General features: G+C 46.6%; 48 protein-coding genes. 24 read left to right on the top strand and 24 right to left on the bottom strand.

The window, feature by feature from the left end; translation table 11 throughout:
- The coding region (locus tag K1X61_16285; GenBank protein MBX7110211.1) for a hypothetical protein at window positions 1-206 on the top strand (206 nt) is incomplete at its 5' end.
- A 214-nt stretch (window positions 207-420) separates the two neighbouring features.
- Here the strand turns inward: K1X61_16285 and K1X61_16280 are convergent.
- Window positions 421-759 carry a hypothetical protein gene (locus K1X61_16280; protein MBX7110210.1) on the bottom strand — a complete coding sequence of 113 codons (339 nt, stop codon included), beginning with the start codon at window positions 757-759 and terminating at the stop codon, window positions 421-423.
- Between the two features lie 426 nt (window positions 760-1,185).
- On the opposite strand from K1X61_16280, the gene K1X61_16275 reads away from it, so the two are divergent.
- A complete protein-coding gene (locus K1X61_16275; protein ID MBX7110209.1) occupies window positions 1,186-1,581 on the top strand; it encodes an RNA-binding S4 domain-containing protein in 396 nt (131 codons plus the stop codon).
- A gap of 75 nt (window positions 1,582-1,656) precedes the next feature.
- Window positions 1,657-3,282: a hypothetical protein gene (locus tag K1X61_16270; GenBank protein MBX7110208.1), complete on the top strand. Its 1,626-nt coding sequence runs from the start codon at window positions 1,657-1,659 to the stop codon at window positions 3,280-3,282.
- 277 nt (window positions 3,283-3,559) lie between these two features.
- Here the strand turns inward: K1X61_16270 and K1X61_16265 are convergent, their stop codons facing one another.
- Complete coding sequence (locus tag K1X61_16265; protein MBX7110207.1) at window positions 3,560-5,659, bottom strand: aryl-sulfate sulfotransferase; 2,100 nt, start codon at window positions 5,657-5,659, stop codon at window positions 3,560-3,562.
- Between the two features lie 154 nt (window positions 5,660-5,813).
- Between K1X61_16265 and K1X61_16260 the strand changes: the two genes are divergently transcribed.
- Window positions 5,814-6,380: a fasciclin domain-containing protein gene (locus tag K1X61_16260; protein ID MBX7110206.1), complete on the top strand. Its 567-nt coding sequence runs from the start codon at window positions 5,814-5,816 to the stop codon at window positions 6,378-6,380.
- Between the two features lie 129 nt (window positions 6,381-6,509).
- On the opposite strand, the gene K1X61_16255 is transcribed toward K1X61_16260, so the two are convergent.
- Window positions 6,510-7,244, bottom strand: a complete 735-nt coding sequence (locus K1X61_16255) for a hypothetical protein (GenBank protein MBX7110205.1) — start codon at window positions 7,242-7,244, stop codon at window positions 6,510-6,512.
- A gap of 333 nt (window positions 7,245-7,577) precedes the next feature.
- Here K1X61_16255 and K1X61_16250 point away from each other — a divergent pair, with 333 nt between their 5' ends.
- From K1X61_16250 to K1X61_16235, 4 genes are all read left to right on the top strand, one after another.
- Complete coding sequence (locus tag K1X61_16250; GenBank protein MBX7110204.1) at window positions 7,578-7,916, top strand: GxxExxY protein; 339 nt, start codon at window positions 7,578-7,580, stop codon at window positions 7,914-7,916.
- Window positions 7,917-8,185: 269 nt separating this feature from the next.
- Window positions 8,186-8,653 carry a hypothetical protein gene (locus K1X61_16245; protein MBX7110203.1) on the top strand — a complete coding sequence of 156 codons (468 nt, stop codon included), beginning with the start codon at window positions 8,186-8,188 and terminating at the stop codon, window positions 8,651-8,653.
- Window positions 8,654-8,917: 264 nt separating this feature from the next.
- The gene (odhB, locus tag K1X61_16240) at window positions 8,918-10,144 is read left to right on the top strand and encodes a 2-oxoglutarate dehydrogenase complex dihydrolipoyllysine-residue succinyltransferase (GenBank protein MBX7110202.1); all 1,227 of its coding nucleotides are present in this window, start codon (window positions 8,918-8,920) and stop codon (window positions 10,142-10,144) included.
- Between the two features lie 88 nt (window positions 10,145-10,232).
- Complete coding sequence (locus K1X61_16235; GenBank protein MBX7110201.1) at window positions 10,233-10,769, top strand: hypothetical protein; 537 nt, start codon at window positions 10,233-10,235, stop codon at window positions 10,767-10,769.
- A gap of 206 nt (window positions 10,770-10,975) precedes the next feature.
- Here K1X61_16235 and K1X61_16230 read toward each other — a convergent pair whose 3' ends face one another.
- The 3 genes from K1X61_16230 to K1X61_16220 all read right to left on the bottom strand — a co-directional run bounded on the left by K1X61_16230 (window position 10,976) and on the right by K1X61_16220 (window position 14,303).
- The gene (locus K1X61_16230; protein MBX7110200.1) at window positions 10,976-11,404 is read right to left on the bottom strand and encodes a hypothetical protein; all 429 of its coding nucleotides are present in this window, start codon (window positions 11,402-11,404) and stop codon (window positions 10,976-10,978) included.
- Window positions 11,405-11,437: 33 nt separating this feature from the next.
- Window positions 11,438-13,684 carry a TonB-dependent receptor gene (locus tag K1X61_16225; protein MBX7110199.1) on the bottom strand — a complete coding sequence of 749 codons (2,247 nt, stop codon included), beginning with the start codon at window positions 13,682-13,684 and terminating at the stop codon, window positions 11,438-11,440.
- Between the two features lie 97 nt (window positions 13,685-13,781).
- Complete coding sequence (locus K1X61_16220; protein ID MBX7110198.1) at window positions 13,782-14,303, bottom strand: hypothetical protein; 522 nt, start codon at window positions 14,301-14,303, stop codon at window positions 13,782-13,784.
- A 473-nt stretch (window positions 14,304-14,776) separates the two neighbouring features.
- Here K1X61_16220 and lpdA point away from each other — a divergent pair, with 473 nt between their 5' ends.
- The 4 genes from lpdA to K1X61_16200 all read left to right on the top strand — a co-directional run bounded on the left by lpdA (window position 14,777) and on the right by K1X61_16200 (window position 20,746).
- Window positions 14,777-16,210, top strand: a complete 1,434-nt coding sequence (gene lpdA, locus K1X61_16215) for a dihydrolipoyl dehydrogenase (GenBank protein MBX7110197.1) — start codon at window positions 14,777-14,779, stop codon at window positions 16,208-16,210.
- Window positions 16,211-16,412: 202 nt separating this feature from the next.
- Window positions 16,413-18,962 carry a M4 family metallopeptidase gene (locus K1X61_16210; GenBank protein ID MBX7110196.1) on the top strand — a complete coding sequence of 850 codons (2,550 nt, stop codon included), beginning with the start codon at window positions 16,413-16,415 and terminating at the stop codon, window positions 18,960-18,962.
- A gap of 128 nt (window positions 18,963-19,090) precedes the next feature.
- The gene (locus tag K1X61_16205; GenBank protein MBX7110195.1) at window positions 19,091-19,816 is read left to right on the top strand and encodes a hypothetical protein; all 726 of its coding nucleotides are present in this window, start codon (window positions 19,091-19,093) and stop codon (window positions 19,814-19,816) included.
- A gap of 27 nt (window positions 19,817-19,843) precedes the next feature.
- On the top strand, window positions 19,844-20,746 hold the full coding sequence (locus K1X61_16200) for an aminotransferase class IV (protein MBX7110194.1): 903 nt from the start codon (window positions 19,844-19,846) through the stop codon (window positions 20,744-20,746).
- Window positions 20,747-20,837: 91 nt separating this feature from the next.
- On the opposite strand, the gene K1X61_16195 is transcribed toward K1X61_16200, so the two are convergent.
- From K1X61_16195 to K1X61_16185, 3 genes are all read right to left on the bottom strand, one after another.
- Window positions 20,838-21,374 carry a TlpA family protein disulfide reductase gene (locus K1X61_16195; protein ID MBX7110193.1) on the bottom strand — a complete coding sequence of 179 codons (537 nt, stop codon included), beginning with the start codon at window positions 21,372-21,374 and terminating at the stop codon, window positions 20,838-20,840.
- Between the two features lie 112 nt (window positions 21,375-21,486).
- On the bottom strand, window positions 21,487-22,791 hold the full coding sequence (murA, locus tag K1X61_16190; protein MBX7110192.1) for a UDP-N-acetylglucosamine 1-carboxyvinyltransferase: 1,305 nt from the start codon (window positions 22,789-22,791) through the stop codon (window positions 21,487-21,489).
- Between the two features lie 295 nt (window positions 22,792-23,086).
- Complete coding sequence (locus K1X61_16185) at window positions 23,087-23,764, bottom strand: DUF4290 domain-containing protein (GenBank protein ID MBX7110191.1); 678 nt, start codon at window positions 23,762-23,764, stop codon at window positions 23,087-23,089.
- Window positions 23,765-24,016: 252 nt separating this feature from the next.
- Between K1X61_16185 and K1X61_16180 the strand changes: the two genes are divergently transcribed.
- Window positions 24,017-26,233: a sulfatase-like hydrolase/transferase gene (locus K1X61_16180; GenBank protein MBX7110190.1), complete on the top strand. Its 2,217-nt coding sequence runs from the start codon at window positions 24,017-24,019 to the stop codon at window positions 26,231-26,233.
- Between the two features lie 102 nt (window positions 26,234-26,335).
- Here K1X61_16180 and K1X61_16175 read toward each other — a convergent pair whose 3' ends face one another.
- The 4 genes from K1X61_16175 to ppdK form a co-directional block, all read right to left on the bottom strand.
- Entirely contained in the window at window positions 26,336-28,585 is a 2,250-nt protein-coding gene (locus K1X61_16175; protein MBX7110189.1) for a T9SS type A sorting domain-containing protein, read from the bottom strand.
- Window positions 28,586-28,913: 328 nt separating this feature from the next.
- On the bottom strand, window positions 28,914-31,232 hold the full coding sequence (locus tag K1X61_16170) for a UvrD-helicase domain-containing protein (protein MBX7110188.1): 2,319 nt from the start codon (window positions 31,230-31,232) through the stop codon (window positions 28,914-28,916).
- Window positions 31,233-31,410: 178 nt separating this feature from the next.
- Window positions 31,411-32,469, bottom strand: coding sequence for a hypothetical protein (locus K1X61_16165; GenBank protein ID MBX7110187.1), 1,059 nt, complete (start codon window positions 32,467-32,469; stop codon window positions 31,411-31,413).
- 267 nt (window positions 32,470-32,736) lie between these two features.
- Entirely contained in the window at window positions 32,737-35,547 is a 2,811-nt protein-coding gene (gene ppdK / locus K1X61_16160; GenBank protein ID MBX7110186.1) for a pyruvate, phosphate dikinase, read from the bottom strand.
- A gap of 316 nt (window positions 35,548-35,863) precedes the next feature.
- Between ppdK and K1X61_16155 the strand changes: the two genes are divergently transcribed.
- The gene (locus K1X61_16155) at window positions 35,864-36,322 is read left to right on the top strand and encodes a DUF4920 domain-containing protein (protein ID MBX7110185.1); all 459 of its coding nucleotides are present in this window, start codon (window positions 35,864-35,866) and stop codon (window positions 36,320-36,322) included.
- 164 nt (window positions 36,323-36,486) lie between these two features.
- Here K1X61_16155 and rimO read toward each other — a convergent pair whose 3' ends face one another.
- The 7 genes from rimO to K1X61_16120 all read right to left on the bottom strand — a co-directional run bounded on the left by rimO (window position 36,487) and on the right by K1X61_16120 (window position 41,534).
- Window positions 36,487-37,797 carry a 30S ribosomal protein S12 methylthiotransferase RimO gene (rimO, locus tag K1X61_16150; GenBank protein MBX7110184.1) on the bottom strand — a complete coding sequence of 437 codons (1,311 nt, stop codon included), beginning with the start codon at window positions 37,795-37,797 and terminating at the stop codon, window positions 36,487-36,489.
- A 47-nt stretch (window positions 37,798-37,844) separates the two neighbouring features.
- Window positions 37,845-38,804 carry a signal recognition particle-docking protein FtsY gene (gene ftsY, locus K1X61_16145; protein MBX7110183.1) on the bottom strand — a complete coding sequence of 320 codons (960 nt, stop codon included), beginning with the start codon at window positions 38,802-38,804 and terminating at the stop codon, window positions 37,845-37,847.
- A 106-nt stretch (window positions 38,805-38,910) separates the two neighbouring features.
- A complete protein-coding gene (locus tag K1X61_16140) occupies window positions 38,911-39,099 on the bottom strand; it encodes a DUF4295 domain-containing protein (protein MBX7110182.1) in 189 nt (62 codons plus the stop codon).
- Window positions 39,100-39,107: 8 nt separating this feature from the next.
- Complete coding sequence (gene rpmG / locus K1X61_16135) at window positions 39,108-39,290, bottom strand: 50S ribosomal protein L33 (protein ID MBX7110181.1); 183 nt, start codon at window positions 39,288-39,290, stop codon at window positions 39,108-39,110.
- Window positions 39,291-39,363: 73 nt separating this feature from the next.
- Window positions 39,364-39,600, bottom strand: coding sequence for a 50S ribosomal protein L28 (gene rpmB, locus K1X61_16130; GenBank protein ID MBX7110180.1), 237 nt, complete (start codon window positions 39,598-39,600; stop codon window positions 39,364-39,366).
- Window positions 39,601-39,767: 167 nt separating this feature from the next.
- A complete protein-coding gene (locus K1X61_16125) occupies window positions 39,768-41,033 on the bottom strand; it encodes an MFS transporter (protein ID MBX7110179.1) in 1,266 nt (421 codons plus the stop codon).
- 153 nt (window positions 41,034-41,186) lie between these two features.
- Window positions 41,187-41,534 carry a 4Fe-4S dicluster domain-containing protein gene (locus K1X61_16120; GenBank protein MBX7110178.1) on the bottom strand — a complete coding sequence of 116 codons (348 nt, stop codon included), beginning with the start codon at window positions 41,532-41,534 and terminating at the stop codon, window positions 41,187-41,189.
- A 138-nt stretch (window positions 41,535-41,672) separates the two neighbouring features.
- Here K1X61_16120 and K1X61_16115 point away from each other — a divergent pair, with 138 nt between their 5' ends.
- Window positions 41,673-42,671, top strand: coding sequence for an acyl-CoA reductase (locus tag K1X61_16115; GenBank protein MBX7110177.1), 999 nt, complete (start codon window positions 41,673-41,675; stop codon window positions 42,669-42,671).
- Between the two features lie 16 nt (window positions 42,672-42,687).
- On the opposite strand, the gene K1X61_16110 is transcribed toward K1X61_16115, so the two are convergent.
- Together K1X61_16110 and glmM are read right to left on the bottom strand one after the other, a co-directional pair.
- Window positions 42,688-43,830: a cysteine desulfurase gene (locus K1X61_16110; GenBank protein MBX7110176.1), complete on the bottom strand. Its 1,143-nt coding sequence runs from the start codon at window positions 43,828-43,830 to the stop codon at window positions 42,688-42,690.
- Between the two features lie 45 nt (window positions 43,831-43,875).
- Window positions 43,876-45,270 carry a phosphoglucosamine mutase gene (glmM, locus tag K1X61_16105; protein ID MBX7110175.1) on the bottom strand — a complete coding sequence of 465 codons (1,395 nt, stop codon included), beginning with the start codon at window positions 45,268-45,270 and terminating at the stop codon, window positions 43,876-43,878.
- A gap of 225 nt (window positions 45,271-45,495) precedes the next feature.
- Here glmM and K1X61_16100 point away from each other — a divergent pair, with 225 nt between their 5' ends.
- The 4 genes from K1X61_16100 to K1X61_16085 are packed head-to-tail and all read left to right on the top strand — an operon-like array spanning window position 45,496 to window position 48,336.
- Window positions 45,496-46,230 (top strand): class I SAM-dependent methyltransferase, encoded by a 735-nt coding sequence (locus K1X61_16100; protein MBX7110174.1) that lies wholly within the window; start codon window positions 45,496-45,498, stop codon window positions 46,228-46,230.
- A 28-nt stretch (window positions 46,231-46,258) separates the two neighbouring features.
- Window positions 46,259-46,840, top strand: a complete 582-nt coding sequence (locus K1X61_16095; GenBank protein ID MBX7110173.1) for a phosphatase PAP2 family protein — start codon at window positions 46,259-46,261, stop codon at window positions 46,838-46,840.
- Complete coding sequence (locus K1X61_16090; GenBank protein ID MBX7110172.1) at window positions 46,837-47,541, top strand: ZIP family metal transporter; 705 nt, start codon at window positions 46,837-46,839, stop codon at window positions 47,539-47,541. Before K1X61_16095 ends, K1X61_16090 begins: the two co-directional genes overlap by 4 nt.
- A gap of 15 nt (window positions 47,542-47,556) precedes the next feature.
- Window positions 47,557-48,336, top strand: coding sequence for an enoyl-CoA hydratase/isomerase family protein (locus K1X61_16085; protein ID MBX7110171.1), 780 nt, complete (start codon window positions 47,557-47,559; stop codon window positions 48,334-48,336).
- 35 nt (window positions 48,337-48,371) lie between these two features.
- Here K1X61_16085 and K1X61_16080 read toward each other — a convergent pair whose 3' ends face one another.
- Entirely contained in the window at window positions 48,372-49,496 is a 1,125-nt protein-coding gene (locus K1X61_16080; GenBank protein ID MBX7110170.1) for a hypothetical protein, read from the bottom strand.
- A gap of 281 nt (window positions 49,497-49,777) precedes the next feature.
- The gene (locus tag K1X61_16075; protein ID MBX7110169.1) at window positions 49,778-50,485 is read right to left on the bottom strand and encodes an isoprenylcysteine carboxylmethyltransferase family protein; all 708 of its coding nucleotides are present in this window, start codon (window positions 50,483-50,485) and stop codon (window positions 49,778-49,780) included.
- Between the two features lie 98 nt (window positions 50,486-50,583).
- On the opposite strand from K1X61_16075, the gene K1X61_16070 reads away from it, so the two are divergent.
- The 5 genes from K1X61_16070 to K1X61_16050 all read left to right on the top strand — a co-directional run bounded on the left by K1X61_16070 (window position 50,584) and on the right by K1X61_16050 (window position 54,662).
- Window positions 50,584-51,369, top strand: a complete 786-nt coding sequence (locus tag K1X61_16070) for a hypothetical protein (protein ID MBX7110168.1) — start codon at window positions 50,584-50,586, stop codon at window positions 51,367-51,369.
- Complete coding sequence (locus K1X61_16065; GenBank protein ID MBX7110167.1) at window positions 51,348-51,959, top strand: hypothetical protein; 612 nt, start codon at window positions 51,348-51,350, stop codon at window positions 51,957-51,959. Before K1X61_16070 ends, K1X61_16065 begins: the two co-directional genes overlap by 22 nt.
- 143 nt (window positions 51,960-52,102) lie before the next feature.
- Window positions 52,103-52,474 carry a hypothetical protein gene (locus tag K1X61_16060; protein MBX7110166.1) on the top strand — a complete coding sequence of 124 codons (372 nt, stop codon included), beginning with the start codon at window positions 52,103-52,105 and terminating at the stop codon, window positions 52,472-52,474.
- A gap of 184 nt (window positions 52,475-52,658) precedes the next feature.
- Window positions 52,659-53,342 (top strand): hypothetical protein, encoded by a 684-nt coding sequence (locus tag K1X61_16055; GenBank protein MBX7110165.1) that lies wholly within the window; start codon window positions 52,659-52,661, stop codon window positions 53,340-53,342.
- Window positions 53,343-53,642: 300 nt separating this feature from the next.
- Window positions 53,643-54,662, top strand: a complete 1,020-nt coding sequence (locus K1X61_16050; GenBank protein ID MBX7110164.1) for a DUF2235 domain-containing protein — start codon at window positions 53,643-53,645, stop codon at window positions 54,660-54,662.
- The last annotated feature ends 339 nt before the right edge of the window (window positions 54,663-55,001 follow it).

The following is a 55,001-nucleotide window of genomic DNA, read 5'->3' as shown; positions in this document are numbered from 1 at the left end:
TGTACAAGCATGTAACGACGCAAACAAGCTCCCAGCAACGGCTTCACAGCATTAGAATCAACTGCTTTGCAGTCGGAGGTTGGATTGTCAAACAAGGATCAAAACGCATTCTCAAACTTGCCGTTAGTATAGAAAAACGACCCTGGATGGAGGGATTACTGAAATTAGTCCGTGATGTGGGAATGCCGTTATCTCTTAAAACTTAATTCCTACTGCAAAATCCGGGTTTAAATTATGACAACTGCTGTTTGACATTTTGAATAAGACTAACCCGCTTTTTACCTGATGAAATAATACTGCACTGTGTTGACAAGCCAAAGCCAACACTTCTGTTCAATGCAACATGAATGATTCGAAAGGATTAGTAAACCTTCCCCCTGCAGGTTAAAATATCCTTTTAAAAAATTTCCTTTGCTCCAATCAGACCGGCAAATGCGATTTGTGCTGCAGGTAAGCGCTGACAATAAAAAGCGCTCCTACCAGTACAAAAGGCAGATTGATCAGGACAATGATGCCCAAACTCATCCACACATTGTGATTCATCTGGTAATTATGGGTGAAGACAAACGGCGACAGCAATAGCCCGGTCAACAGAATGACTATGCCGCCGGTCAGCGCTTTTTTCCAGGCAAAAATCAACATCGCCAGCAATAAAAATGACGGAATCATATGTAATAAAAATGCCTGGATCTGCTGAAGAACGGACAAGGCAGGATCAAAGACATCAAAGGCGAAGAGGCTGATGAAGAGAATTGCCATCAGGCACATGATTCCCGCAATGAGGCGGATTACATGCGCAGTTCTGGAATAGTGAATGAACGCCGGCATTTTACAAGTCGGTTGACATTATTTCAACGATAGTAAAACTATCGTTCCATTCATTTCTATACAATGATTTTAATCACTTTCAAGAACGATGCTTCAATCATTGATAAAACGATATATGCTATTGATAAATACCGTGTGGCAAGATCCCGGAACTGATGAGGTTCGTTTATCAACTCAATTTCTCATGGCAATGCAAAAGAAGAGAACAATGCATTCAACCACCGGCAGGATTTATGTCCGTCAAAAAAGCAATATCTTCTGTACACTATTGTTTAAAGAAAATTACTTTTAATAATGAAGAACAGGCATCATTAAAATAACTTCATGTGCTAAATATTTTTTGAAAGAAAGTAACCGATGAAATCACCGGCAGACAAGATCCGAATTGACAAATGGCTGTGGGCTGTAAGGATTTTTAAGACCCGCACGCTGGCTGCGGCAGCCTGTGACAAAGGGAAGGTCACCATACAAAGCCAACCTGTTAAGGCCTCACGGCTGGTGCAGGCGGGCACAATTATCGCCGTCAGAAATGGTGCTTTTACCCTGCACTATGAGGTATTGCAACCGGCGGGAAACAGGCTGAGTGCCACACTCGCACAAACCTGCTGCAGAAATGTAACTGATGAAGCTGTATTGCGCAGCATGCAGCTCCATGCGGCGGAAATGCAGTTGTTGCATAGCCGTGGTGAAGGCCGGCCCACCAAGAGAGACAGGAGGGCATTGGATGATCTGTTGAATGAGCAGGATGAATGATCTTTAACCCGCCAATCTGTTTATATCATTTTGATCACAATGATATTGAATTAACTTCGCAGAAAAACCAATACCATGAAAGTATTTCCCTTACTCATCATCGCCTTCCTCCTATTTGGATGGCAGGCAATGGCGCAGAAACTTTCCATTGAAAAGACCTATGAGATTACCGGCAAAGCCAACCGCGGTTATCTTGGTAACATCAACATTGATGAACCAAAGAACCTGATGGAACTCACCTTTGTAACGAAAGCCAACGACAAGCAGGTGAAGTTTGAAACATACCAGTTTGACCTGGAATTCAATTATAAAAACCTGGTTACTGATCAGATCGATTTTGACAAAGCCCGTGAAAAATACAAATGGTTCAAGTATAAAGGCGAGAACTATACGGTGGAAGCTGTTTCGGTGGAAAATAACCTCACCGGAACACTTGTCCTTAAGCGCAAGCAGATCAATTATAACTGGAGTTGGTTCTGGGGCGGCTATGACAAAGACGTGAAGCTGCTGGAAAAACTCAAACCCAAATCTGATGAAGGCAACAAATATTCCCTGGTGACCAAAGCGGAAAATGACGCGGATGGTACTGTATTATTAGTGGCCGGTACCAAAACACAGAAGGGCGATGATCCCAACCTGGTGCATAAAAAATACCTGGCGGCTATCTTCAACAAGGATCTTGATATGATTCATAAAACAGACTTTGAATTTCAATATCCGCAGACTGTGGCACAGGCACAACTTGTCTGGAATCCAAGCCTTGAATTTGATGCCGATGCCGAAGACCTTTCCAACAACGACCTTGCCATGCTGTTTGCACCGATCGGCGGGCCTGGCATTGGCAAGGCAGCAGACCCAGCGCCCAATAACTACACCTTCATCCGTATTGGCAATGATGCATCCATCAAAGACAGGATAAATGTGAAAAGTCCGAATACGGTTTGGAGCATCAACAGCATTGCAATGGTGGATAAGGATTATTTCATCTTCGGACCTTCAAAAGGAGATGATAAATACATTAACCAGGTGGTGAATGCGGGCGATGATCCGGATGCCATGAAGTGGGAAAGTTTTCAGCTGGCGAAGCTGAGCAACGGCAAATTGGATTTCATCAGTGCGCCAAGCCTTGATGAATTTGAAGCAAAGCTGCAAACGCCGCCGTCGCAGAAAAAATCTCCTTCGTATAAAGGCAAGAAATTTTACCTCAGCGATTTTGATGTGGATCCCAAAGGCAATATTTTTCTCTTTGGGCAGAACTTTACCTTGAAGAGCGATGGCACACGCCAGTACCGCGACCTCCTGTGCTTCCAGTTTTCTCCTGACGGATCTCTTAAAGCACAATACGGTTATGATAAGCAGGAAGGTAATAAATTCAGTGAAGTGGCACCTGCCATGCAATCGATGCTGCATACTGCTGACGGTAAAGACATGGACTGGCTGATTGGTGAAGTGGATGGTATGCGTAATGATAAAGAGCTGGGGAATTCAAAATACAAACTGCTGATGTATCCTGTAGTGGCCAAGCTGGATGTTGCCAATGGAAAAATCAATGACCCGGCGGTGTTTGGCGTTAGCAAGCAGGGGAAATACTACCTCAATAACCGGTTCCCTTTTTTACCGATTGAATTAGAAACATCCGTAGTTTTTTTCGGCGAATCGGCCGGCGGCAAAACTCTTTGGTTTGGAAAAATGCCGTTGTAAAAACAGCTTCGCGCAACAGCGGCATTAATGTAAAGATGTAAATCAAAAAGGATAACAGCGCATATTATACTTGCTGAAAAACCCTGTGCCATCGTCAGTCGGTACAGGGTTTTTTTATACATCACCGGAAGTGTTACTGCAAAAGCGGCCTTCTGCAAAAAAATATCCGGGTAAGAATACATACTGATTCCACTGTATAAAGCAATGGGTTGCTGCCGTTCAATTACCGGTCGCAGCGGAGAAACCCAATTCCTTCGGCAAGCCCTGTTCAAGCCGGTTATTCCTTCACCAGTTTTTTCCAGGCAGTGTGAGAACCATCGCTGACTTCGGCGATATAAACTCCGGCCGGCCATTGCTGAACATCAAGCTGAAGCGGGCCATCTTTTCCGGAGATTGACTTATGATAGTACATCACCTCCCCAATCATGTTGCGGATCGTGAGGGCAACCTGCCCGGATGCATTTGTAACGATGGTGATCTGATCTGCAGCCGGAACAGGGTAAACGGTGAGCAACGTCGTCTCAGCAATATCACTCTCTGCATTTTTTAATGGCGGTGTAGTGAATGTATTGATTGATGAATAAGCAGAAGTGTTATCAGGCAGCCCCGTGCATTTGGTAAGCACACGCCATTCATAAGTAGTAGCCGGTGCCAGGTTGTTCAGTTTTAATTTGGCGGCTGAAGTGGTTTTGGATTTCCAGTCTGAGGTGCCCAGCGCACGGCGCTGTACTTTGTAAGAAGAAGCACCAGTTGCATCACCCCAGCTTACCGTAGCACTTGTTGGTGTAATCTTTTTCGATTTCATGGTGTAACCGGTGATCCTGCTGCATGGATTCCATTCGTACTTATGTATGCGGTAGCATTTCTGTTTCGAAGATTCAAAACTCATTTCCCAAACAATATTTTTATTGACATCCACTTCTGTATGATTGGGTAGTCCGACATTGGGGGCTATCAAACCCCAGTTAATAATGGTATTGCCGTTGGGCAGGCGTTGCGCATTGCCGGTGGCTGCTCCATAGACCTTAAATCCGTTTACATCGGGATGCTCATAGTACCAAACCAGGGTTGCCACTTTATTCACTTCATCGAGCATATATTCTTTAGCACTGGAAATCAGCGGCGACAAATAATTTCCGTTGTTGAACAGCAGTATATTGCCATTGGGCAAACGGCGTGCATCATGCTGTGAAGAAAAATGCTGCGGGATGTTGTCATTTACAAAAGTGAATTGATTGTTTTCCCCGCCCAGCCGCCATATGATCTCGCCGGTTTCATGACTGATCTTCGTTATTTCATCCATATTGCGGGAAGAAATGATGATGTTGCCATCAAAGTCGCGATCAATGGAGTTACCGTGCACGTAATCCACCTGTGAATTGGTAAGTGGTGTATGTGAATTGGCATCAGTAAAAAGAAAATGGTCCCAGCTGGTCCATTCAAACACCACATCACGATTGGCATCAAGCTCCTGTACAACAAAGCCCTGCACTTTTGCATTCGATATACCACCGTAAGCAGTCATATTGATCGTCTGAAGGTCATACGCCATCAGGAAAACATGCCCGTCGGGATACATCATGACATCATGGCCCTGCGTTTCCAGCTCATATCCATTCTTGCAACGTACCGAGTCAATAAGATTGTAGTTGGAGTCCAGCACCATCCATTGTGCGGTATCGGCAAAATAGGTCATATAGCCGTTGGCATTCAGTTTAAAATCAGCGCCAAATTGCCCCAGGTCTCTTGCCCATAGAATGGTACCATCATTCTCGATAATGGTTGCGAAGGAATTGGTATTTGGCACCTCCGATGTTTGATCTTCTTTATTGCGGTAAAAAATCTGTCCTGGTGCAGGATTATTATTGACACTGATGACATAGACAGGCATCGAATCCAGCGGATAAGTGATGTCATCCGGATTTTTTTCTGCGGAACTGTATCCCATCACTTCCTGCAGCGATTGCTTTCTCATTTCCGCATAAGCAACCTCGTCTTCCGGAGTTGGTTTATTCCTGATCTGAAAAATGAAAGTGAAGCCTTCCACTTTCTCACCGTTCATCTTTCTCAAGCCTGAGTTCACTGTGACGGTTACTGTTTCGCCAAAATCAAAAACCGGCGATGGTTTGATTACCACAGTTTTGTTATCGTCCGATAAGCGTGCCGTCCAGGAATGACGTCCGCTCGCTGAACCTGATATCTCTACGAGGTTTTTCCCGGATACAGACGAGCGGTCGATCAGGTTTCCGTTTTTGAGAATAATATTCGTTTGCGGATTACGATACTGCGATCCCGGCTTTGGATTGATGTAGGCAAACTGTGCAGATGTATGCAGAAAAGCAATGCAACAGAGTAGCAAAGAAGAAGTGAATTTCATGGTCGTTACGTATGAGCGGTGAAGATAAAAATTTTAGCAACCCGGCCAATTGCCGGTATTTTATTATGTGATTACAATCATCTTTTAACATGATGAATATCATATGTTGGTTCTGCGTGCTTCAGCATTTTGGGCCAATAAAAAATCACACCTGATGAAACCACTTTTGCTTACCCTTCTTCTTGGAAGCTTTTTGACGCTGAACAGTTGCCAGAACAGTTCAACTACCACAGCAGACAGTACTACCACGTCCGTTACGCCGCCAACCGGTCAATCGGGTGTGCAGGATGATGCTTCGATGCCCAACATTGTTAAGGTAGCTGTCGGCTCCAAGGACCACTCAACACTGGTAACGGCGGTAAAAGCTGCTGAACTGGTTGACGCTCTTTCGAATGCCGGACCGTTCACGGTCTTCGCACCCACCGATGATGCTTTCAGTCAGTTGCCGGCAGGAACAGTGGAAGGACTTTTAAAACCTGAAAAGAAAGCAGACCTGCAAAACATACTTCAATACCATGTTTGGGTGGGCGTGTTAAACACCGACATGATGAAAGACGGACAGGTACTGAACATGGTGAATGGCGATAATGTAACCCTGCATGGTAAGGATGGAAAATTTATGATTGGCGATGCGAACATTGTAGGATCAGTGAGGGCATCCAACGGAATAGTATATGTGATTGACAAGGTGCTGTTACCGCCGCCGGCTGCCGTCAACTGAGCGCCTTTATTATCGTGAGCCGATTCTTTTATCGGGCGCTGTTGTTGCATAACCGTAACGGTTCACCTGTAATTTTTCAATTAATATATCAGGACCAAAAGGCACCACCAACCGCGGTGCCTTTCTTTTTCAGAAAATCTTTACCGGAGCCTGCAGACCAAGTGTGAAAATATATTGTGCCGACCACCAATGCTGACTGGCAGTTCCATCGCCATATAAAAGCACATTAGCGTAATTGGCAAAACATCCCTTCATCGTCGTTTCGAGAAAAAAGAACTTCAGAAAATCATATCGCAGGCCGGCTTCCAGGCCTGCAACATATCCGGCAACGTGATAGGTGTCGTTGCGATGGCTGCCTGCAATATAAGATTCCGTGCGGGGCAATACGAAACCAACGCCGGCTTTAGCAATAGCACTTACCCAATGCCGCTCATTGGCAGCATGCCAGAAGCTAAACCGTTTTACTACATCCAGCATGGCATAATTAGCGCCGTTGGTATGCTCATAGCGAATGAAATCGGATCCCAGGGTGGTGTCACGATCATAATATGCTCCCCGGAAATTGCCGGTCATATGTACCCGCTGATTCTGGATCATCACATATTTTGCATGATCATAATTGATTTCAATGGCAAGGTCTTTTTTATTGTTAAACCAATAACCGATGCGGAAAGAATACTGCGGAATGGTGATGTCTTCATGCAACAGGTCTTTAAGGCCGGGACGGTCTTCAGCCTTCACATCGTAGAGCGTGAAGTCATAGTCGTCTGTGGTGTGATCCTTAAAATGTATATCGCTTGTTGTATACCAATCGAGGTTATAACCCGCAGTGGCATAGAGTGTTCCCTTTCCGGCAGGCGCCATGCCTGCACAATTACAGGAAGCAGGCTGTTGTGCTATGCAGCCTGCTGGTGACAGGAAGCAGCAAGCCATTAAGAGTAAAAGAACAGCAATGCTGAATTTTTCCGGCTTACAGATTGAGGGTAAGCAACGGTGACGACGGTTGATGATGATATGATGAGTAAGCACAAACAGGTCAGTCAGATGAAAAATCAGATGATGGATTAAATGACGGTGTAAAGATACTTGCTTAAGGAATTAATCCTGATGATACCTGTTTTCATTGCGGAAGCGGCAAAAAATTATCCTTTAACACATTAATAAAATATTGTTGAAAATTTCTGAATCATGGATTAAATGCATTCAGACATTACACAGAATAAAGCAAAGGAAAACTTAAAGCACAAAGACATCACTGAAAAAATAATCGGGGCTTCATTTGAAGTCCATAAGTTTTTAGGTAGTGGATTTCAAGAGGTGATTGACCAAAGAGCATTGGTTTATGAAATGTATAAGGCAGGATTGGCATTTGCGTGGGCAATTGAGCATGATATTTTTTACAAAGATCTGCACAAACCAATTGGAAGACGAAGGGATAATTTCGATGTTGAAAATAAAGTACCGGTTGAATTCAAAGCATTGATAAAATTGGAAGATGTTCACCTCGCTATGGCACATAACTGTTTAAAAGCTTAGAAATCAGGAGCCGGCTTACGCATAAACTTTGGGAGTGAAAGCTTAGCATTCAAACTGCTCATTTTATCCGGCAAAAATCAGCATCACAGATTTAGGGATGACAAAGAAGAAGATAAAATGAACTTAAAATAACAATTACAAAAATCCAGGTAAGCAGTGTTATGCTTTTAATAAGCGAAAGCCGCAACGGTAATCATCAAATACTTGGAAGAATCTTTCTTATTTTGCCACTGCAGTGGTTACTTTGCTGCCGCAGAATCATTCAGCACATGAAAAATTTTGAAACAAAAGCGTTGCAATTTCTCGCAAAGATCTGTATCCCGCTCGCAAGAATTTCTTTTTTTATCGTGTATTTCGGATTTGGCCTGCTGAAAGTTTTAGGGTTAAGTCCTGCGGAAGGACTCGTGCAGGAGCTCTGGTCGATGACGGTTTCTTTTATTCCCTTTCATGGATTCATGCTTTTTTTCGCTTACTACGAAATGGCCATCGGCATCGCCTTCCTGTTTCCGGGGCTTGAGCGGCTTGCATTGTATTTACTGATACCACACATGATCACCACTTTCGGTCCACTCGTATTACTGCCTGAATATACCTGGAAAGCATTTCTGGTACCTACGCTGGCCGGACATTATATTATCAAAAACCTGATATTAATTGCCCTGGGCATTGCCATGGTGGCCTATGTTGGCCATTTTGGCCCAAAGGACGATCAAAACAGAAATCCTGTAACGCAATAAATTACCTTATATCCTGCGGCTGCGATTTCATTACATCACAGACAAGCGGTGCTGTGTTGCCATTTTATAATTCAGTTCCTGCATTCCTTTTACCGCTTCCGGTAACTCATCCGTATCTAACCCGGAGCCGGTGCTGAAAACAAAAAATGAATGGTAACTTTGCCTGGCTTTTTTGTAGCGGCTGACTGATCTCTTGTTTTCGCAAAAGCAACCAGGAAAGAAGATCGTGAAAGCTGCATGCTGCCAATCAATGAAAAATATCACATGCTACTAGAAATAAAAGTGCCTCCTGTCGGCGAATCCATTAATGAAGTAACACTGGCCAAATGGTTAAAAACAGACGGCGCTGTTGTGCAACAGGATGAGTTGATCTGTGAGCTGGAGTCGGAGAAGGCGACCTTTGAACTGGCTGCCGAAAAAAGTGGTCAATTGAGGATTGTTGCTGCGGAAGGATCCAAATTATCAATAGGAGATAAAGTCTGCATGATCGATACCGGTGTGGTGGCTGAAGAAAAGGCAGCAGCTGAGAACCCTGCAGCAAAGAAAGCCGATCTGCCCCATGAACCGGCAGGAAAAGATGTACTGCAAGAAGTTACTGAAAAGGAATCTTATGCGAAGAATGTTCCTTCACCTGCCGCGGATAAGATGATGAGAGAAACTGCAGTTGACGTGGAGCGTGGCACCGGCAAAAATGGACGCATTACCAAAACAGATGTTTTATCGGCAATCAGTAACAGCCAGGCATCGCAAAAAAAGCTGTTCAGCCGCGAGGAACGCAGGGTTACCCTCAGCACCTTGCGCAAAACAATCAGCAAGCACCTGGTGGCGGCAAAAAACACGACTGCCATGCTTACCACCTTCAACGAGATTGACATGAAGCCGATCATGGATATCCGTGCACGGTATAAAGATGATTTTAAACAAAAACACGGGGTGGGCCTCGGCTTCATGAGTTTCTTTGCCAAAGCCACCTGTTATGCGCTGCAGGAATGGCCGTCGGTGAATGCCTTTCTGGATGGTGAGGAAATCATCTATCATGACTTCTGTGATATCTCGATAGCTGTTTCCACACCAAAGGGATTAGTGGTGCCGGTGATCCGGAATGCAGAATCACTTTCCTTCGCGGAGATCGAAGCCAGGGTAGCCGATCTTGCCGGGCGCGGAAGAGAGAATAAACTTTCACTGGAAGAGATGAGTGGCGGAACCTTCACCATCACGAATGGTGGTGTGTTTGGTTCACTGATGTCAACGCCTATTATCAATATTCCTCAATCTGCTATCCTAGGCATGCATAAGATACAAGAGCGGCCGGTGGTGATAGACGGGCAGATTGTCGTCCGCCCGATGATGTACCTCGCATTGAGTTATGATCACCGCATCATCGACGGCCGTGAGTCGGTGAGTTTCCTGGTAAGAGTAAAAACGCTGCTGGAAAATCCGGAATTACTCCTGATGGGTAATGATCCTGTAAAAGCCATGCTGCAGTTGTAAAACGTACCCGTGCACGGCACCGAAAAATCACCAGTTAAAAGAATACTACATTTAATGTTACCTGCAACCGTTTTCTGAATCCCGCTCCGTGGCATCTGAACTACTCAAATCTTTTAAAACTTCCGGCGCCGTTGCCTTTAGCTCTCCGCGACTCGTAAAGAAGATCATCAGCAATATTGATTTCTCCCATGCCACCCGCATCATCGAATTGGGGCCCGGGAACGGAAGAATAACCGATGACCTGCTGCACCTGATGCGACAGGATGCAATGCTTTACGCTTTCGAAGTGAATGCGGCTTTTTGCAAGGATCTGGAAAAGCTGCAGGATAAGCGCCTGCAGGTGTATAATGAATCAGCAGCGCACATCAGAGAGCATATCCGCCACGATCCGCATAACGGGATGACTTATATTGTTTCATCTATACCGTTCGGCATCCTGCCGGAACAGGAATGCGAACGTATCATGAAAGCCATTCATGAGATAGCGGATAAACAAACCATCTTCATTCAATATTCCTATTCCATTATACAATACCGCCGTTACAAAAAATATTTTCCGCATGTAAAAGTGCAGTTTGAGCTCATCAATATTCCACCGGCTTTTGTATTTATCGGCACTCAATAAACATATCTTTAGTGGCTATCCATGCTCACTTAACAGACCATTTTCATTTACTGCTCATCTGCCTCCTATGCAGAAACCGTAATGTTCTGCTCCCTGGTTTCCGTGCGGACCGTCTGCTTTGCCATGCAGTCATCAGCAGGAATATGAATAAAAACCGGATGCAGCATAGAGACTGCATCCGGTTAAACCTGATGTTACCGAAATTATTATTGAACGGTCAGCGTAATGGACTTGGAGGTGATATTTCCATCACGGTCGGTAACAGTAAAAGACCACTTCTCAGTTCCCGCCTGGCTGCGCGTTAGAATAGTATAGTCCGTTGAGTAACTGTCCTCCTGTGCAGTCGTAAGCGTAATGGTGGTATCCGTAATGGTACTGGTGGCACCATCGTAAGCGTAGGAAACATTAAATGTCTTCAGCTCATCTTCTGTCTTGGTTGCAATGATGCCCACGAGAACAGTAGCGCCTTGCCCGGTGATGGCATCGGAAGAGGTATAGCCGGAACCGGTTTTAAACTGTACGTCAGGCGGTGTACGCTGATCCTCATCCTTTTCACAGGAGGCAATGACGGTGATCATGATGGCAGCGATAAGCAATACTTTGAATTGTAGTTTAAATGATTGCATTGTTTTCATAATTGATAAATGGATTTTAGTGTGATAAAAAAATTAATTGAAAGGCAAACGGAGATTGAAAAAAATGTTTCTGCCCATGTTGTAAATACCATAGTATTTAAACCTTGACAGGTGATCGTAATATGCTCTATCCAGCAGGTTGCTGCAGCCGATGCTGATAGCCACTTCCTGCTTTCTTAGCTGAAGCTGAGTGCCGGCAGCTAGATCGAGCAGGTAGTAGGCAGGCGTTGCTGTTTCAAACTGCCCGGGATCATTTTGTGCAAAAACATAATCCACACCGGCAGTGATAAATGACTGCATCCATTTCGCGGAGGACTGCAGGATTTCAAATTTAATTTCAGCCCGCAGTTTATCCGCCGGCATGAACGGAAGGTTATAACCGGCATCCGTTCCACCGCGCACCCTTGAATAGGCCGCCGTCACATCCAGCCACGGAAGCACATCGGGATGGAAATCAAGATTGGCTTCCCCGCCGTGCAGGGTAGCATTTTCCTGCAGGTAACGGTAAATGGTGAAGCCATAAAACTCGGCCGTTGTCGGGGCGAGATAGATGTAGTTGTAAAAATGATTGTAGTAAATCGCTGCAGACGCAGACCATTGCGGGCTGTTGTATCCTGTAACAAATTCCACGTTCACATTTTGCTCCACACTTAGTGCAGGATCACCGATTTCATAACGGTATGTTCCTTCATGCACACCATTGCTTGATAACTCGGCGAGATTAGGAGCACGGTATCCGGAAGAGATATTCAGCTTGAGATTCCAGTGTGATGAAGGGTTAAAGCTGGTACCCAATGACCCGTTCAATGTACCAAACCATTTGTTAAATGGCTGCACTTCGCTGCCGGTGGTATTGATCGTTCCTGTTTCAAACGTCTGGATATTTTTAACATCATACCGCAAACCGCCTTCCAGCACCAGCCTTGCAACAGCCTGTTTCCAATAGGCAAACAAGCCGTTTTCCCATAGATGCGCATCAGGAACAATCTGTCTTGATCCAAGGTTGGTGTTTACCTGGTACATGGACTGAATTCCCGCATTCCACGACGCGTGCTCACCCGCAAAGTGCTCCCATTGCAGGTTGGCATTGAAGGTGTTCAGCATCATGTTCAGGCTTACCTTATTGCCGCCCTCTTGCTCCTGCCTGTTGTTGATGTGAGCGCCAAGGTTGACCCTGAATTTGGATGATCCTTTGAAGATGGTATTTTCAGTAGTGAACATGTTGATCAATACGGTATGATGTGGACCGGAAAAATCGCGGCTGAAACGATGCTGAGCACTATCGACCTTCATGCCGGCTTCCATTACAAAACCAAAATGCCCGAGTGAAAACAGGTAGTTATTTACAGAAAGCCAATTACCTTTTCTCCGGCCAAGTGATAACTTCGCCTGGTACCCATCGAAACGTGAATTGTACACCCGGTTGCCATTACCATCGCTGTAGTCGCCATGAGATTCCGCGCCGATACGCAGTCTCCAGTTCAATTTGTCTGTTGCACCTTTCACTCCTGCATCCGTGGCAAAGCCAAGCGTATTGCTGAACAGTTGGATACTCGCATCACCCTGCACTGCTCCGATAGCGGCAGGCTTTTCTTCAATAATGTTGAGCACACCACCCATGGCTTCTGATCCGTATTCAAGTGCCGCGGGACCTTTGATCACTTCCACCCGGTCAGTGCCGGCATCAGTAAGCCCGAGCCCGTGTTCATCCTGCCACTGCTGATTATCGAAGCGAATGCCAAGTAAAACCGTCTGTATGCGGTTGCCGTAAAGGCCGCGAATAACAGGTTTTGAAATGCCATTGCCAGTGGAAAGCTGACTCATGCCCGGGAGCTTTGAAACAGCATCGCTTAAACTGAGTGATCCGCTCCGTCGCATCGCTTCCTGCGAGATCGTGACGATATTTTTGGGTGTATTTTTAATATCACTGTTTTGCAATCCGTAGATCACCACCTCCTGTGTTTCAATATCCGTCCGTGTGAGCGCTATTCGCAAAGGTGCAACCGTGCTTCCCACATTCACTGCCACAATTTTTGTTTCAAACCCTATAAACGAAAACTGTATGTTGAAACGACCCTGCGGGAGTTGTTCAAGGCGGAAGGCCCCATCATCATCCGATATCGTTCCCGTATGCAATTCCGGAATGTAAACGGAAACACCGGGCATCATAACGCCGGCAGTTGTATCCGTTACGACACCTTCCACCACGTTTTGTGCATAGCAAGGATGCAACAGCAACAGTAAAATCAGCATGCAGGCTGCAGGCAGACAGATTCTCAATGCAAAGGAATTTTGACGATGAGGCACACAGCTATTAAATGTGCGCACACAAAAGAAATGCATGCAATATGATGCACGCAGTTACGACCAGGAACGGTTACCCGCAATCAGGAGGCTGGAGAAGCACATTGCTATACACAGGGCCGGGCGCACATTTAATATAGCTAGTGCCTGTTGCAAAAATATTTGACGGATGAATACTGACCCGCAGATACAGGCAGCAGTATTTGTCTGCCGGCCGGCTGTTCTTTCTTGAAGTGTTTCGCGGTGCCGCAGGATGCATATTCCTTTTCAACCCGCTGATATAATCCGAAATAATACTTCTTTCATTTTCATCGTGGTAACAGGTATAAATAATCCGGTTACCGGTTTGCTTTACATTCACCACATCATACAGTTCATGATTGTAAAAAAACTCATGATCATCATTCCAGGAAAGCCGGGCGGCTGCTTCAGCTGAGAAAACAATAGTTGTTAAATCCCTTTGGGGAATGCCGTCGTGCATTACTTCTTCCGCTTCCGATTTAGCGGCAAGCATTTTATTTTCAAACAGGAAATAATACCCGAGCGCATCGAAGAGGAAGAAGCAAACTAATATTATGGCGGTAAATACTCTCATGAATCTTATCAGGCAAATCTATCATAAAAACTGCCGATATCACAAATTGCCTGTAGATACTGCCGGTATTCCATGCTGTCGGCGGCGATGCATGGCTACAGCACCGCATCAGGGGCATCAACAATAATTTAGCAGTATGCTATTGACGAAAAGAGTTGCAACCCGCAAGCCTGTTTAAAATGACAGAACCAAAAACTACGGAGTAAGCTGTTCTCATTGTCATTTTATGCCGGATTTTTTTACTTGAGAAATTCCGTAGAACCTCCACTGTTGTTACCTGCCAAAGATTTGTTCATCTCTCTTGAAAAATAACATCATTTACCACAGCCGCAATGCTGACCGCGTGCGAACGCTGTTGCTTTTACGCCATGCAAATAGTGGCTTTTGAGCGAAGCATCTCTGTCCTCAGCAAGCGGTATGCATTATTTGATATCATTCCATGAAACGATAACTTTACCGTCACAATTTTTAATATGCATCAATATCAGGTAGCGGTGATTGGCTCAGGCCCGGGCGGTTATGCCGCGGCGATTCGCTGCGCACAACTGGGAATGAAAGCAGCAATCATTGAGAAATATCCTGCCCTGGGCGGAACATGTACCAACGTCGGCTGCATTCCTTCCAAAGCGCTGCTCGATTCATCAGAACTCTATCATCAGGCCGCGCACCAGTTTAAGGCGCATGGCATCAGTACCGGACAGCTCTCTGTTGATTTTTCACAAATGATGGCAAGGAAAGAACAGGTGGTGAAAGCCAATACGGCAGGGCTGAACTTCCTGATGAAAAAAAACAAGATCGATATCTATACAGGCCAGGGCAGTTTCGTCACTAAAAATAAAATTGCCATTCAGCAATCAGACGGCACCACCGTTGAGATTGAAGCAAAAAATATAATTATTGCCACCGGTTCCAAACCATCCACGCTGCCGGGAATCACCATAGACAAGAAACGCATCATCACTTCTACTGAAGCATTGGCATTGCAGGAGATTCCGAAAGAAATGACGGTGATTGGTGGTGGTGTTATCGGTTGTGAGCTGGCTTCCGTTTATGCACGCCTCGGAACAAAGGTGAAGATCCTCGAATACTTCGATTCAATGATTGCAAACATGGATCGCGACCTCGGAAAAGAGCTGCAGCGCATTCTTAAAAATGCAGGTATTGAATGCTACCTCTCTCATAAAGTTACAGGAGCAACTACCGGCGAAAAAACAGCCACTGTGACGGCTGAAAGAATATCTTCAGGCAGTAATACGCCTGCAGGAGAACAGGAAAGAAGCATTACGCTTTCTGCCGACTATTGCCTTGTGGCAGTTGGCAGAAGGCCCTATACGTATGGGTTACGCCTTGAGCAGGCCGGTTTGCAAACAGATGAAAGAGGATGCATCCCCGTGAATGAACACCTGGAAACTGCTGTGCCGGGCATCTATGCTATTGGCGATGTCATCCGCGGCGCTATGCTTGCCCATAAGGCGGAAGAGGAAGGCATTATGGTGGCAGAGATCCTGGCCGGGCAAAAACCACATATCAACTACCTGCTTATTCCGGGTGTTGTATATACCTGGCCGGAAGTAGCGGCTGTAGGTTATACAGAACAGGAACTGATAAAAAACAAACGGTCATTTAAGAAAGGATCGTTTCCATTCAAAGCAAGCGGCCGTGCCCGCGCCGCTAATGAAATGGATGGCTTCATCAAGGTGCTGGCAGATCAGGATACCGATGAAATATTGGGTGTGCATATGATCGGACCACGCGCCGCTGATCTGATTGCCGAAGCTGTGTTGGCCATGGAATTCAGGGCCAGCGCCGAAGATATCGCACGCACCAGTCATGCGCATCCAACGTATTCAGAGGCGTTCCGGGAAGCCTGCCTCGTTGCTACAGAAAACAGGGCTATCAATTTATAATACTGCTCACCTTTCACGTAGTGCGTATTAACGGCTGAATCATCAGGCTGTAAATGGCTGAATCGTACCATTCCCTTTAAAAAAAATTTATATGACGTTGATCTGTATTTCTTCCTATAGAAAAAACATTCGCGGGTCACCACATTTCAGGGCTTTGGAAAATAAACTATTTTGCGCCTCCCATAAACCCCCAACCTACTACATGAAAAAACATTTGCTCACACTCACTGCCATGTTGCTTTTCGGCTATGGCTTCGCACAAAACAATCTGCACCGGATGATCGTCAATGACCGTGGCCTTTCGAATCATTTCACAGCGCTGTCGCCATCGCAGCGTGTGAGTTTTGATGCTGCGCAATTGAATACCATGCTGGGATTAAATGCAAACAGCGACCTCGTATTGATGAATGCGGAAGCTGATCAGATCGGCGAGGTGCATTATCGCTATTACCAGACGTATTTTGGAAAACCCGTAGAACATTCCATGTTCATCGTGCATACGAATGATGGCATGATCAGGGGCATGAGCGGTTCCATTGTGATGGAGTTTGACCAGCAAAATGCATCAGATAAATCGGCACAGCTCAGTGAAAAAGATGCTGTGGAAACAGCTATCTCTTTTGTGCAGGCTGAAAAATACATGTGGCAGGATGATGCTATGGAACAACGGCTGAAAAATCAAACCTCCGACAAGCATGCTACCTATTACCCCACTGCACAGTTGGTATGGTACAATAGCGGAGAAGAAATTGATCCTGCCGGCCTGCTCCTTGCCTGGAAAGTAAATGTGTATGCACAGCAACCGCTGAGCCGTGCGGATATTTTTGTTGATGCACAAACCGGAAAAATCCTTGGTACAGCCGACCGGCTTTATCATTCCGATGCTACCGGCACGGCGGCCACTGCATACAGTGGCACACAAACGATTCACAGCGATCTCAACGGAAGTAATTACCGCCTGCGCGATTACACGAAAGGCAATGGCGTGATCACTTTAAAGAGCAGTGGCAGTGATTACTCCTCTTCATCAGCCAACTGGACACTCACCGGCCAGGATAAGTATGCACTTGACGCACACTATGGCGTTTCAGCTACCTACTCATACTACCTCACCAACTTCAACAGAAACAGCCTGAACAATGCGGGCATTGCATTGTACAGCTATGTGAATGATCCTTCACAGAGTTACAATGCCGGATGGGATGGATCAGAAATGTTGTTTGGAAATCTTGGCAGCGGCGGCGCAGGCATAACAGCTATTGATGTCTGCGGCCATGAGCTGACACATGGTGTTACACAATATACCTGTGATCTGAACTACAGCTATCAATCCGGCGCCATGAATGAAAGCATGAGTGACATCATGGGAAAGAGCGTACAGTTCTGGGCCAAGCCATCTGACATCAACTGGCTGCTGAGCAACGACATGAACTGGGGTATCCGCAACATGGCCAATCCAAATGCTTACAGCGATCCTGACACTTACCTCGGCACCTACTGGACATCAAGCTCTGCTGACAATGGCGGAGTGCACACCAACAGCGGTGTAGGAAATTTTATGTTTTACCTGCTGGTGACTGGTGGCAGCGGAACCAATGATATTGGCAATGCTTATACCGTTTCCGGAATCGGCCTTGCTGCGGCAGACCAGATTATCTACCGTACACAAGCTGTTTACCTCACACCTACCTCACAATACGCCGACTGGAGAACGGCCTGCATCAATGCGGCTACTGATCTTTATGGTTCCACCAGCAATGAAGTTACACAGGTGAAAAATGCCTGGTATGCAGTGGGCATCGGCACAGCCGGCGGCACTTCCTGCGGCATACCTTCAGGTTTAAATGTTACCGGTATTACCAACACTACAGCAACACTGAACTGGACTGCTGTCAGCGGCGCATCAAGCTATAACGTACACTACAGGCAGGTTGGCACTTCAACATGGACATCCACCACAGCAACCACGGTTACAAAAGCCATTGCTGCTTTAACAGCCGCAACACAATATGAATTCCAGGTGCAGACGGTTTGTTCAGGCGGAGCAACCTCTTCTTATTCAGGCTCTGTCAATTTCACAACCACCAATGTTTCTGCTTGTACGGAAAGCCTTGAACCAAACAATACCAAAACTACGGGGGCACCTGTTACCGTTAATACAGATCTTAAATCACAAATCAGCACCTCAACGGATATTGACTGGTTCTCTTTTTCAAACAGCAGTACGGCAAAAAATATTAAAGTAACCCTTACCACGCTGCCTGCCAACTACAACATTACGCTCTATGATCCGAACGGAACATCTGTCGCAACGTCCAAAAAAGGAGGCACGAATGACGAAACCATGATTTACAATACCAGCGTGGTTGGCACCTACCTTGTGAAGGTGTATGGCGCAAGCGGTGCATTCAATACCACACAATGCTACACTTTGCATGTGTATACGAGCAATACCGCTTTCCGTATAGGAGCTGAAGACGGATTAGTTGCAGGCGATGATGTTACCACGTTTACAATTTATCCGAATCCTGCATCCGGCCAGTTATATTTGCAGTATGAAGGAGCAGCTGAAACAGATGCCGGCATTCGCATTGTAAATATGCTCGGACAAACAATATCAGTTCGCGAGCAGCATGTTGCTCCGGGCGAAATTGTTAACCTTGACATTTCATCCCTGAGCAACGGAAAATACCTGATTGGTATTTATGGAAACAATCAGCAGACCGTAAAAACTTTTGAAGTTATTAAATAGGAAACGCTAACCATGATGAACAAGCGGCACGGAAGGAGAGCTTTCGTGCCGCTTTCATTTATACATCCATGCCTGCCACAATCTTTTTTTGTTGCAGGAAGGCATTGAAAAGAAAATAGCTTTGCTGTATGCAACCCGTTAAACGCATCAACTTATGGAGTGGCCCACGCAATATTTCCACCGCCATGATGTATTCCTTTGCACAGCGGGATGATACGAGGGTGATTGATGAACCGTTGTATGCTCATTACCTGCGGGAGACCGGACTGCCACATCCCGGGCGGGAAGAGATTCTGCAATCGCAGGAAAATGATGGCCGGAAAGTAATCCGTGAAATTATCCTTGGCGACTGTGACCGGCCCGTTCTCTTCTGTAAACAGATGACGCATCACCTCATCAATGTGGCTCCAGATTTTTTATCAAAAACCTTTAACCTTATACTCATACGCGATCCGCAACGCGTTTTGCTTTCCTATGCTAAAGTAATTGCGCAGCCATCAATCCGCGATATCGGTATCCGGCAGAGCTATGATCTCTACCGTTTGCTTTCAGCAAGAAATTATCACCGGCTGGTGATTGATTCAGATGAAGTGTTGAAAAATCCTCGGTTTATGCTGGAAGCTGTTTGCGCCCATACCGGTATCCTTTTTCAACCGGCCATGCTGACCTGGAAGGCCGGTGCACGGCCCGAAGACGGCGTCTGGGCGGGCCATTGGTATGGCCATGTGCACCGTTCAACCGGATTTGCCGCCGCAGCATCAACCAAGGAGGAGCTGCCGGAATCATTGCAGCCAATCTGCCGGCAGGCAATGCCCTATTATGATTTTCTTTACGAACATTCCTTAAAGTGCTAATCTCCATTCATCAATTCTATTTCCCTTATGCAACAAAAATTCAATCCGCAGAATGAAACCATCCTGGTATCAGTGAACGGAAAATTAATGCCACGCAATGAAGCAAGGATTTCCGTATTCGATTCAGCGGTGCAGGGCGGCGATGCTGTTTGGGAAGGGTTGCGCGTGTATAATGGCAGAATTTTTTGCCTCGAAGAACATCTTAACCGTTTGCAGGAAAGCGCTCATGCCCTGATGTTTCAGGAAGTTCCCTCGAAACAGGAAATCAAGCAAATCATTATTGAAACACTGCAGGCCAACGGCATGCGCGATGGGGCGCACATCCGTCTTACGCTTACGCGCGGTGAAAAAATTACCAGCGGTATGGACCCGCGGCTGAATCAGAAAGGATGTACGCTTATTGTATTGGCAGAATGGAAAAAGCCGGTATATGGCAATGAAAGCATTTCACTCATTACTGCTTCAGTGCGCAGAAATTCACCGCTGAATATTGATTCAAAGATTCATCACAATAACCTCATCAATAATATTCTTGCAAAAATTGAAGCTAACATTGCCGGTGCAGACGATGCCCTGATGCTGGATAATTATGGCTTCCTTGCCGAAACGAATGCCTGCAATATTTTCATGGTGAAAAACGAAACCCTGATCACGCCTCATGCCGATGCCTGCCTGCCCGGCATCACGCGCGGTAAAGTGCTGGCCATTGCTGATCGGCTGCAGATTCGCGCGAAAGAAAAAAACATATCCCTGACGGAGTTGTACAATGCGGATACGGTCTTTACTTCCGGTACCATGGGTGAACTTACGAGGGTAAAGCAGATTGATGGAAGGATGATCGTGGATAAAACGCACGATAAGGTGTTTGAAAAAATTGCGGAGGCATTCAGGTTGCTGACGGAAACTGAAGGCGAGTTATTGCCTTTCTGAATGATAGCGGAAACTGAATTGATGATAAACAAATGCAGCAGCATGACAAGGTCTGTCAGCGCAAACTACATCGCCTTCGATGCATGCGTTGTTATTTCGCCAGCCGCTTGTCCAAAATCTTTTTCACCTGGTAAGGCATCAGGTTATTCCCGATGATCAGGCCATCCTGGTCAATTAATATGCTGGCGGGAATCGAACGTACGCCAAAGCGCTGTGCCACCTCGGAATCCCAGCCCTGTAATGTACTTACATGATTCGGCCAGATCAGGCCATCCTGTTGTATGGCCTGCAGCCAAAAATTACGGTTGTAGTCGAGTGAGATGCTGTAAATATCGAAACCGCCGGCTTTCGTGAACTTCGCATGATGGTATGTCCGGTACAGTTCAACCAGTTCACGGTTTTCCATTCTGCATGGACCGCACCAGGCTGCCCAAAACTGTATGAAAACAATTTCGCCTTTCAGTGATGAAAGCGGCAATGGCTTTCCGTCGGGGCCGGGATACACGAGCTCGCCGATTTGATCACCATTGGCAAAATCGAGCAGCTTGTAATAATCATATACCTTATAGATGACCGCTGCCACGATGATTAACACGATGGCCGCTATGTAGAGGTTTTTATTTTTCAAACGGGAGGAAATGCTTTTATCTTTTTGCCTTACATCTAAGATGAATAGTTCGTTCCTGCCACTAAAGGATTATTTTGCAGTCAGGCGGTAACCAAATAATGCATTGTTGCCATCATACCCTTTTGATTTGTGCACCCAAAGCATTCAGCCGTTCATCAATACGCTCATAACCGCGGTCAATCTGATTGATGTTATGAATGGTGCTGACACCTTCAGCGCTCATGGCGGCAATCAGCAGCGCAACGCCGGCGCGAATATCCGGCGACGTCATGGAAATACCGCGCAATGGCTGCTGCCTGTTCAGGCCGATCACTGCGGCGCGGTGCGGATCGCAAAGAATGATCTGGGCGCCCATATCAATCAGCTTATCTACAAAGAACAACCTGCTCTCAAACATCTTCTGGTGAATGAGCACGGTTCCTTTTGCCTGTGTCGCCACTACCAGTATCACGCTCAGCAGGTCGGGCGTTAATCCGGGCCAGGTGGCGTCTGCGATGGTGAGCACACTGCCATCGATGAAGGGTTGAATTTTATAACTTGGTTGCTCCGGAATAAATATGTCTGCTCCGCGAATCTCCAGCTGAATGCCAAGTTTTTCAAACGTCTGCGGAATGATGCCAAGGTGTTCCGGCTGTGCATTTTTAATCAACAGTTCTGATTGCGTCATGGCGGCAAGGCCGATGAAGCTTCCTACTTCAATCATATCGCTGAGCATGCAATGTTCGCATCCACTCAGCGATGCCACTCCTCTTATCTTTAAGAGGTTGCTTCCAACGCCGGTAATTTTTGCACCCATGCTGTTCAGCATTTTGCACAGTTGCTGAATATATGGCTCGCAGGCTGCATTGAAAACAGTTGTAGTCCCTTTGGCAAGACAGGCAGCCATAACTATGTTGGCGGTACCCGTTACGGACGCTTCATCGAGCACCATGTAGGTTCCCTTCAGTTCAGAAGCATCTACTGTGAATGAATTATCCTTTACATCGAAATGAAACTTCGCACCCAGCTTTTCAAAACCCAGGAAGTGTGTATCGAGCCTTCTCCTGCCAATCTTATCACCGCCGGGGCGTGGTATGTAGGCCTTCCTGAATCTTGAGAGTAACGGGCCGAGAATCATGATGGAGCCCCGCAGCTTCGAGGCCTTCCTGGCATATTCCTTTGTGTGCAGAAAATCAAGATCTACATTTCTTGCACGGAAGGAATATTTGCCCTTCCCCAGCCTGTTCACCTCTACACCAAAATCCGAGAGCAATGCAATCAGCAGGTTCACATCGCTGATATCCGGTATATTGGAGATCACCACTTTCTGATCGGTCAGTAGCGTGGCACATATGATCTGCAGCGCTTCATTCTTGGCGCCCTGCGGTACAATCGTGCCTTTAAGCCGCGCACCACCTTCAATTTTAAATGCATCCATATTTTATGGCGGAATGACGGGTGTTGAAATTTACTGTGCGGAGATGAGACGGTGTTGCCGTATTATCCAATGAAAGCCGGAAAGATACTACTTCGAAAATAAAATTATCGTGATCAGGATTTTATCAGGACTGCATGATGTACAGCCGCCTTAATGCAAATGGCCTTGTTTGCCGTTCCTTACGATAACGATGCGCATTGCTTCTTGCGGAGCATTCATTCCATAAGAAGGATCCACAAAAAAAATCCTTCCCCGTTGAAGAGGAAGGAGGCAAACACAAGTAAAAAAGGAATCTTCAGAAATTCTTTTTCCGTTTTATGAAACGGTTTCCGTTGTTACCCTGTCCGGCATTGAAAGGACGGTTCTTCTTAAATCCTTTGCCGAACTGCTTGCGTGGCGGAACATATCCCATCGGGCGCTGCGGTGCGGCGGCAACCGGATTATCAAGTGTCACATTTTTATCCAGCTGAAGCACTCCGCCGGAGATCAGTTCGAGATCCTGTCGAATAGATTCATCACTTACGGTTTCTTTAGTCCAGTTGGCATATACCAGCTTCATATAGTTGGCAACCACCACAGCAAGGCCACGGCGCTTGTCTTCATCCATGTCCTTTGCCTTCGCTATCAGTGTTTCCAGGTTTCTGCCGTAGTGACGATGGCGGATCTTGTGTTTCGGATAGGGCAGCGGGGTATCTGATTTAACTACGATAGACGTGCGTTCGGGAAATGGATATGGCGAATCAACGACCAGTTTAAAATCACTGATCATGATGAGATGATCCCACAGCTTATGCTTGTATTCTTCGATGCTCTTGAATGCAGGACTTGCCTGGCTCATGAGTTCAATAATCACTTTGGCTGTGGCGTTGCGTTTTTCGCGGTCTTCAATTTTTGCAGCTTCGCGGGCCATGTTCTGTATAATACGTCCATATTCACTGATTAACAGCTTGGGACGCTGCGTGTTGTATTGCATTCAAATAATTTATGGAGAGGCACAAATGTAGGTTATTTTGTGCAAATGAATGTCAAAAAGGATGGCCGGAAGACAGCAGGTATGCAGGGTTATCATTTTATGATTAAGGCAGTCAACGTGAATAATCCCGAACCATTACTGCCGATACCGGAAGATGCGTGCATTGTTCTTCCTCTTTCAAAATAATTTTGCTTCAGACATTTTCAGTTCCTACTTTTCGTCATCCATTAATCTGTTGTTTAATAGCTCCTCATGGCAAAAAATTTATTGCTCTCCTTCCTGATTTGTCTGACCACCAGCCAACTCTTTACCGCTGATCTTTATGCGCAATGCAATCTGCAGAAACCCAAGAACCTCTCCGTTACTTCCATCACCGGTTGCAGCGCCGTTGTTAGCTGGACACCGGTGTCCGGCACCGCCTATTACGAAGTGCGTTACAAGCAGGGATCAGGTGCGTATCAGTACATCAATACCGGACTCAATACTACGTGGCAGGCAGACGGACTGCTTTCGAATAAAAACTATTCATTCAGCGTAGCCAGCTATTGCAGCAATAATCAGAGCAAAGGATATTCGAAGGCTGTCAAGATTAAAACACTGGCCTGTTCAGCACCGACCGCCATCACGGTTAGTGCCATCGCCAAACATAAAGCCACCATTCAATGGCAACCTGTCTGCAATGGCACCCTTTTTAACCTTCAGTACCGTGCGTCAGGAAGCACTGCATGGCTAACGGTTTCGAATATTGCGAACAATGGCTATCAACTCACCCAACTGACGATGGGTACCACCTATGAATTTCAATTACAAACAGTGTGCACTGGCAGCAATTCCGCTTTTACGCCATTGCAAACATTTACTACAACTGGGGGTGTGCCGGATGCCAAACCCAACATCCTCGCCATCATGGTAGATGACGGACGCTACGACATCTATCAACCCAATGGCGGGCCTGCATGGTTTGAAACGCCTGCCATAAACCGTATCGCGAATGAAGGCGTTAACTTCCGCCTTACTTTTCCGGCCACGTCGCAATGTGCACCAAGCCGTGCAACATTTTACACCGGGTTGTATCCGCATAAACACGGTTGTATCATCAATGGCGACCACATGTATGACTCACTGCCTTTGATACAACAGATATTGAAAGATAACGGCTACTATACCGGTTTCGTAGGCAAGTATGGACAAAACCTGGGTTTGCCGCAGGGCTTTGACTGGTATGCCATTTCACAGTCCGATAATTATGTAGATGTGGTTTATACCATCAATGGGCTGGATACTTTTATTGCAGGCCATATCAGCGATATCTATCCACAGCTTGCTTTGCAGTTTCTCAACCAGGTTCCCGAAGGGCAGCCTTTCGCTTTGTTTTATTTTCATCGTGCTCCGCATGGACCAACGGTTCCGAGGCCGGAAGATGCGTTGCTTTATACGACCGATACTATTCCGTTTCCTTCCAACTTTTACAAGTACCAGCATGATTATCCTTCTTTCTATTATGCGTCGGTATATAAGTGGCCTTATGATTCCCTGGAAACAGATACGGCGAAGCTGCAGGAGTACCAGGCTATTGCAGGTGTGGAAGACAATACCGATACGCTCACAGACTGGCTGGAATCAAAGAACATACTTGACAATACTTTCCTGATGTATACCAGCGATAACGGATACATTAAAGGGGAACACCTGCTGCAGGGCAAAGGGCTGGCACAGGATGAATCGATCAGGCTGCCGCTATTCATCCGCTACCCGAAGTGGTTTGCACCCGGCGCTGTAATCAGCAATGAAGAAGCGGCCAATTTTGATATTGCGCCCACCATGCTGGAGCTGGCAGGCATTCCTGATACGTTTGGCATGGATGGCGTTTCATTGCACAAATTGTATACACATGATGTTTCCCGTAAAGAATTCTTTTATGAATTCGGAGGCACCGGCACCGTGGTTCCACCACTCCGTTCTGTACGCACGCTGCAATACAAGTACAACTACTACTATTGCAACAGCACGACGGAAGAATTTTTTGACCTGGTGAATGATCCTGATGAAAATGAAAACCTCATCAGTAATCCTGCCTACAGTGTCTTGATACAATCCTACCGGGAAAAGCTCGATAGCCTGCGAACCGCTTACGGTGATTATGAACCGGTGAAGATTCCGTGTTCATTGTCTCATCCTACAATCGTAAAAACCACTGCCGTTGTGGCACCACCTGATGAAGCAATGCAATTTTCCATTTCACCGAATCCTGCCGCCGATAATTTCAAAATACAATATACCGGCGCTGCCATCCGCCAAGGCGAGATCATGGTGATGGATGTACTGGGGAAAATTGTTTTCAGCAAGACGGTAAGCGGGTGGGATATTCCGGCCGATATCCGCTGCAGGACATGGCCGGCCGGCATTTACCAGGTGAAGCTTATCGCTGATGGCCAATCCATGTCGGCACGCATTACAGTAGTGCATTGAGCGTAACCTTACAGCCATCTAAAACAAAGCCGCCATTCCAAGAAATGAAATGGCGGCTGCAGTTTGGTTACCACTTAGCGGTGGAAATATGCAGATGTTCTATCAGCGCTCTATTATAAACTTCTTGTGGGTGATTTCATTTCCATTTCTTATTTGCAGGAAGTAGATGCCACTATTCAATCCATTAAGATCAAAGTGAAAAGTGTTTTCACCAACAAATGCTTCCATGGATTGTGTGAACATAATTTTACCGGACACATCAAACACATAAAAATCAACCGGCGAATTTACAGGACTGCTGTAGTACACCGTGATATCACCGTTGGCAGGATTCGGATAGATATTCGCTGATGCTGTAAGCACCGCTTGCTCCTCCGAAATTTTATATGGCGTGCTGCTGAGCGAAGCAAGGAAAGTATAACACTGCGACGCACTGAATCCTGTGCTATGGCTGTAAATTTTTACTTTGTAAGTGCCCACCACACTGGTATTATAGGTAATGATTTCATTGGTGGTGCCGGAATACTTTGATGATAAAATTTTTGTGCCGCTGGTATTCAGCAGATCAATATCATAATCTGCCGGCAACGTGGTGAGCGTTACTTTAATATTCGGTTGTGATACGGTATTATTGAAACTGAAGAAATCCTTGTCACTGGAAACATTGATCATGCCGTAAGTGGCGGTGTTTGCAGCGACCGCCTTAGCTGTATTTTTTGTCTCATTTGGTTCGTAATTGTCAACACATGCTCCCATAGAAGTGATAAATGTGGAGGATGATGAATAGGAGCTCGAACCTGCTGTGCAAACACTCTGCACCTGGAATTCATACTGTGTTCCCTGCGTGAGGCCGCTGATTGCTTTTGAGGTGGTGGTTGACGTGGCAGCTATCCAGGTAGAAGTGCCTGTAGGACGGTATTGAATATTGTAACTGTTGGCACCGGATGCGGTTGACCAGTTTAAGGTTGCTGATGTGGTGGTGATAGAAGATGCTGTGAGACCGGTTGGCACAACACAAGGGCCGGTGCATCCGGAAGTAAGGCAGGAAGCGGCATCAACAGCCCCTTGTATGGCAGCGGCAGGCAATGGCCCGAACCCTTTATTGAAATTTATTCCATAAGAAGTGAGATGGCAATAACTCATAATTGTTCCGCCTCCAACAGGAGCAGGTCCGGGGGAGCAACCTCCTTCTGTTGTATAACAATTGTCGATAGCACCGCCGGGCCATGAACAGTTGTGCGTATGATAGGATCCCATCAGGTGGCCCAGCTCATGCGTGCAAACCATGATCGTCCAGGAATAGGTGGGCACCGTGTTGTAGCCAAAATCCACATCCGAATAACAGTATTTGTTGGTGGATGAACACATACCATTGATAGTAGATGCCACGCCTCCCAATCCTCCCGGATCAATCCCAACCAATTGCCCGAGGTCCCCGTTAAAAGTTGGGCGGTTCGATTTAAACTTGCTCAATTGAGAAGAGGATGTGGTGCCATTATAAGGATCACCGGTTGTCCAGATATAAATTTGCGAGATGGAGGCAGTAACTGCATCATTGCTGTAAAGTGTTGCCACATTATTATGCACAGCGGTCATCCAGTTAGTGGCCGTGGTGGTGGAGCTGCCGTTATTGATGTACAGGTTATTATCCATTTCATAGTAAATCCTGACACAGTTTGTAGTACGCAACGTTGCGCCATTGGCTGCATATTGCTGGAGCAATGGAGCATAGGAAGGATCATCAACGGTGGCGCAGGCGGATTCCTTTGCCGGCAGATGTTTATCGGAATAAATCACATAGTCGTAATTTTTTGCAGAGGCATCCTGGCTTTTCCCGATATTGATATTGTCGTATTGTTCGGTTGAAACGACGCCCATCATCTCACCGTCGAAGAAACTCAGTGCTGCCAGTGAGTTCTCGTCCCCTTTCACAATGCCACGGTAATAGATACCGGGTGTGTATGAAATGGCTTCACCGTTCGACTGGTCGGTTACTACCGTGAAATCATCGGTGAGGATATTCACCTTGTATAACTCCAGCGTGATGTTCCTGTCATCATACGGAAAACTGAATGTGATGAATTCATCATTGGCAGCTTTCATAGTGGCAAGCGCATTCATGTCGAGTGTTACGGCAAGTGCTTTCCTGATGTCAGGCTGCAAAACCGCAGAACGTGCTGCGTTAATGCTGAACAGTGATACCGGCTTAATGGCAAGCCCGCTGTTTTTCAGGTTGCTTACCTGTTGTGCAATTGGTCGTGCCGGAATGCCCTGCGCAACGATGGTGTGGCTGAAGATGAACTGCAGGCATAAGGCAGTCATCATGATCATTAGTACTGGTTTGCTTCTCATGGTTTTTTGAATTTAAGGGGATTACAGGAAAGTACTGTTATAAAGAAATGGGGCGTGCAGAACGGTGGCAATGAGGTGCAAAGAAATTTCAATTTTCTGTAAATGCCAAAAAACATTCCCTTGCCGGGAAACCCGCTATCGGTTATAAATTGATGGGCACGTTGCAGCATCTGCCTGGAGCAGACCCGGCTGCCATGGCTGGCAAAGAACTGAATCCCGCTGAATTCAACCAAGAGAAGAGCAAGGAAACCTGAGCATTGCATGATTCTGAATGAATCAGCCTATGAGACTGGTAAGAATTTGCAGCAAGAGCTTTGGCCGAATATGGCTATCCTTCCTGCATCATATTTTTCTCCACGATACGCAGCTTGGCATACCGCAGCATGATCTTCTTCTGCCCCACATCATTCCCAAAAAAGATGGTGGCCATTTTATCTTTGACATTGCCTTCCATCTGCAGCACCTTACCGATTCCAAACCGCTGATGTTCCACCTCCATGCCTACCTGTATCTTGCTGATGTCGGCCGCCACAAATTCGCCGGCTGGCTTGTGCACATATTGCGGTGCCCTGATGACAGGCACGGTGGCTTTGCTGAATTTTTCTTCCTGCGAAGAGGCCGGCATGTCGCGGTGCTGGAAATGCTTTTCAATTAAGCGGTGGTCAATTTCATCAATAAAACGGCTGGCTTCGGAATATGTAAGATTTCCATACCGGTACCTTGATGTTGCATAGGTCAGTGTCAGCTTATGTTCGGCACGGGTGATGGCTACATAAAACAACCGCCGTTCTTCTTCCAGCTCATCGCGGCTGCCCATTGCCATCTGATTGGGAAAAAGGTTTTCTTCCAGGCCCACCACATACACACAGGCAAATTCAAGTCCTTTGGCCGAATGAATCGTCATCAGCTTCACACGGTCTTCATCGCCGTTGTCCTTATCGGCATCCGTCAGCAGCGTAATTTCCTGCAGGTAAGTACCCAGGCTCCGGTCCATCATTTTTTCATTCAGTAATTCGCCATCCACCGTTACCCATTCCTGTTCAACAGGATCTTTTCCATCATCAAAAGGCGTGCGTTCGGTAAATTCCTTAATACCGTTCAGTAATCCCTGCATGTTTTCATAACGGCTCAGCCCTTCAATCGTTTTGTCGTTATACAATTCATTCAGCAATCCCGAGGATTTGGCAATGTGCGAGGCCAGGTCGAAAGCATTATGCGTCTTCAGCATAATGGAAAAGCTTTTGATCTTCGTCACAAACTCATTGATGGCATGCGCGGCCCTGTTGCCTGGCATCAGTTCATTATACTTTTCCAGCACTTCCCATAAGCGAAGGCCTTTCTCGCTGGCTGTCAGCAGGCATTTTTCAATCGTGGTCTGCCCTATGCCGCGCGCGGGATAATTGACAATACGTTTCAGCGATTCCTCATCATAGTGATTGACGGTTAAACGCAGGTAAGCAAGGAGGTCCTTAATTTCTTTGCGCTGATAAAAAGAAATGCCGCCATACACCACGTAGGGAATATTAAGGCGGCGCAATGCTTCTTCAAAAGCACGCGACTGCGCATGGGTGCGATAGAGGATGACAAAATCTTTATTCATCCGCTGGAAGCGCATTTTTTCTTCGAAGATGCTGTCCACCACCATCCTGCCTTCATCATTATCGCTGCCCGCTTTCAGCAGTTTTATCTTTTCTCCCACATGATTATCCGTCCAGATCTGCTTGGTAAGCTGCATGGTATTGTTTCCGATAACCTTATTGGCCGCATGTACGATGTGCTTGGTGGAGCGGTAATTCTGTTCGAGCTTAAACACCTGCAACTCGGGGTAATCCTTTTCAAAATTGAGAATGTTGGCGATAGTGGCCCCTCGAAAAGAATAGATGCTTTGTGCATCATCACCCACCACGCAAATGTTCTGGTGCACATCGCCGAGCTTTTTTACAATGGCATACTGGGCGCCATTGGTATCCTGGAACTCATCAATCATGATATAGCGGAAACGCTGCTGGTATTTATGCAATGCATCGGGAAATTTGTCGAGCAGGTAATACATCTTATACAGCAGATCATCGAAATCCATTGCGCCCGCCATGAAACACCGTTTCGCATATAACTCATACAATATTCCGATTTTAGGCCGGCCGGCCGCTGCATCATCGGCCATCACGTTTACATCATCCTGGTATGCGTGCGGACTGATCAGGTTGTTTTTAGCTGCGGAAATCCTGTTCAGAACGATGTTGGGTTTATACAGTGAGTCCGGCAGACCTTGCTCTTTAATGATGGTCTTCAGTAATCCTTTGGAATCATCTGTATCATATATTGTGAAGTTGGAAGGATAACCAAGCCGCTCTGCTTCATAGCGCAATATGCGGGCAAATACGGAGTGAAACGTTCCGATATAGAGATTGCGTGCTTCGTTGCCCATGATAGTTGCAATACGCTCACGCATTGCCGCTGCCGCCTTATTGGTGAAGGTAAGCGCCAGTATGCGGAAGGCATCCACTTTCATCTCCAGCAGGTAAGCAATACGATAGGTAAGCACCCGTGTTTTGCCGGAACCCGGGCCGGCCACAATCATTACAGGGCCTTCGGTAGCCATAACAGCCTGCCGCTGTATATCATTCAGTTGATCAAGATAACTCATCGCTTCAAAATTAGGATATGAGGGAGAATAGTTACCGGTTAATTTTCAACAAAAAGCGAGATGGGTAATGGGAATGGAAAGGTTGTTAACTTCAATATCGAAATACATCGCACATCATAAATTTACAGTCGCGCCACCTTGTGCGGTGATCTGCGGTAAACAGATCAACCTCTTTATTTTATTGTTCCATCCGGTCTATAGCAGCCAGCAGGGCTTTAACCGTTTCATTGCTAAGTAATTTGTCCATCGACAACGCATCCATATTTTTTTGCAGTTGCTTTCTTGCCTTGAACAGGTAGGGCAGGCCCAGTCGCTCTTGCTCATGCGGTGGCAGCTGCGAGATTTTTTTTAAGAGCCGGATGAAGTTGCGATTGAGTGTATTGACATAGGTTTCCGTCACATCCGTGCCGCCATCGACGATCCATCGCCGGATGGAGTTTAAATAGTTAGGCAGTGAAATATAAAAACTTCCGAAGCCGATATATTTCTCCAATGTGATAACCCGGTGCGCAAAGTTTCCCGGCATGAACAACGTCCTGTTTTCAGATACAATAAACCAGTGCGCACTTTTCAGCGATAAAAATTTATCCATGGTGAAATGCGCCTCATCTTCCACTACATCAAAGGAACAATCTTCCAGACCAGCCTGCTGCCCTTCCATCCTGTCCCAGGCAAACCACAATTTTTTGCCGGTAAAGCAATGATTGCTTCCGTCGCCGTCGTCAGTATGCGAATCGCTGAAAATGCCCCTTGAGCTGATCACCATCGTCAGCATCTCAAGGAAAGACAATTCAGCGGTAAACCTTGGTAAGATGTTGAAATAGCTGACGGCATCAGCGTCAATGTGTTTGAATAACCGTGTCCCCCTGAAATGCAGATCTGTGACGCCAAAACGCGACCGCCCTCTCGTCCAGCGATCCACTGCATCCCGCACGGTTACCTTCAACTCCGTATGTTTTGTTCCCGTCCTGATTTTAATACGTTCCTTTTGCGGAATACCCTTGCGTAACAGCTGCAGCAAGTAAGCTGTCTTATCCTCACCCAGTGGTATTTTGAGGGCAACCGGATAATCATGAAAGACGATTGTTTTGCCTTCCATCATGCTCCTGTACAGCATATCCCGTGAATATTTACGGGGCGCAAGGTATTTTTCAGAAAGTTGATTGATATCAGCCGGTGTAAATTTCAGCGAAGGGTCAAACTGCAATGCTTCATAAATCGCATTAATGGGTGTCATGTAGTGCAGCTTGGATTTTCAGTTGATGCGACAGCAGAGATAAAGAAGATGCAATGAAGGATACTGTCAAATATAGTAGAATAATTAATTTTTAATTCCTTCAATCAACATTTTGCATTTGCGGGAAAGCATGCATCGCACCTGCATAAGTCGATCCTGCTACGCAGGCAAGGCCTCCTGCAAAATCAGGAAGAGCAGTGTAAACGCAAAAAAAAGCCGGGTGATGTTTCCGCCACCCGGCAAAATAATTTCTATCAGCGCCTGCTTCTATTTCACCAGTAATTGGGCATGCGCTGCTGCAAGCCTTGCAACTGGCACACGGGGACCGGAACAGGAAACATAGTTCAACCCTATCTCATGGCAAAACATAATGGAAGACGGTTCGCCACCGTGTTCACCGCAGATACCCACTTTCAGGTTGCTGTGGTTCCTGCGACCGTCATTCACAGCCATCCGCATCAGTTTACCCATGGCCTTTTTATCAAGCATCTCAAACGGGTTGTCTTTCAAAACTCCGCTGGAAATATAGAAGGGCAGAAATTTATTCTCGGCGTCTTCACGTGAGAAAGAGAATGTTGCCTGGGTAAGGTCATTGGTACCGAATGAAAAGAATTCAGCAACATTTGCCAGCTCATCTGCCTGCAGGCATGCGCGCACTACTTCGATCATCGTGCCATACTTAAACTGCAGTTTGATCTTGTTTGTGTTTTCAACCTTAGCCCTCACTTCTTCAACAAATACTTTCACCTGTTGCAGTTCTTCCGCAGCGCAGACCTGTGGCACCATGATTTCGGGCCTTACATCAATACCTGCCAGCTGGCATTCAGCAGTTGCTTCCAGGATGGCTTGTATCTGCATCTTATAAATTTCCGGAAAGCTCAGTCCCAGCCGTACGCCCCTGTGTCCCAGCATCGGATTCACTTCATGCAGCTCGCGTACCTTTTTTAACATCCGCACTTTCTTTTCAATCGCTTTTTCTATCAGTTCCATGCCGGACGGTGTAAACGGTTCGGCGGCACGGCCGGCTATGGCAAGATCTGCCTCCAGCAGGCGCAGGCTGCTGAATAAGTCAGCCACGCCGCTCACGGTTCCCCGCAGGTTTCGCAGGTGATCCAACTCATCTTTGATCACATCAGCAGTTGGCAGAAATTCATGAATGGGCGGATCGAGCAATCTGACGGTTACAGGTTTTCCCTGCATCACCATGAAGATCTCCCTGAAATCTTTGCGCTGAATATCTTTCAGCCTGTTAAGCGCCGCTTCACGTTCTTCTTTCGTGGAAGCAAGTATCATTTCCACGACAACAGGCAAGCGATCAGCATCATTGAACATCCTCTCCGTGCGGCACAGCCCGATGCCCATGGCACCGAAGGCAAGCGCCTTCTCTGCCGCCGCCGGTGTATCGGCGTTAGCGTAAACCTTCAGCATAGCCATTTCATCCGCCCAGCTCAATAATGTTTTCAGCTCACCGGAAAAAGTTGGTTCTACTGTCGGAATCATGCCTTTGTATACAAGACCGGAACCACCATCAATGGTGATGTAATCCCCTTCGTGCAAAATTTTTTCACCAATCTCCGCCTGCCTTAATTTCACATCCACCTTAATGCCCTCCGCTCCTGCCACACAGGGTTTACCCATTCCCCTGGCTACTACTGCCGCATGCGATGTTTTTCCGCCACGGCTCGTGAGGATACCCTGCGATGCGAAGAAGCCATGAATGTCTTCGGGTTTGGTTTCTTCCCGCACGAGGATCACCTTATCGCCTGCACGGCCGAGCAACTCGGCACGGTCTGCATCAAATACCACATGGCCTGAGGCAGCGCCCGGTGAAGCCGGTAACCCTTGTGCCAGCGGCTCTGCTTTAAAATCCGGATCGAGGCGCGGATGCAGCAACTGTTCCAGCATGTCAGGTTTGATGCGCAGCAATGCCTGCTGCTTGTCGATGAGCCCTTCCTTAACCATTTCAACAGAGGTGCGTACCATTGCGGTGGTATTCATTTTGCCATTGCGGGTTTGCAGGCAAAAGAGGACCCCTTTTTCAATTGTGTATTCGAAATCCTGAATCTCCCGGTAATGGGCTTCCAGCTTATGGCGCAGTTCCTCCAGTTGCTTGTATAATCCGGGCATCTCCACGGCAAGTTGCGCGACGGGTTTGGGAGTGCGGATACCGGCAACAACATCTTCACCCTGGGCATTGGTGAGGTATTCGCCAAACATCACATTTTCACCTGTTCCGGGGTCGCGGGTGAAACCAACGCCGGTGGCACAATCATTTCCCATGTTTCCGAAAACCATCGTTACCACGTTTACCGCGGTGCCATTAGCCATGGCCGGCGTGATCTTAAACTCACGGCGATAATCCACCGCACGTTTTCCCATCCACGAGTTAAAGACAGCCTTGATGGCTATTTCGAGTTGGGAATAAACATCTTCCGGAAATGGTTTGCCTGTATGTTCACGAACCACCGTGAGAAAACGATTGCTGATTTCCTGGAGGTCGACGGTATTTAATCCCACATCCACCAGTACGCCGGCTCTTTTCTTCACCTCTTCAAAATGAACATCAAATTTTTCATCGGGCACACCGAGTGCTACCTTGCCGAAAAGCTGAATAAATCTGCGGTAGGCGTCGTAGCAGAAGCGTTCGTTATTGGTTTGTCTGATCAGCCCCTTTAATGTTTTGGCATTGAGGCCGAGGTTTAATATGGTATCCATCATGCCCGGCATTGACATGGCAGAGCCGGACCGTACGGATACAAGCAATGGATTTTCGGGCTCACCGAACTTTTTACCGGTGGCCTTTTCCAGTTGAATCATGTTTGCGCTCACTTCATCCATCAGGCCATCGGGTAATTTTTGCTCCGGCGCGGCCAGAAATGCGAGGCATGCTTCCGTGGTAACCACAAAACCCGGCGGAACATTGAGGCCGATTTGTGTCATCTCGCAAAGGTTAGCGCCTTTGCCGCCCAGGAGATGTTTATTTTTTCCATCGCCATCTTTAAAGGCGAATACAAATTGCACTGGTTTATCATGAACTTGAACCGCCTTAGCCGGTTCCAACAGGTCAGAAGTTTTCATGGCTGAATGTATTTATGCATTAAATGATGCAAGTTATCCATGGCCAGAAAGCGCAACACATGACATTGGTCAGGTTTAGCGGAGATAAAAATCATGTTTTGAAAACAGGAATCGCAGTCAAGACCATCTCTGCAACCACCGTAGGTAATTCAAAGCGTCATTACATTAAGTTCCTGCAAATAGGCGCAGTGCGCACGTTCCAGCCTGCATTGATTGCAGGAAATGCAGTTGTCGTTTGCCTTAGTTCCGCTTATAATGATGCATGTTACTTCATAATAAAAAATACAGGTTAAATTTGCAATAAACAAAACACGTTATGAAACAGATACGATTGCTGATTATTGTATTATTGGGTGTGGCACTCAGCGGCAGCCTGATGGCGCAGGAAGCCGCTTACTATGGAAAAAAAATAGATGAAAAAGATGCTATGTCTATGGCAAGGCTGGAAAAGGCAATAGAAGGAAAAGACAGCCTCCAGGTAAAAGTGACGGGCACCGTGGTGGAATGTTGCCAGGCCAAGGGCTGCTGGATGACGATTGACAAAGGTGATGGTACCACGATGCGGGTGAAGTTTAAAGATTATGGATTTTTTGTACCCAAAGACAGCGGTGGAAAAACTGCAGTGATGGAAGGAACTGCCATTGTACAGACCGTTTCGGTGGATGAACAACGTCATTATGCCGAAGATGCCGGCAAATCCAAAGCAGAGATAAAAACTATCAAGGAGCCTAGCCGGCAGCTTGTATTCATTGCCGATGGCGTAATACTGAAATAGCGGTAAAGCATTCAAGACCCGTCTGCAGCTACTCAGTGCAAATTGCGGAACAGGTATCATCTCGGTTTGCATGTTAGAACCTAGGCAGAGCTGTTCAGGCTTTATGCGTCATTTTCTTCTATCACCGAAGGCGCGTGAATGGAGGGCTATCGTGTAATCCGGCTTTATACCGGTTCACCATACAGATCAAAGGCTTCTGCATGGCTGATGCGGATGGTCGCAAAATCACCGATGCGCAGGTAGTGTTTACTCGCATCAACAAGTACTTCATTATCCACTTCCGGAGAATCATATTCTGTTCTGCCGATAAAATAATTCCCTTCCTTCCGGTCAATTAACACGCGAAAGGTTTTGCCTTTCTTTTCCTGGTTGAGGGCCAGTGATATTTCTTCCTGCACGCTCATCACACGTGCCGCACGCAATTGTTTTTCCTCATCGGGTACATCATCCATCATTGCATAGCCGGAAGTACCTTCTTCCGGGGAATACGTGAAGACGCCTACACGTTCAAACTTCATCTCTTTAATAAATTCGATCAGTTCAACAACATCTTCCTCCGTCTCACCGGGAAAACCTACCAGCATGGTTGTGCGCAATGCAATGCCGGGCACTTTTTGCCGGATGGTGGCAATCAGCTCAATTATTTCCTGCTTTGAAATCTGCCTGCGCATAGCGGTCAGCATGATATCGCTGATGTGTTGCAGCGGAATGTCTAAATAGTTGCAGATATTTTCACGTTCGCGTATCACATCAAGTATGTCAACCGGAAATTTCCCGGGATAGGCATAATGCAGGCGAATCCATTCAAGTCCCGGCACATCTGCCAGGGCATGCAACAAAGCAGCGAGCCTTCGTTCCTTGTAGAGATCCAATCCATAGTAGGTGAGTTCCTGGGCGATAAGGATAACTTCCTTTACACCATTCCTGACAAGGCCTTTTGCTTCAGCCACAATTTCTTCCACCGGCCTGGAGATATGTTTGCCACGCATCAGCGGAATGGCGCAAAAGGAACAGGTGCGGTTACACCCTTCAGAAATTTTCAGATAGGCATAATGTGCAGGATTGATCAGCATCCGTTCTCCTATCAGTTCATGCCTGTAGTCGGCGCCGAGCTTATGCAGCAGTGCCGGCAATTCCATAGTGCCGAAATATGCATCCACTTCAGGGATCTCTTCTTCCAGCTCATTCCGGTACCGTTCACTTAAGCACCCGGTGACATACAACTTACGAATACCGCCATCAATTTTTATGGCGGCGTATTCGAGGATAGTATTGATCGATTCTTCTTTGGCACGGTCAATAAATCCGCAGGTATTGATGATTACGATATCGGATGATCCATGCTCCTTCTCATGCGTTACTGCAAAATCATTTGCACGCAACTGCCCCATCATCACCTCGCTGTCTACCATGTTTTTGGAACAGCCCAGTGTAATTACATTGATGGTCGGTTTCTCAATTGATTTTGTGCGCATACCTTTCCCTACGGAATATCATGATGAAGAATGTTAATGTACTATCGTTAATCCTTCCCGGCAAACAATGAGTCAACAAAAGCATCGCGGTCGAATACCTGCAACTGATTGATTTTTTCTCCCACGCCAATATACTTTACTGGAATTTTGAACTGATCGGCAATGCCAATCACCACGCCGCCTTTGGCAGTGCCGTCCAGCTTGGTGAGGGCGATGGCTGTCACTTCCGTTACCGCCGTAAATTGCTTTGCCTGCTCAATGGCATTCTGTCCGGTAGAGGCATCAAGTACCAGCAGCACTTCATGCGGCGCGTCTGGCATTACCTTCTGCATCACACGCTTGATCTTGCCCAACTCATTCATGAGATTTATTTTATTGTGCAGCCGGCCGGCCGTATCAATAATGATCACATCTGCGCCGCGGCTCACGCCGGACTGCAGTGTATCGAACGCCACAGCAGCCGGATCAGCACCGGTTGGCTGTTTCACGATAGGAACTCCGGCCCGTTCACTCCAGATGGTAAGCTGGTCTACGGCTGCAGCACGAAAGGTATCAGCAGCACCAAGCAAAACGCTTTTCCCCTGTTGTTTGAACTGATGCGCCAGCTTTCCGATGGTGGTGGTCTTCCCAACGCCATTCACGCCCACCACCATCATTACATAAGGATGGATAGCGGAAGGAATTTCAAAATCTCCAGAGGATGCGTCTGCGGATTCTGATAAAAGCTGCACTATCACTTCTTTCAGAATACGGGTGAGGTCATTTGTGTTCAGGTATTTATCACGGGCAACCCTTTCTTCAAGGCGTTTGATAATCTTCACGGTTGTTTCCACTCCCACATCAGAAGCAATCAGCGCCTCTTCCACATCATCCAGCGCAGCATCATCAATGGTCGACTTGCCGGCCACTGCCTTTGCCATTTTCGTGAAGAAACTTTCCTTTGTTTTTTCCAGCCCTTTGTCAAGATCTTCCTTCTTCTCCTTGCTAAAAAACTTAAACAGTGCCATGAGATTAATTTTATTGAACGGTAGAGGCTTGTACTACTTTCTTATCTCAAACAAAAAAAGCCCCTCCCGAATGAGAGAAGCTTTCCGTTGTGCATTACAGAAGGGATTATTGACCGTTGGCCAGGAACTCCTTCACTTTGTCTTTATGGATCATTTTCTCTTTAAAAACATAAGCGCCTGTTTTATCGGAGCGTTCAGAAACGATCACACGAACAAAGGCTTTGGATGCTGCTGATTGCGCGGCATCTTTTACCACTTTTGCGTTTTTGGATACTTTACCTGCATCTTTTGCCATGACTGTGTTTATTTAATTTCTTTATGAACGGTATACTTCTTCAGAATGGGATTATATTTCTTCAATTCAATACGGTTCGGTGTATTTTTTTTGTTTTTGGTGGTGATGTAACGGGATGTTCCCGCCATGCCGCTGGTCTTATGCTCTGTGCATTCGAGAATTACCTGCACCCTGCTTTCTTTCTTTGCCATTGTTGCTTGTTATGCTTGATTCTTTAAAATAATTGATTCCTGTTGTTGAATGCTGCAAATAATTCCGATGCTTTTATACAGCAACACCCTTTTCTTTCATCTCTTTCAACACAGCCGAAATCCCTTTTTTGTTAATCGTGCGAATAGCACTTGTAGAGATCTTAAGCTCAATCCAGCGGTTTTCTTCCGGTATGAAAAACCGTTTCTTCTGCAGATTCGGCATGAAACGGCGGTTTGATTTGATGTTGGAATGCGACACTTTATGGCCGCTCATCGATTTCTTTCCGGTTACTTCACAAACTTTCGACATGTTGATAAGTTTAAAAATGGACGGCAAAGATAGCACAACTTTCCTTTTCTGCAAACAGTACCGGAAGACGAAGCAGAAGGGTGCTCCGGTGTTTGCTGCCCTGCTGTTAATAGCGTCTGTTAAAAGGTGGCTGTGGAATTGAAATACATGCCGGGACAAGGCCTGATTCACTGCAATTCATGCTTCAACTCCTGAACCTTTTGCATATTCAGTTTCAGGATGGCGGGCGACAAAAAGGCCGTAAGAATAACAATCAGAACCGTCATAGATCCGCCAAAAATCACGGATGGAACGAGGCCAAGCAGTTTTGCTGCTACACCCGACTCAAAAGCGCCGATCTCATTCGATGAACCAACAAACACATTATTTACTGCTGAAACACGGCCCCGCATATGGTCCGGTGTCATCAGTTGCAGAATAGTTCCGCGGATGATCACGCTCACGTTATCAAACGCGCCGGTGAGCATCAGCAGGAAGAGGGAGACATAAAAGTCCGTAGACAGCGCAAAGCAAATAGTCGCCACGCCAAATCCGGCAACAGCCGTCAGCAGGTTTATGCCGGCTTTCTTCATAGGAGGACGATGTGCAATAAATAATCCGGTAAGCACAGAACCAACGAACGGAGCCGCCCGCATCACACCCAATCCTTCCGGCCCTACCAGCAACACATCTGCCGCGAATACGGGCAACATGGCTATGGCTCCGCCGAATAGAACGGCAAAAAGATCAAGCGACAACGTACTCAGCACAACCGGATTTTTAAAAACGAACCTGATTCCGGCTGTTAGCCCTTGCATCAGCGGTTCCTTGCCGCCGCTTTCCGGCAAAGGCCTTGATGGGATGAATAACATGAGCAAGACATACAGCAAAAGAAAAACACACAGTGTTCCGTAAGCCCAGCTGATGCCGACAAAACCATAAATTAATCCGCCAATGGCCGGCCCGCTAATAGCAGCAACCTGCCAGGTGTTGGAGATCCAGGTTATGCCATTGGCAAAAAGATTACGGGGTACGATTTGCGCAAAGAAAGCAGTGATGGCCGGCGCAAGAAAACCCCTGCCGATGCCAATCAGAAAAATTATGATATAGACAGGCAGCGTCTGATACCTTTCAAGAAAAGGGCTGCATGGCAACGTGAAGAAAAACAGGCATGCCGAACAAAGCAGCAGCAGCACAGAAAAAACAATGATCAGTTTTTTTCTTGTAACGGTATCAGCAACATGCCCGCCAAACAGCGATGCAGTAATATAAGGTATTGCTTCAGCAAGACCGATCAATCCTAAGGAAAGCGGATCATTGGTAAAAGAATAAACCTGCCAGCCTACAATCACTGCCTGCATCTGCAGCGCCATCGTCAGAAACATGCGGGCAGACAGATACAGCCGGAAATCTTTTATCTGAAACGAAGCATACGGCTGATGTACGGCGGGCATTGCTATCGGCTGAATAGATACACTGTTCAAATGTTCCTGCAGTGGAACAAGCTTTTCACTTCAACGTTCCGGATGCATTGCAATACGGAATGACTAAAAAATAAAAAGCCCCTGAAGCAGCGCTACCGGGGCTTTCAAAGATTCGTGCACGGCTCAGATATGCATCTTCGCTTTCTTTTCCAGGAGTTGTTCCTTGGTTTCCACATGATCCGGATCCGGAACACAGCAATCGACGGGGCATACTGCCGCGCATTGCGGTTCCTCATGAAATCCTTCACATTCAGTACATTTATTGGGAACAATGTAATATACATCGTCGGCAATCGGCGGAAAACGCTGATCAGCATCCACTACAGTGCCATCAAGCAAGGTAACACTTCCCTTCACGGTTGTTCCATCGGCAACAGCCCATTCGGCGCCGCCTTCATAAATCGCATTGTTGGGACACTCCGGTTCGCAAGCTCCGCAGTTAATACATTCCTCTGTGATTCGAATAGCCATAGTTCTTAGTTTTGCAATGGTCAAAATTAAAAAAGAAACCAGTTATTCAAGCAGGTTTGTTTCTTAAAATATTTTACCCAGGCGTTGTTTTGGGATTCGCCACACGACCCAATGCCTGTATAACAGGAAAAAACAAAAATGAATTTAGCACAACGAAAAGAATCACTTATACAGCTCGCCGGCAAGCTTCATCCGGAGTCACCGGCCGTGCAGGATATTGCAGCCAAAGCATATGAGCATAACAGGTGGTTTACTCCTGAAAATATATTCCGCATGCTCACCAACATCAGCGAACAGTTTTTACAGGAGGAAAAACTGGAACAATGGATCTCCGCATATAAGATCAGAGAACACAGGCATCCAAAAACCGTGGGGCTGATCATGGCAGGCAATATTCCGCTGGTAGGGTTTCATGATTTGCTCTGCGTGATGATTTCCGGTCACAAGGCCCTTGTTAAACTTTCTTCAAAAGATAATATCCTGCTGCCATGGTTGCTGGAAAGGCTTTATGAAGCAGATGACTACTGGCGTTCCGCGATGGTGATTAGCGATTTGCTGACAGGAATGGATGCCGCTATAGCCACCGGTTCAAACAATTCGTCTCGCTACTTCAATTACTACCTGTCGAAATACCCGCACATCATCCGCAAAAACCGCGGATCAGTGGCAGTGATTACAGGCCATGAAACAAGCGTCTCCCTGCAGCAACTGGGTATCGATATCTTTTCCTATTTCGGACTCGGATGCAGAAACGTATCCAAGCTGTTGGTACCTGCGGAATATTCATTCGACCGCTTATTCGAATCGCTGGAACCGTTTCGTTCGGTGATTGATCATCATAAATACAAAAACAACTTCGATTACAATTTAACCTTGCTGCTGATGAACCGGCAACCGCATTTCCATAATGATTTTGTTATTCTGCGGGAAGACGCGCGCATTGTTTCTCAGGTAGCCACTTTACATTACGAACGGTATGCGGATGAAGCTGCGCTCCGGGAAAAACTACTGCAGGAGGAAGCAGCGATACAGTGTATTGCGGGAGAAGGTTATGTTGGATTCGGAAAGACACAAGCACCGGAGTTGTGGGACTATGCTGATCATATTGATACACTTCAGTTCCTGAATGAACTTTAAAAAAAGCAACAGCCATTTACACTGCTGCCGGTTCTTCCGCCAGTTCTTTCAGCTTCGCCATCACAAAATCCACTTCCTCTTTCCGGTTGTTTTTTGAAAATGAAAACCGGATAGCCACCCTGTTGATATCGGCATGTATCGCTTCCAGCACATGTGAGTTTTGGTTGCTGCCCGAACTGCAGGCACTGCCGCTCGATGCACAGACACCGGCCATATCCAGGTTGAACAGCAGCAGCTGCGACTTATTATTCAGGGGGAAGGAAGCGTTTAAAACGGTATAGAGACTACTGCCATCCACATCGCCATTAAACAGGATGCCTGGAAAATTGCTCCTGAGCGTATCTTTCATATAATTTCTTATCTCGCTGATGTAGGTGCTCGATTCCTCCAGGTGTTCGTAACCCATTTCCATTGCTTTTGCAAGCCCGACTATGCCATAAACATTTTCGGTGCCTGCCCGCATATTCCTTTCCTGTGCACCACCGTGAATGAATGGTGGGATTTTGATGGAATGGTGGATGTATAGAAATCCGGTGCCTTTAGGGCCGTGAAACTTATGCGCCGCGCCGGCAATAAAATGAACCGGCGTCTTCTCCAGGTCAAATGGAAAATGCGCCACCGTTTGCACCGTATCACAATGAAATATTGCATTATACTTTTTACAGATGGCGCCTGTTTCTTCAATATCCATCATGGTGCCGATCTCATTGTTGGCATGCATGAGCGATACCAGGCATCTTTCGTTAATGGTATGCAGCAGCTCTTCGAGGTGAAGGAGATCGAACCGCCCTTTTTCATCCACTTTTACATAGTGTAACTGCACCAGCCCTTCTTTTGCCAGTGCTTCGGTGGTATGCATCACGCAATGATGTTCAATCGGCGATGTGATGATATGCCTGATTCCATACGCCTGCACACCACACCTGATCGCCATGTTGTTGGATTCTGTTCCGCCGGAAGTAAAAAATATCTCCGATGGTGTCGCATGCAGGCATTTCGCAACGGTCTTTCGTGCCTTTTCGATGGCGGCACGTGTTTCACGTCCGAAGAAATGAATGGCGGAAGGATTGCCGTAATGGGATTCCATAAACGGCAGCATGGCATTGATCACCTCGCGGTCCATCTCTGTGGTGGCGGCATTGTCGAAATAAATTCTCATCTGATTGTAACGGTTATGGTGTGAGTATATTGGGAAGCTATTATCCTACCTTCTTTGTTCCAGCATGGCCCGGATATCATCTATCATCCTTTCTGCCAGCGCATCTGCTTCGTACAACCATTTTGCTTCGGCATAAATTCGAATGATAGGTTCTGTATTGGAACGGCGTAAATGAACCCAGCTGTTGTTTTTGAATTCTATTTTCAACCCGTCCTCGGTATTCAGTTGCTCACGCGCATACTTTCTTTGCATCCGTTTGAAGAGCTTATCGATTTTTACGCCCGGCGTAAGCTGAATCTTGTTCTTCGATATTACATAATCCGGGTAAGAAGCCCTGAGTGCTGATGATTTCTTTCCGGATGTGGCCAGGTGAGAAAGAAAGAGGGCTACGCCTGCCAATGCGTCGCGGCCATAATGCAGCGCAGGGTAAATGATTCCGCCATTCCCCTCTCCGCCGATGACTGCTTTTACCGCTTTCATCTTCTCCACTACGTTCACTTCACCGACCGCCGCCGCGCTGTACCTGCCGCCGGCCATTTCGGTAATGTCGCGCAAAGCCCTGGTGGAAGAGAGATTGGAAACCGTATTTCCCTTTTTATGTTTCAGCACATAATCCGCAACGGCAACGAGTGTGTATTCTTCGCCGAACATGTTGCCATCTTCACTTACCAGTGCCAGGCGATCTACATCAGGATCCACGGCAATGCCAAGATCAGCCTTGCTGCTAATTACTTTACGCGATAAGTCCTTCAGATTTACAGGCAAGGGCTCAGGATTGTGGGCAAAATTTCCCGTAGGCTCACAGTGCATTGTAATGACTTCCTTTACTCCCAGCGCCTTCAGCAATGCCGGTATGGCAATACCACCGCTGCTGTTCACCGCATCCACCACAATGCGGTATTTCCTGGCGCGTATTGCTTTTACGTTTACCCGCTTAAGCGACAATATTTTTTTAATGTGCTTTTCGAGGTAGCTGTTGTCTTGCCGGTAGGTGCCAAGCTGATGGACCGGTGCAAAGCGGAAGCCCGCCGATTCGGCCAGCAGCAGCAGCTTTTTTCCGTCATCAGCGGAAATAAATTCGCCTTTGCTGTTCAGGAGCTTTAGCGCATTCCATTCCACCGTGTTATGACTGGCAGTGATGATGATTCCTCCCGCAGCCTTCTCCTGCACCACTGCCATCTCCACCGTTGGTGTGGTGGACAGTCCAAGGTCAGTCACGTCCAATCCCATAGCATTAAGGGTAGATGCAACCAGGGCCGACACCATTTCGCCCGATGGACGCGCATCGCGCCCGATAACAACCCGCCTGTTTTTTGAACGGCTTTGCAGCAGCATGCTAAAGGCCGCTGTAAATTTTACAATATCAGCAGGCGTAAGGTTATCGCCGGTGCTGCCACCGATCGTTCCCCTGATACCTGAAATGGATTTAATGAGTGTCAAACCTCTTGACTTCCTGCCTGAAGTGAAGGGCTCAGGAAGGGCGCAAAAATAACCAAAATCTACAGTAACAGGACATGGCATTTTATGCAAATGCCACGGAAGAATGCCTGCCATGTTGCTGGTTTGTACAACTGCGGTTCATCCATCCACCGCTAATAATTCTGCCATTTTCAGCAGGGCAGTAAATTCATTTCAACTACCTTTACTACTTAGCAAATACAGCAGATGAAGCATAAAGAATGGTTTGAAACATGGTTCGATTCGCCTTATTATCACGTTCTGTATCAGCACAGGGATGAAGCCGAAGCAGAGCATTTTATGGATAAACTGTTATTGGCTATGCACCTTTCACCCGGAGCAAGGGCACTGGATGTGGCCTGCGGGAAAGGCAGGCATGCCGTGTACCTGGCGGAAAAGGGAATGGAAGTAACGGGTATCGATCTTTCGTGGAAAAATATTGGCCATGCTGTACACTATGAAAGACCGAACCTCTCTTTCTTCCTGCATGATATGCGCAACCCGTTTTACATCAACTATTTCGATGTTGTTTTTAACCTCTTTACCAGCTTTGGTTATTTTGAAACGGAAAAGGAAAATCTGAAAGCCATACACTCCATGAGCATGGCCATGAAAAAAGGCGGCAAACTGGTAATCGATTTTTTTAATGCTGCCAAAATATCGCAGCAGCTGGTACCACATGAGTATATCCAGCGGGAAGGCATCCTCTTCCTGGTAGAAAAAAAAATTCAGGATAACATGGTGCTGAAACGAATCTACTTCCAGGACCTTGGCAGATCTTTCGAATTTGAGGAACGCGTGCAATCGCTCCGCTATGCGGATTTTGAGCGGTTGTTCAGGCAAAACGGTTTGAAGATCACCTCAGTGTATGGCGACTATCAGCTGCATCCGTTTGAAGAACCTCTCTCCGATCGGATGATCATTGTCGCTGAGAAAACCTGATTGCTTTCAACAGCATAAAAACCACCTATTGGATTCTATCCTTCAATTTGACCGGCAGTTTTTTTTCCTGATCAACGGGCAGCTTCAAAACCCGTTTTTTGATTTTATCATGCCCTTTGTACGTGATAAAAATTTCTGGATCCCATTGTATGTTTTACTGGTGTTTTACTTTCTCCGGCGATTCAAAAAAAAGTCATGGGTGCCACTTTTGTCAGCCGCCATTACCGTAGTGCTGACGGACCAGTTGAGCAGCAGTGTGATTAAACCACTTGTTCACCGGCTGCGTCCATGCAATGATCCTTCGATTACTTCTCAGGTGCATCTGTTGGTTGGTTGCGGAAGTGGTTTCAGCTTTGTTTCCTCACATGCTGCCAATCATTTCGGGATTGCCTGTTTCCTTATAGTGCTGCTGCACGACCGCTTTAAGTGGATTACGGCCGCTGCCATTGCCTGGGCAGCCCTTGTGTGTTTCGCACAGGTCTATGTAGGGTTGCACTATCCGTTTGATATACTTGGCGGGGCTTTGATTGGCATTGCAACAGGTACAACCACAGGAATAATTTGTAAAAGAATACTGGGAGGTCATCAGCCACACGCTTTTCAAAAATGAACATCACCGGTTTCATCATACTGATCGCGGCGCCACTGATTGGCGGCAGCGCTGCACTGTTGCTCCGTAAAAACAGCAGGGAGCAATATAAACTGGTATTAAGCTTCAGTGGCGCGTTTTTATTCAGCATCACCCTCATTCACCTGTTTCCCGTTGTATTTGCCAATAATGAATATGCCGGTGCCTATGTGCTTGCCGGATTTTTTATCCAGATCTTCCTGGAGCAACTTACCCATGGCATAGAACACGGCCACTTTCATGAACACCTTGAAAACAACACTTACCTGCTTGCCTTGGTGGTTGGCTTAACAATACATTCGCTGCTGGATGGCATTCCGCTGTCTAATCATCAGATGCTGGATCAGGAACATCACTCCTTACTATATGGCATCGCCATCCATAAGATACCGGAAGGCTTCGCTCTGGCTTCGGTACTCCTGTTTTCCAATTTTAAGAAGATCAGCGTGATGATCTTTGTTGGTTTATTTTCACTCGTGGCACCGGCTGCCGTCTTGCTCTCCAATCAGTTCAGCACCGTTGATGCACATGCCTTTTCAATTGTGGTGGCCATGGCCGTAGGTTCCTTCCTCCATGTCTCCACCACCATACTTTTTGAATCTGAATCCGGGCAACATCTGTTCGGGCGCAAAAAAATTGCCGCAATCCTGCTGGGCGCGGGCATTGCTTTGCTCACCATGTAATCCATTACAACTGATATGTCATTTGAATTCATCGTCGTACAACCGCAGGAGGAAAAGCACATTGCCCTGATCCGCCTCAACAGGCCTAAAGAACTGAATGCTTTGAACAGAAAGCTGATGACCGAACTGAAAGAAGCTCTGCAGCAGCTGGATGAAGATGACGATGTTCGTGTCATCATCATCACCGGCAATGAGCGTGCCTTTGCCGCCGGTGCCGACATCAAAGAGATGGCCACTGCTTCTGCCATAGAACTTTTCAAACTTGACCAGTTCAGTACCTGGGAGCAGGTGAAGAAAACAAGAAAGCCGCTTATTGCCGCAGTTTCCGGTTTCGCGCTGGGCGGTGGCTGTGAACTGATGATGCACTGTGACATGATTGTTGCCAGCGAAACCACCATGATCGGACAACCGGAAATAAAACTCGGTGTGATGCCGGGCGCCGGTGGCACACAAAGACTTACGAGGGTTGCCGGCAAGGCGCTGGCCATGGAACTTATACTCACGGGCCGTTCGCTGACGGCAGATGAAGCGCTGCGCGCCGGATTGATCAATAAGGTGGTGCCTGTTGAATTATTCCTGCAGGAAGCTTTCAAAATGGCAAGGCTGGTGGCCGAACATTCGACCATTGCTTTACAGCTTGCTAAAGATGCCGTGCTGCAGGCATTCAACACCACTTTGGATGAAGGCCTGTTGCTGGAAAGGAAAAATTTCTATCTCTGCTTTGCTTCGGCAGATCAGAAAGAAGGCATGCTTGCCTTCATGGAAAAAAGGAAGCCGGAATTTAAAGACCGTTAATCCCGGCGTGATGCACGATGGCATTCATGACACGGCTACTCCACCCAATCTGCAACAAACACATTCGTATCATGTGTGCCTCCATTATTTCTGTTCGAGCAGAAAACAAGCTTCTTTCCATCAGGCGAGAACATGGCGAAGGCATCAAACATATTTGAATGGGTCACTTTTTCCAACCCGCTTCCATCGAGGTTGATGAGATACAGGTTAAAAGGAAATCCGCGCGGATACTCATAGTTGGATGCGAACAATATTCGCTTGCCATCCGGCGTAAACACCGGCGCCCAGTTGGCACCCGGCATGCTGGTAACCTGATGTACGTTGCTGCCATCAGCATCGGCAGTGAACACTTCCATTTTTGTCGGGGCCACCATGTCTTGCTTCAGCAGGTCTTTATATTCACTGATTTCATCTGCTGTTAATGGCCTTGATGCACGCCATACAATCTTTTTTCCATCCGGTGAAAACCATGCGCCACCATCATAGCCAAGTTCCTTCGTGATACGCTTTACACCGCTTCCGTCCAGGTTCATGGTATACAAATCGAGGTCACCGTCACGGGTGGAAGTAAAGATGATCCTGTCGCCCAATGGTGAAATGGTGGCTTCCGCATCATAAAATTTATTGCTCGTGAGCTGTTTCCTGATCTTACCATCCAACCCTGCAATACAGATCTCAAAAGATTTATACAACGGCCATACGTATTTTTTAATCTTCCCGCGGTCGGGCACCGGCGGACAGGTATCCTGCGTAAAATGTGTAGAAGCATACAACACCAGTGAATCGCCCGGCAAAAAATAGCTGCAGGTAGTTCGGCCCTTCCCACTGCTGATCATGCTGAAATCAAATTTTTGTGTGCTGTCTGCAGGCAGGCTCCCCACAAATATCTGATCGCACATAACCTGCTGATGATCGGTTCGCTGAAACACGATATGCTTGCCATCAAAACTCCAGTATGCTTCCGCATTATCACCGCCAAACGTCAGTTGCCGCACATTTTTCAAATGGCTTTCACCAGGGAACAGTACGGCCTTTGTTGAATCAAATTTTTGCACGGAAGCCGAATCCGCATTACCGGCCGATTGGCCGGCAGGATTACCGCATCCGTTGATCCCTCCAAAAACAGCAGTCAATAAGAGCAGGTACCAGAAATTTTTCATGGGTAGTTTTTTTGAACGGCGCAAAGGTAACGGGTGGAAGCGGAACTAATGTAAATGACAGGCGTCACAGGCTTGTCAAACTTTAGCATGGCAGTGGACCTCGTATGCCATGCAACAGGCCGGATGTTGAATACTGTTTCACCGGAATGTGTCACTGTGTCAGAAGTTGTCTCAAAACAGGCAATCAATGCGGTCATGCCGGATTTATTTCCGCATCTGTCAATGAATTGAAGTGATCCTGAATCATATCCAGGATGACTCCAGTTATTTTGAGATCGCTTCTAATCTCCCTTCCAGGTTCCTGACTTTTTAAGATAACGGATCAGCAAATAACACAGCAGCAATAACAACAGTACAGCAATGAAATACGGCAGGCTTCCTGCAAAGGCATCACTGCCTTCCTGCTGAAAATAATTTTTCATGATCAGTAAAACAGCTCCTGTCAGCCAGATGTAGGTTGAATTGTATTCTTCAATAAAGACCCTTTTCCACTTAAAATCCATTTCGGTGATTGTGGTCAGCAGGCCTTGCATTTTCGGAAACCAGCGGTTGGCGCTCTTACAGTACGCTGTATAGGCCTCCCCGAATTTCCCCATTAGGAAATCTTCTTCCGCCAGCACGATTGACTGGTAAAGAAAAGTAAAGAGCGGGACAAAGATCAGGAGGAAAAGCAGCGAGTTGGCAACCACACCAAGTCCCAGCAAAATCATGATATTGCCAATGTACAATGGGTTACGGCAATGCGCATACAATCCGGAGGTAAATAATCCTTCTGCATAGATACGCCGTTGCCTGCCAGCGCGAATGATGTAAACGAGTCCGATGGTCAGCCCGCGCAAACCTTCTCCCGCCATGGCAATGAGCAGGCCCGTAATACTGGCGGTAACATAGTTATGGAATAGCGGCGGCGATGGGATAAAGAGCATGACGTAGAAAACCGGAAACAAAAAGTTACGGTTGTGAAAAATCAGATTTCCAAACTTTACCATGCCAGGCGCATTCAACAGTGAAAATATCAGATTGCAGTTGCTCAAAGAAAGCTAAAATACACTTGAAAGTAAAGAGCCGGCCTTCTCCAACCGGCTGCATGACTGAAAAATTATTATGGTTCATACAACCAGCTTACCATAAGGATACCGGTGTGCATGCGGTATCCGGCATTTTTCGCATTCCATTTCTTTTTGTTAGTTTTCGTGAAGTTGAAATTACTTTGAAGATCCATCATCATACATCCTTTGCATCGCAGATTGCGGCGCTGCTGCTTTTATTGCTGTGGCTGCCATTTCAGGCGGCTGCGCAAAAACCTTTGAAAGTAAAATATACCAATGGCGGCATTTTTTCATTAGGCGTGCGCGTTCCGTTTGCCTTTGCCGGCAGTCCTGACGGATTGAACGGTTCGCAGGGATTTGGGCTGAGCAGCAGGGTGCAGCTGGGTTATCATTACAACACTGAATTTTACGGCGAATACCTGAAAGGCAGGTACGGCGACAATGCCATTAAAGGCAATGCGCACATCGGCGGTTCCTTCATTCTTTGTACGCAGCATAAACTGCGCAGGGTGCAACCGATATTTTTTGCCGGGCCCGACGCGGACTTTGAACAAGTGCATGAAACAATTGATAAGAGCAATGCTGCCAGCCGCTGGAATTTCGCGGCACATGCGGGAATGGGCATGCACATCAATGTTTCGTGGCGATCCGATATTACCGTGAGTACCTCATATATGATGCACTTCGGTCCGAAGATTGAAACGATAAGCTCAGGAGATCAAACGACATACACTACAGGTGCCAATGGTGTGGATGGTCAATTCATGATCACCATCAGCATGAATTACAAGATGCTCGATCTATGGAAAAAAATTCAGTGGTAATTGTGCTATGGCTGCTTTTTTTGCCATTGTGCATTGCTGCACAAGGGAAGAAGAAGAAGTCCTTTATACAACGCGACATGTTCTCCTGCGGTGTAGGCGGTGCAGGCGGTATATTCGTCAGCCATCCGGTGCAGGATATCTATCTTAATGGCAGCGTGGAATATTTTATGGAGCGCAGAGTATCTGTAAAAATTGATGGTTTCCTGTTTATGCCTGACTATAATTTTGAAGGACAATTGCAGAAAAACAGCAGCATACTCATTGGTGCCGCTTATCACTTTCCATATAAACGATGGGATACATACCTGTCGCTGCAGCCCGGCCTTGCCTTTCCGGGATTATCATCAGGCAATACCGCTATTCCTGTAGAGACCGGCGTGGAACCGATCATTGCCATAAACGGCGGACTCGCATATTACCTTTTCAATAACCTGCATATTTATGGGAGCATAGGCTATGTACATGGCACCTATTTTCCTGAATCACCGGAAAGCTTTCATCTTGATGAGATCAGGGTGGCTGCCGGTGTAGGCTTCAATGTCTTCTTTAACCGATATGCCCCGTATGAAAGGAGAAGAATCCGGTTTTGAACAGCATCAGGTGTTACTCATTCCATGCGATCTATGCAGTAATAAGATAAGTCCGGTAGTTAATGTTTCAGCCTTAAATGCTGACAAGCAGGGTAAGCAAATATTGCATTGCTGCACCAATCACAGCGTAGATGAATTTTAGCATGTCATCAATAATAAGGTTACAATACACTAATTTTAACTTCGTTAAAAAAAACATTATGGATGAGCTGATTAAAAAAGTAACCACTGCCGCCGGCATCACCGAAGAGCAGGCCCGGAAATCCATTGAAACGGTTTCTGCTTATGTAAAAGATCGTTTACCTGACACCTTTAAAGACCAGATTGATAACCTGGTGAATGGCGGAACACTGACAGAAGGCATGAAGACGAAAATGAATTCCATGGCCGGTGAATTGCGCGACAAGGCAGAAGTTGTGATGGAGGAGGTACGTGAAAAAACGGAAGGCATCATGGCAGATGTAAAGGAAAAACTGTCTGGCATTTTTACTTCCAAAAAGGACGAAGAGAAATAGGATCGTCGTTCATTGCAGCAAAGGATACCATGCCCTAACGTAATACCATCTTACGGGCGGGCATTCTTTATTATGGAAGTATCAGGAACGGCTGCTTATTAGCGCTTGCCGCACTCCGGTTTAATAACAGGCAGGCAGGATGCCAAAAACAATTATATTTGAACAAACGATAAAATTTAAGCTGATGACGACTTCATACATAGCAAAAATACAGTTAGATCCCGCCGCTGTGCAGACGGTATTTCCAAAAGTAAATCCCAAAATCGGCAAGGTTAAAAAAATGGAGAACCTGAATGGCTTTGTTGAATGCTACAACAACTTTGCTGATTACTTCGGCATTGATGCACCGCTGGAGGTTGCTTATTTTTTTTCACAGGTAGGTCATGAATGCGATCAGTTTAATGCTTTTGAAGAATATGCCAGTGGTGAGAAATATGAAGGCCGCAAAGATCTGGGGAATCTTTATAAAGGTGATGGCGTAAAGTTTAAAGGACATGGCGCTTTGCAAACCACCGGCCGCACCAATCATCATCTCGCCAATGAGGCCTTGCTGAAACTGGATTTCCTGACGCCGGCGGAAGCCGCTTTGTTTAAAGGCGATGGTGCCGTAAAAAACCCCGGGCTGCTGAGCATACCGAAATGGGCGACGCTCTCCGCCATGATATACTGGGCTTCAAAAGACCTGAATCGGCTTTGCCTGCCTCCGGATCAGAATGTAACCATCCGGAGATTTGACAAAGTGAAAAAATGGTACGATTACACCTGCAAGCCCAATGAAGCAATTACCCGCAAAATTAACGGTGGTGTTAACGGCCTGGAGGAACGTATCGCCCTGTTTAAAAAAATGAGCGCCTTGCTGAAGATTTGAATAGTGCCGGGCTATAGCTTGTGCTTCATGTTTTTTATGTAGCATGGAATGCGCAAGTAATCCGCTATTGCAAGCTTCTCTTCGCAATGACGGGAATTGAATAGAACGCTTCTCCTGATGGTGGAGATGCCGGCATGAAACGACCGGCAATCTGCAACGGCCAGTCGCGAATACATCACACAGGTTTACCAAATTGTATGATGGCCATTGTATTTTACCCGCAACCGGTTGAAAGAGCTGTTGATTGATGAATCCGTGAAAACCGGGATGGTTGCTACTGAAAAACAACTTCGATTGCTGATGAAGAGAATTGTAACATGCAGTGACGGCACCTGGAACAGGCCCAATGCCACGGTGAAGGGAAAAAAGATACGTACCAATGTGCAGAAGCTCTTTGACTATGTGTTGCAACGTGATGATAACGGTGTAGCTCAGCTTCGATACTATGATGCAGGGATTGGCGCGGAAGGGAATTTTTTTGCCCGGTCTATCAGCGGAGCAACAGGCAAAGGCATTGACACGAATATCCAGGACGTGTACAAATTTATCTGCTGGAACTATGAAGCGGGCGATGAGATTTTTGTGTTTGGATTCAGCAGGGGAGCCTATACGGCACGCAGCCTGGCAGGACTGATCCGCAAGGCAGGCATCATCCGCAAAAACGACCTTGATCTAATTGCCGATGCATATGCTTTATACCGTAATCATGCAGTGGGGCCTGATGACCCTGCTGCCGTGAAGTTTAAGACATCCAACAGCTTTCTTCCCATGCCACATATCAAGTTTATCGGCGTATGGGATACGGTAGGTTCATTGGGATTGCCGCTCCGCTGGTTTCAGATGCGCAACCTGAGGAAGTTTCAGTTTCATGATACTACGCTCAGCAGTACGGTTGACTATGCCTACCAGGCGCTGGCACTGGATGAACGGCGCAGCACTTTTAAACCCACCTTGTGGCAACAAAGCGCCAAAGTAAAAGAGTTGAACATTCAGCAAGTGCTGGAGCAACGCTGGTTTGCCGGTGTACATTCCAATGTGGGCGGCGGCTATGCAGATGAAGGCCTTTCAGATATTACTTTGGACTGGATGATACAGAAAGCAAAAGCTGCAGGACTTTATTTTGATGAGGAACTGATCAGCAGGGATGTAAAACCGGATCCGCAGGGACAGCTTTATAATTCCAACAAAGGATTGTTTTCATTATTTCCCGGATATGTAAGACCCGTGGAGACAGAAACGATGATTGATCCGTCGGTGGAAGAAAGAAAAAGGAAAGTGAAGAACTATCAACCGGAAAACCTGCCGGTTTCCTTTACCTGAATAGGTTGCGGCCTTTTCACAAACAATTACATGCAGCATATCATTTCCATATCCGGCAACATTACTTCCTGCCGGAAAATTGAATGCATACACCGGCAATAACAATGGATTGCCTTGAATCTGGCAGCCTGCTCCATAGTTTCTCACACATAGCATGTATTGCAAAACAACATTGTTTTTGACTCCGAAAGCAGAACCGATTAGATTTGTTTAACCCGGATTTTGCAGTAGGAATTAAGTTTTAAGAGATAACGGCATTCCCACATCACGGACTAATTTCAGTAATCCCTCCATCCAGGGTCGTTTTTCGATTCTAACGGCAAGTTTGAGAATGCGTTT

The organism is Chitinophagales bacterium, assembly GCA_019694975.1.
Classification (GTDB): domain Bacteria; phylum Bacteroidota; class Bacteroidia; order Chitinophagales; family UBA10324; genus JACCZZ01.
This window is presented reverse-complemented; position numbering and strand designations above follow the sequence as displayed.

Excerpts from the sequence above, each read along its gene's own strand:
- K1X61_16280 (MBX7110210.1), bottom strand. The coding sequence starts at position 759 with ATGGCAATTCTCTTCATCAGCCTCTTCGCCTTTGATGTCTTTGATCCT.
- K1X61_16275 (MBX7110209.1), top strand. The coding sequence starts at position 1,186 with ATGAAATCACCGGCAGACAAGATCCGAATTGACAAATGGCTGTGGGCT.
- K1X61_16270 (MBX7110208.1), top strand. The coding sequence starts at position 1,657 with ATGAAAGTATTTCCCTTACTCATCATCGCCTTCCTCCTATTTGGATGG.
- K1X61_16265 (MBX7110207.1), bottom strand. The coding sequence starts at position 5,659 with ATGAAATTCACTTCTTCTTTGCTACTCTGTTGCATTGCTTTTCTGCAT.
- K1X61_16260 (MBX7110206.1), top strand. The coding sequence starts at position 5,814 with ATGAAACCACTTTTGCTTACCCTTCTTCTTGGAAGCTTTTTGACGCTG.
- K1X61_16255 (MBX7110205.1), bottom strand. The coding sequence starts at position 7,244 with ATGGCGCCTGCCGGAAAGGGAACACTCTATGCCACTGCGGGTTATAAC.
- K1X61_16250 (MBX7110204.1), top strand. The coding sequence starts at position 7,578 with ATGCATTCAGACATTACACAGAATAAAGCAAAGGAAAACTTAAAGCAC.
- K1X61_16245 (MBX7110203.1), top strand. The coding sequence starts at position 8,186 with ATGAAAAATTTTGAAACAAAAGCGTTGCAATTTCTCGCAAAGATCTGT.
- odhB (MBX7110202.1), top strand. The coding sequence starts at position 8,918 with ATGCTACTAGAAATAAAAGTGCCTCCTGTCGGCGAATCCATTAATGAA.
- K1X61_16230 (MBX7110200.1), bottom strand. The coding sequence starts at position 11,404 with ATGAAAACAATGCAATCATTTAAACTACAATTCAAAGTATTGCTTATC.
- K1X61_16220 (MBX7110198.1), bottom strand. The coding sequence starts at position 14,303 with ATGAGAGTATTTACCGCCATAATATTAGTTTGCTTCTTCCTCTTCGAT.
- lpdA (MBX7110197.1), top strand. The coding sequence starts at position 14,777 with ATGCATCAATATCAGGTAGCGGTGATTGGCTCAGGCCCGGGCGGTTAT.
- K1X61_16210 (MBX7110196.1), top strand. The coding sequence starts at position 16,413 with ATGAAAAAACATTTGCTCACACTCACTGCCATGTTGCTTTTCGGCTAT.
- K1X61_16205 (MBX7110195.1), top strand. The coding sequence starts at position 19,091 with ATGCAACCCGTTAAACGCATCAACTTATGGAGTGGCCCACGCAATATT.
- K1X61_16200 (MBX7110194.1), top strand. The coding sequence starts at position 19,844 with ATGCAACAAAAATTCAATCCGCAGAATGAAACCATCCTGGTATCAGTG.
- murA (MBX7110192.1), bottom strand. The coding sequence starts at position 22,791 with ATGGATGCATTTAAAATTGAAGGTGGTGCGCGGCTTAAAGGCACGATT.
- K1X61_16185 (MBX7110191.1), bottom strand. The coding sequence starts at position 23,764 with ATGCAATACAACACGCAGCGTCCCAAGCTGTTAATCAGTGAATATGGA.
- K1X61_16180 (MBX7110190.1), top strand. The coding sequence starts at position 24,017 with ATGGCAAAAAATTTATTGCTCTCCTTCCTGATTTGTCTGACCACCAGC.
- K1X61_16175 (MBX7110189.1), bottom strand. The coding sequence starts at position 28,585 with ATGAGAAGCAAACCAGTACTAATGATCATGATGACTGCCTTATGCCTG.
- K1X61_16170 (MBX7110188.1), bottom strand. The coding sequence starts at position 31,232 with ATGAGTTATCTTGATCAACTGAATGATATACAGCGGCAGGCTGTTATG.
- K1X61_16165 (MBX7110187.1), bottom strand. The coding sequence starts at position 32,469 with ATGACACCCATTAATGCGATTTATGAAGCATTGCAGTTTGACCCTTCG.
- ppdK (MBX7110186.1), bottom strand. The coding sequence starts at position 35,547 with ATGAAAACTTCTGACCTGTTGGAACCGGCTAAGGCGGTTCAAGTTCAT.
- K1X61_16155 (MBX7110185.1), top strand. The coding sequence starts at position 35,864 with ATGAAACAGATACGATTGCTGATTATTGTATTATTGGGTGTGGCACTC.
- rimO (MBX7110184.1), bottom strand. The coding sequence starts at position 37,797 with ATGCGCACAAAATCAATTGAGAAACCGACCATCAATGTAATTACACTG.
- ftsY (MBX7110183.1), bottom strand. The coding sequence starts at position 38,804 with ATGGCACTGTTTAAGTTTTTTAGCAAGGAGAAGAAGGAAGATCTTGAC.
- K1X61_16140 (MBX7110182.1), bottom strand. The coding sequence starts at position 39,099 with ATGGCAAAAGATGCAGGTAAAGTATCCAAAAACGCAAAAGTGGTAAAA.
- rpmG (MBX7110181.1), bottom strand. The coding sequence starts at position 39,290 with ATGGCAAAGAAAGAAAGCAGGGTGCAGGTAATTCTCGAATGCACAGAG.
- rpmB (MBX7110180.1), bottom strand. The coding sequence starts at position 39,600 with ATGTCGAAAGTTTGTGAAGTAACCGGAAAGAAATCGATGAGCGGCCAT.
- K1X61_16125 (MBX7110179.1), bottom strand. The coding sequence starts at position 41,033 with ATGCCCGCCGTACATCAGCCGTATGCTTCGTTTCAGATAAAAGATTTC.
- K1X61_16120 (MBX7110178.1), bottom strand. The coding sequence starts at position 41,534 with ATGGCTATTCGAATCACAGAGGAATGTATTAACTGCGGAGCTTGCGAA.
- K1X61_16115 (MBX7110177.1), top strand. The coding sequence starts at position 41,673 with ATGAATTTAGCACAACGAAAAGAATCACTTATACAGCTCGCCGGCAAG.
- K1X61_16110 (MBX7110176.1), bottom strand. The coding sequence starts at position 43,830 with ATGAGAATTTATTTCGACAATGCCGCCACCACAGAGATGGACCGCGAG.
- K1X61_16100 (MBX7110174.1), top strand. The coding sequence starts at position 45,496 with ATGAAGCATAAAGAATGGTTTGAAACATGGTTCGATTCGCCTTATTAT.
- K1X61_16090 (MBX7110172.1), top strand. The coding sequence starts at position 46,837 with ATGAACATCACCGGTTTCATCATACTGATCGCGGCGCCACTGATTGGC.
- K1X61_16085 (MBX7110171.1), top strand. The coding sequence starts at position 47,557 with ATGTCATTTGAATTCATCGTCGTACAACCGCAGGAGGAAAAGCACATT.
- K1X61_16080 (MBX7110170.1), bottom strand. The coding sequence starts at position 49,496 with ATGAAAAATTTCTGGTACCTGCTCTTATTGACTGCTGTTTTTGGAGGG.
- K1X61_16075 (MBX7110169.1), bottom strand. The coding sequence starts at position 50,485 with ATGGTAAAGTTTGGAAATCTGATTTTTCACAACCGTAACTTTTTGTTT.
- K1X61_16070 (MBX7110168.1), top strand. The coding sequence starts at position 50,584 with ATGACTGAAAAATTATTATGGTTCATACAACCAGCTTACCATAAGGAT.
- K1X61_16065 (MBX7110167.1), top strand. The coding sequence starts at position 51,348 with ATGGAAAAAAATTCAGTGGTAATTGTGCTATGGCTGCTTTTTTTGCCA.
- K1X61_16060 (MBX7110166.1), top strand. The coding sequence starts at position 52,103 with ATGTCATCAATAATAAGGTTACAATACACTAATTTTAACTTCGTTAAA.
- K1X61_16055 (MBX7110165.1), top strand. The coding sequence starts at position 52,659 with ATGACGACTTCATACATAGCAAAAATACAGTTAGATCCCGCCGCTGTG.
- K1X61_16050 (MBX7110164.1), top strand. The coding sequence starts at position 53,643 with ATGAAGAGAATTGTAACATGCAGTGACGGCACCTGGAACAGGCCCAAT.